This window comes from Ruegeria sp. C2 (assembly GCF_056537765.1).
Window position 1 is genome coordinate 110,311 of the sequence record NZ_JBQFRZ010000007.1, and the last position, 55,422, is coordinate 165,732.

At 58.6% G+C, this 55,422-nt stretch carries 54 protein-coding genes (2 of these 54 cut by a window edge); 30 read left to right on the forward strand and 24 right to left on the reverse strand.

The window, feature by feature from the left end; all coding sequences use genetic code 11:
* Positions 1-177, forward strand: the 3' portion of a protein-coding gene (locus ACR0IV_RS17800; RefSeq protein ID WP_480471597.1) for a methylated-DNA--[protein]-cysteine S-methyltransferase. It extends 675 nt beyond the left edge of the window; only the last 177 of its 852 coding nucleotides appear in the window; the start codon falls outside the window, past its left edge; it ends in the stop codon at positions 175-177.
* Positions 178-232: 55 nt separating this feature from the next.
* Here ACR0IV_RS17800 and ACR0IV_RS17805 read toward each other — a convergent pair whose 3' ends face one another.
* Positions 233-1,672 carry an aldehyde dehydrogenase family protein gene (locus ACR0IV_RS17805; RefSeq protein ID WP_480659924.1) on the reverse strand — a complete coding sequence of 480 codons (1,440 nt, stop codon included), beginning with the start codon at positions 1,670-1,672 and terminating at the stop codon, positions 233-235.
* A gap of 209 nt (positions 1,673-1,881) precedes the next feature.
* Between ACR0IV_RS17805 and ACR0IV_RS17810 the strand changes: the two genes are divergently transcribed.
* Positions 1,882-2,532 carry a peroxiredoxin gene (locus ACR0IV_RS17810; RefSeq protein ID WP_480659923.1) on the forward strand — a complete coding sequence of 217 codons (651 nt, stop codon included), beginning with the start codon at positions 1,882-1,884 and terminating at the stop codon, positions 2,530-2,532.
* Between the two features lie 92 nt (positions 2,533-2,624).
* Here ACR0IV_RS17810 and ACR0IV_RS17815 read toward each other — a convergent pair whose 3' ends face one another.
* Both ACR0IV_RS17815 and pnp read right to left on the reverse strand, forming a co-directional pair.
* Positions 2,625-3,464 (reverse strand): isocitrate lyase/PEP mutase family protein, encoded by an 840-nt coding sequence (locus ACR0IV_RS17815; RefSeq protein ID WP_480659922.1) that lies wholly within the window; start codon positions 3,462-3,464, stop codon positions 2,625-2,627.
* A 140-nt stretch (positions 3,465-3,604) separates the two neighbouring features.
* Complete coding sequence (gene pnp / locus ACR0IV_RS17820; RefSeq protein ID WP_480659921.1) at positions 3,605-5,752, reverse strand: polyribonucleotide nucleotidyltransferase; 2,148 nt, start codon at positions 5,750-5,752, stop codon at positions 3,605-3,607.
* A 426-nt stretch (positions 5,753-6,178) separates the two neighbouring features.
* On the opposite strand from pnp, the gene ACR0IV_RS17825 reads away from it, so the two are divergent.
* Positions 6,179-7,780, forward strand: a complete 1,602-nt coding sequence (locus ACR0IV_RS17825) for a BCCT family transporter (RefSeq protein ID WP_480471602.1) — start codon at positions 6,179-6,181, stop codon at positions 7,778-7,780.
* 298 nt (positions 7,781-8,078) lie between these two features.
* Here the strand turns inward: ACR0IV_RS17825 and ACR0IV_RS17830 are convergent, their stop codons facing one another.
* The gene (locus ACR0IV_RS17830) at positions 8,079-8,999 is read right to left on the reverse strand and encodes a LysR family transcriptional regulator (RefSeq protein ID WP_480659920.1); all 921 of its coding nucleotides are present in this window, start codon (positions 8,997-8,999) and stop codon (positions 8,079-8,081) included.
* Positions 9,000-9,112: 113 nt separating this feature from the next.
* Here ACR0IV_RS17830 and ACR0IV_RS17835 point away from each other — a divergent pair, with 113 nt between their 5' ends.
* From ACR0IV_RS17835 to ACR0IV_RS17850, 4 genes are all read left to right on the forward strand, one after another.
* Positions 9,113-10,102 (forward strand): TRAP transporter substrate-binding protein, encoded by a 990-nt coding sequence (locus ACR0IV_RS17835; RefSeq protein WP_480659919.1) that lies wholly within the window; start codon positions 9,113-9,115, stop codon positions 10,100-10,102.
* Positions 10,103-10,180: 78 nt separating this feature from the next.
* The gene (locus tag ACR0IV_RS17840; protein WP_480659918.1) at positions 10,181-10,663 is read left to right on the forward strand and encodes a TRAP transporter small permease; all 483 of its coding nucleotides are present in this window, start codon (positions 10,181-10,183) and stop codon (positions 10,661-10,663) included.
* Positions 10,660-12,051 carry a TRAP transporter large permease gene (locus ACR0IV_RS17845; protein ID WP_480659917.1) on the forward strand — a complete coding sequence of 464 codons (1,392 nt, stop codon included), beginning with the start codon at positions 10,660-10,662 and terminating at the stop codon, positions 12,049-12,051. The genes ACR0IV_RS17840 and ACR0IV_RS17845 overlap by 4 nt, the downstream gene beginning before the upstream one ends.
* The gene (locus ACR0IV_RS17850) at positions 12,048-14,162 is read left to right on the forward strand and encodes a N,N-dimethylformamidase beta subunit family domain-containing protein (protein ID WP_480659916.1); all 2,115 of its coding nucleotides are present in this window, start codon (positions 12,048-12,050) and stop codon (positions 14,160-14,162) included. Before ACR0IV_RS17845 ends, ACR0IV_RS17850 begins: the two co-directional genes overlap by 4 nt.
* Positions 14,163-14,496: 334 nt before the next feature.
* On the opposite strand, the gene ACR0IV_RS17855 is transcribed toward ACR0IV_RS17850, so the two are convergent.
* Positions 14,497-15,504 (reverse strand): helix-turn-helix domain-containing protein, encoded by a 1,008-nt coding sequence (locus ACR0IV_RS17855; RefSeq protein ID WP_480659915.1) that lies wholly within the window; start codon positions 15,502-15,504, stop codon positions 14,497-14,499.
* A gap of 133 nt (positions 15,505-15,637) precedes the next feature.
* Between ACR0IV_RS17855 and ACR0IV_RS17860 the strand changes: the two genes are divergently transcribed.
* The 3 genes from ACR0IV_RS17860 to ACR0IV_RS17870 are packed head-to-tail and all read left to right on the forward strand — an operon-like array spanning position 15,638 to position 19,001.
* Positions 15,638-17,035 (forward strand): amidohydrolase family protein, encoded by a 1,398-nt coding sequence (locus ACR0IV_RS17860; protein ID WP_480659914.1) that lies wholly within the window; start codon positions 15,638-15,640, stop codon positions 17,033-17,035.
* A 26-nt stretch (positions 17,036-17,061) separates the two neighbouring features.
* The gene (locus tag ACR0IV_RS17865; RefSeq protein WP_480659913.1) at positions 17,062-17,826 is read left to right on the forward strand and encodes a DUF3299 domain-containing protein; all 765 of its coding nucleotides are present in this window, start codon (positions 17,062-17,064) and stop codon (positions 17,824-17,826) included.
* Positions 17,823-19,001 carry a carbohydrate porin gene (locus tag ACR0IV_RS17870; protein ID WP_480659912.1) on the forward strand — a complete coding sequence of 393 codons (1,179 nt, stop codon included), beginning with the start codon at positions 17,823-17,825 and terminating at the stop codon, positions 18,999-19,001. Before ACR0IV_RS17865 ends, ACR0IV_RS17870 begins: the two co-directional genes overlap by 4 nt.
* A 240-nt stretch (positions 19,002-19,241) precedes the next feature.
* Here the strand turns inward: ACR0IV_RS17870 and rpsO are convergent, their stop codons facing one another.
* From rpsO to rbfA, 6 genes are all read right to left on the reverse strand, one after another.
* On the reverse strand, positions 19,242-19,511 hold the full coding sequence (rpsO, locus tag ACR0IV_RS17875) for a 30S ribosomal protein S15 (protein WP_008757925.1): 270 nt from the start codon (positions 19,509-19,511) through the stop codon (positions 19,242-19,244).
* Positions 19,512-19,654: 143 nt separating this feature from the next.
* Complete coding sequence (locus ACR0IV_RS17880; RefSeq protein WP_480659911.1) at positions 19,655-20,671, reverse strand: calcium-binding protein; 1,017 nt, start codon at positions 20,669-20,671, stop codon at positions 19,655-19,657.
* A gap of 94 nt (positions 20,672-20,765) precedes the next feature.
* The gene (locus tag ACR0IV_RS17885; protein ID WP_480659910.1) at positions 20,766-21,269 is read right to left on the reverse strand and encodes a DUF1643 domain-containing protein; all 504 of its coding nucleotides are present in this window, start codon (positions 21,267-21,269) and stop codon (positions 20,766-20,768) included.
* 21 nt (positions 21,270-21,290) lie between these two features.
* Entirely contained in the window at positions 21,291-22,196 is a 906-nt protein-coding gene (truB, locus tag ACR0IV_RS17890; RefSeq protein ID WP_480659909.1) for a tRNA pseudouridine(55) synthase TruB, read from the reverse strand.
* A gap of 60 nt (positions 22,197-22,256) precedes the next feature.
* A complete protein-coding gene (locus ACR0IV_RS17895; RefSeq protein ID WP_480659908.1) occupies positions 22,257-22,994 on the reverse strand; it encodes a phosphodiester glycosidase family protein in 738 nt (245 codons plus the stop codon).
* Complete coding sequence (rbfA, locus tag ACR0IV_RS17900) at positions 22,991-23,386, reverse strand: 30S ribosome-binding factor RbfA (protein ID WP_480471610.1); 396 nt, start codon at positions 23,384-23,386, stop codon at positions 22,991-22,993. The genes ACR0IV_RS17895 and rbfA overlap by 4 nt, the downstream gene beginning before the upstream one ends.
* 91 nt (positions 23,387-23,477) lie before the next feature.
* Between rbfA and dapB the strand changes: the two genes are divergently transcribed.
* Both dapB and ACR0IV_RS17910 read left to right on the forward strand, forming a co-directional pair.
* Positions 23,478-24,287: a 4-hydroxy-tetrahydrodipicolinate reductase gene (dapB, locus tag ACR0IV_RS17905; protein WP_480471611.1), complete on the forward strand. Its 810-nt coding sequence runs from the start codon at positions 23,478-23,480 to the stop codon at positions 24,285-24,287.
* A gap of 39 nt (positions 24,288-24,326) precedes the next feature.
* On the forward strand, positions 24,327-25,010 hold the full coding sequence (locus tag ACR0IV_RS17910; RefSeq protein WP_480659907.1) for a DUF2306 domain-containing protein: 684 nt from the start codon (positions 24,327-24,329) through the stop codon (positions 25,008-25,010).
* Here the strand turns inward: ACR0IV_RS17910 and ACR0IV_RS17915 are convergent.
* The 4 genes from ACR0IV_RS17915 to tmpA form a co-directional block, all read right to left on the reverse strand.
* On the reverse strand, positions 25,007-25,867 hold the full coding sequence (locus ACR0IV_RS17915; RefSeq protein WP_480659906.1) for a hypothetical protein: 861 nt from the start codon (positions 25,865-25,867) through the stop codon (positions 25,007-25,009). The two genes, ACR0IV_RS17910 and ACR0IV_RS17915, sit on opposite strands and share 4 nt — an antisense overlap.
* Positions 25,868-25,959: 92 nt before the next feature.
* Positions 25,960-26,628: an ureidoglycolate lyase gene (locus ACR0IV_RS17920; RefSeq protein ID WP_480659905.1), complete on the reverse strand. Its 669-nt coding sequence runs from the start codon at positions 26,626-26,628 to the stop codon at positions 25,960-25,962.
* Positions 26,625-27,215: a (R)-1-hydroxy-2-trimethylaminoethylphosphonate oxygenase gene (tmpB, locus tag ACR0IV_RS17925; protein ID WP_480659904.1), complete on the reverse strand. Its 591-nt coding sequence runs from the start codon at positions 27,213-27,215 to the stop codon at positions 26,625-26,627. The genes ACR0IV_RS17920 and tmpB overlap by 4 nt, the downstream gene beginning before the upstream one ends.
* Entirely contained in the window at positions 27,212-28,348 is a 1,137-nt protein-coding gene (tmpA, locus tag ACR0IV_RS17930; protein ID WP_480659903.1) for a 2-trimethylaminoethylphosphonate dioxygenase, read from the reverse strand. Before tmpA ends, tmpB begins: the two co-directional genes overlap by 4 nt.
* A 97-nt stretch (positions 28,349-28,445) precedes the next feature.
* Here tmpA and ACR0IV_RS17935 point away from each other — a divergent pair, with 97 nt between their 5' ends.
* On the forward strand, positions 28,446-29,306 hold the full coding sequence (locus ACR0IV_RS17935; protein WP_480659902.1) for a LysR family transcriptional regulator: 861 nt from the start codon (positions 28,446-28,448) through the stop codon (positions 29,304-29,306).
* Here the strand turns inward: ACR0IV_RS17935 and ACR0IV_RS17940 are convergent, their stop codons facing one another.
* Positions 29,307-29,489: a DUF1674 domain-containing protein gene (locus ACR0IV_RS17940; protein WP_480659901.1), complete on the reverse strand. Its 183-nt coding sequence runs from the start codon at positions 29,487-29,489 to the stop codon at positions 29,307-29,309. It abuts the gene before it with no gap.
* A gap of 90 nt (positions 29,490-29,579) precedes the next feature.
* Between ACR0IV_RS17940 and ACR0IV_RS17945 the strand changes: the two genes are divergently transcribed.
* From ACR0IV_RS17945 to ACR0IV_RS17975, 7 genes are all read left to right on the forward strand, one after another.
* Positions 29,580-30,839 (forward strand): RsmB/NOP family class I SAM-dependent RNA methyltransferase, encoded by a 1,260-nt coding sequence (locus ACR0IV_RS17945; RefSeq protein ID WP_480659900.1) that lies wholly within the window; start codon positions 29,580-29,582, stop codon positions 30,837-30,839.
* A gap of 88 nt (positions 30,840-30,927) precedes the next feature.
* A complete protein-coding gene (locus ACR0IV_RS17950) occupies positions 30,928-32,667 on the forward strand; it encodes a heparinase II/III family protein (protein WP_480659899.1) in 1,740 nt (579 codons plus the stop codon).
* 22 nt (positions 32,668-32,689) lie between these two features.
* Positions 32,690-34,279 carry a bifunctional phosphoribosylaminoimidazolecarboxamide formyltransferase/IMP cyclohydrolase gene (purH, locus tag ACR0IV_RS17955; protein WP_480659898.1) on the forward strand — a complete coding sequence of 530 codons (1,590 nt, stop codon included), beginning with the start codon at positions 32,690-32,692 and terminating at the stop codon, positions 34,277-34,279.
* Positions 34,279-34,755: a signal peptidase II gene (gene lspA / locus ACR0IV_RS17960; RefSeq protein ID WP_480659897.1), complete on the forward strand. Its 477-nt coding sequence runs from the start codon at positions 34,279-34,281 to the stop codon at positions 34,753-34,755. The genes purH and lspA overlap by 1 nt, the downstream gene beginning before the upstream one ends.
* Positions 34,756-34,805: 50 nt before the next feature.
* Positions 34,806-35,318, forward strand: coding sequence for a DUF3035 domain-containing protein (locus ACR0IV_RS17965; RefSeq protein WP_480659896.1), 513 nt, complete (start codon positions 34,806-34,808; stop codon positions 35,316-35,318).
* Between the two features lie 89 nt (positions 35,319-35,407).
* Positions 35,408-36,748 (forward strand): M16 family metallopeptidase, encoded by a 1,341-nt coding sequence (locus ACR0IV_RS17970; protein WP_480659895.1) that lies wholly within the window; start codon positions 35,408-35,410, stop codon positions 36,746-36,748.
* On the forward strand, positions 36,745-38,049 hold the full coding sequence (locus ACR0IV_RS17975) for a M16 family metallopeptidase (protein ID WP_480659893.1): 1,305 nt from the start codon (positions 36,745-36,747) through the stop codon (positions 38,047-38,049). Before ACR0IV_RS17970 ends, ACR0IV_RS17975 begins: the two co-directional genes overlap by 4 nt.
* Before the next feature lie 3 nt (positions 38,050-38,052).
* Here the strand turns inward: ACR0IV_RS17975 and ACR0IV_RS17980 are convergent, their stop codons facing one another.
* The 4 genes from ACR0IV_RS17980 to deoC all read right to left on the reverse strand — a co-directional run bounded on the left by ACR0IV_RS17980 (position 38,053) and on the right by deoC (position 43,056).
* The gene (locus tag ACR0IV_RS17980) at positions 38,053-38,784 is read right to left on the reverse strand and encodes a Crp/Fnr family transcriptional regulator (protein WP_480659892.1); all 732 of its coding nucleotides are present in this window, start codon (positions 38,782-38,784) and stop codon (positions 38,053-38,055) included.
* Positions 38,785-38,872: 88 nt separating this feature from the next.
* Positions 38,873-39,688 (reverse strand): SDR family oxidoreductase, encoded by an 816-nt coding sequence (locus ACR0IV_RS17985; RefSeq protein WP_480659891.1) that lies wholly within the window; start codon positions 39,686-39,688, stop codon positions 38,873-38,875.
* A gap of 24 nt (positions 39,689-39,712) precedes the next feature.
* Positions 39,713-42,046, reverse strand: a complete 2,334-nt coding sequence (locus tag ACR0IV_RS17990; protein WP_480659889.1) for an aldehyde dehydrogenase family protein — start codon at positions 42,044-42,046, stop codon at positions 39,713-39,715.
* A gap of 11 nt (positions 42,047-42,057) precedes the next feature.
* Positions 42,058-43,056, reverse strand: coding sequence for a deoxyribose-phosphate aldolase (gene deoC / locus ACR0IV_RS17995; RefSeq protein WP_480659998.1), 999 nt, complete (start codon positions 43,054-43,056; stop codon positions 42,058-42,060).
* 201 nt (positions 43,057-43,257) lie between these two features.
* On the opposite strand from deoC, the gene ACR0IV_RS18000 reads away from it, so the two are divergent.
* The 6 genes from ACR0IV_RS18000 (at position 43,258) to ACR0IV_RS18025 (ending at position 50,579) form a co-directional block, all read left to right on the forward strand.
* On the forward strand, positions 43,258-44,211 hold the full coding sequence (locus tag ACR0IV_RS18000) for a metal ABC transporter solute-binding protein, Zn/Mn family (protein WP_480659888.1): 954 nt from the start codon (positions 43,258-43,260) through the stop codon (positions 44,209-44,211).
* 3 nt (positions 44,212-44,214) lie between these two features.
* A complete protein-coding gene (locus ACR0IV_RS18005) occupies positions 44,215-45,018 on the forward strand; it encodes a metal ABC transporter ATP-binding protein (protein WP_480659886.1) in 804 nt (267 codons plus the stop codon).
* A gap of 3 nt (positions 45,019-45,021) precedes the next feature.
* Positions 45,022-46,227, forward strand: a complete 1,206-nt coding sequence (locus tag ACR0IV_RS18010; protein WP_480659885.1) for a metal ABC transporter permease — start codon at positions 45,022-45,024, stop codon at positions 46,225-46,227.
* Positions 46,224-47,153 (forward strand): metal ABC transporter permease, encoded by a 930-nt coding sequence (locus tag ACR0IV_RS18015; protein ID WP_480471633.1) that lies wholly within the window; start codon positions 46,224-46,226, stop codon positions 47,151-47,153. Before ACR0IV_RS18010 ends, ACR0IV_RS18015 begins: the two co-directional genes overlap by 4 nt.
* 284 nt (positions 47,154-47,437) lie before the next feature.
* Positions 47,438-49,297, forward strand: a complete 1,860-nt coding sequence (gene mutL, locus ACR0IV_RS18020) for a DNA mismatch repair endonuclease MutL (protein ID WP_480659883.1) — start codon at positions 47,438-47,440, stop codon at positions 49,295-49,297.
* Positions 49,298-49,349: 52 nt separating this feature from the next.
* On the forward strand, positions 49,350-50,579 hold the full coding sequence (locus ACR0IV_RS18025) for a DNA recombination protein RmuC (protein ID WP_480471635.1): 1,230 nt from the start codon (positions 49,350-49,352) through the stop codon (positions 50,577-50,579).
* 3 nt (positions 50,580-50,582) lie between these two features.
* Here ACR0IV_RS18025 and ACR0IV_RS18030 read toward each other — a convergent pair whose 3' ends face one another.
* Genes ACR0IV_RS18030 through ACR0IV_RS18040 form a run of 3 tightly spaced genes read right to left on the reverse strand, consistent with a single transcriptional unit; the run spans position 50,583 to position 52,350 of the window.
* Entirely contained in the window at positions 50,583-50,987 is a 405-nt protein-coding gene (locus ACR0IV_RS18030) for a hypothetical protein (protein ID WP_480659882.1), read from the reverse strand.
* 45 nt (positions 50,988-51,032) lie between these two features.
* Positions 51,033-51,683, reverse strand: a complete 651-nt coding sequence (locus ACR0IV_RS18035; protein WP_480659880.1) for a ChrR family anti-sigma-E factor — start codon at positions 51,681-51,683, stop codon at positions 51,033-51,035.
* 10 nt (positions 51,684-51,693) lie between these two features.
* A complete protein-coding gene (locus tag ACR0IV_RS18040) occupies positions 51,694-52,350 on the reverse strand; it encodes a sigma-70 family RNA polymerase sigma factor (RefSeq protein WP_480659878.1) in 657 nt (218 codons plus the stop codon).
* 144 nt (positions 52,351-52,494) lie between these two features.
* Between ACR0IV_RS18040 and ACR0IV_RS18045 the strand changes: the two genes are divergently transcribed.
* The 4 genes from ACR0IV_RS18045 to ACR0IV_RS18060 all read left to right on the forward strand — a co-directional run bounded on the left by ACR0IV_RS18045 (position 52,495) and on the right by ACR0IV_RS18060 (position 54,540).
* Positions 52,495-53,268, forward strand: coding sequence for a DUF1365 domain-containing protein (locus ACR0IV_RS18045; protein ID WP_480659876.1), 774 nt, complete (start codon positions 52,495-52,497; stop codon positions 53,266-53,268).
* A gap of 86 nt (positions 53,269-53,354) precedes the next feature.
* The gene (locus ACR0IV_RS18050) at positions 53,355-53,672 is read left to right on the forward strand and encodes a DUF3775 domain-containing protein (protein WP_480471640.1); all 318 of its coding nucleotides are present in this window, start codon (positions 53,355-53,357) and stop codon (positions 53,670-53,672) included.
* A 406-nt stretch (positions 53,673-54,078) separates the two neighbouring features.
* Positions 54,079-54,306: a DUF1127 domain-containing protein gene (locus ACR0IV_RS18055; protein ID WP_480659874.1), complete on the forward strand. Its 228-nt coding sequence runs from the start codon at positions 54,079-54,081 to the stop codon at positions 54,304-54,306.
* A 33-nt stretch (positions 54,307-54,339) separates the two neighbouring features.
* Positions 54,340-54,540, forward strand: a complete 201-nt coding sequence (locus tag ACR0IV_RS18060) for a DUF1127 domain-containing protein (RefSeq protein WP_480471642.1) — start codon at positions 54,340-54,342, stop codon at positions 54,538-54,540.
* 71 nt (positions 54,541-54,611) lie between these two features.
* Here the strand turns inward: ACR0IV_RS18060 and ACR0IV_RS18065 are convergent, their stop codons facing one another.
* Positions 54,612-55,422, reverse strand: the 3' portion of a protein-coding gene (locus tag ACR0IV_RS18065) for a saccharopine dehydrogenase family protein (RefSeq protein WP_480659873.1). It continues 332 nt past the right edge of the window; the window shows 811 of its 1,143 coding nt (coding positions 333-1,143); its start codon lies beyond the right edge, outside the window; its stop codon occupies positions 54,612-54,614.

Consider the following 55,422-nt stretch of genomic DNA (forward strand, 5'->3'; position numbering starts at 1 on the left):
GTCGGCTCACCGCAAGCCGTGCGCGCCGTGGGTACGGCGGTGGGGCGCAACCCGGTAAGCTGGCTGATCCCTTGCCATCGCGCCCTGCGCAAGTCGGGGGGCTTGGGCGGCTATCACTGGGGTTTGCCAGTGAAGCGCGCCATGCTGGCGTATGAAGCCGCTCAGGCGGATGCCTGAGAGACAGAGCGAGGCACCCTTGGGTGCCTCACAATTGGATCACGACGGGCCGCGACTACTCTGCCGCCCAGCCGCCGACGGCCTTGATCTCAAGGAAGTCTTCCAGCCCGAAAACACCACCTTCGCGTCCGTTTCCGGACTGCTTCATGCCGCCAAAGGGTGAGCCTGCGCTGCGCGATTGCCCGTTCATCTCAACCATGCCCGAGCGCAACGCCCGCGCCATGCGGTTGGCGCGGTCACCATCCTGCGTCTGGACATAGTTGGTCAGCCCGTAAGGCGTGTCATTGGCGATCTCGACAGCTTCTTCCTCGGTATCGAACGGGATCATAGTCAGAACCGGGCCAAAGATCTCCTCGCGCGCGATGGTCATTTGGTTGTTGGCATCGGCAAAGACCGTGGGGCGCACATAGTAGCCCTTGTTCAGACCTTCGGGCCGACCGGTGCCACCTGCAACCAGCCGTGCGCCCTCATCGATGCCCTTCTGGATCAGGTCCTGGATCTTGGTCCATTGTACCTCATTCACAACGGGGCCAATATGACGGCCTTCCTCTGTGGCCGGGCCAACCGCGACCTTGTTGGCCACCTCGGCAGCGGTCTCAACCGCTTGGTCATAGATCGGGCGCTGCACCAGCATACGGCTTGGCGCGTTACAGCTTTGACCGGTGTTGTTCATCATGTGCAGAACACCACGCTTCACGGCCTTCTCATCCGCATCCGCAAAGACCACATTGGCACCTTTGCCACCCAGCTCAAGATGCACTTTCTTCAGCGTGTCCGCGGCATTTTTCGAAATCGCCGTGCCTGCGCGGGTTGAGCCGGTGAAGCTGACCATATCGACATCCGGGTGACCCGAAAGCCGTGATCCCACGCCAACGCCGTCGCCGTTCACAAGGTTGAACACACCAGCCGGGAATCCAGCCTCATCCATCATCTCGGCAAAGATCATTGCGTTCAGCGGGCTTTGTTCCGACGGTTTCAGCACCATCGTACACCCGGCAATCGCCGCCGCACCGACCTTGAGCGTGATCTGGTTCATCGGCCAGTTCCACGGCGTGATCAGGGCGGCCACGCCGACGGCTTCATAGATGATCCGGTCGTTTGGCGCGTGATCGCCCAGCGGACGCTCGAAGGGGAACGCCTTGGCCGCGCGGATGAAGTTCTTCAGATGCCAGATCCCGGCCCCGACCTGCTGCGTGCGCGACATATCGATGGGCGCGCCCATTTCATGTGACATGGCCTGCGCCAGATCCTCGGTACGGGTGCTGTAGACCTCGACCAGCTTCTCGACCAGCGCGATACGTTCTTCGACCGGAGTTGCCATCCAGCCGGGCAGGGCGGCCTTGGCTGCGGCAACGGCGGCATCCGTATCGGCGGCACCGCCCAGCGAGATCACCGCGCAGGGTTCTTCCGTCGAAGGGTCGATAACCTGAAAATCGTTGGGCTTGACCGGTGCAGTCCACTGGCCATTGATATAGAAATCACGTTTTTCGATCATTGAGCGTGCCTCCGCAATAAAAGAAATCGACCGATTGGTCGGTTATTGGCACTTTGTCACTGCATGTTTCCCGGGGCAAGTGGAAAGCTTTATAGATTTGCGGCACCGGCTGAAATGACGCTGGGTCAGGAATGAAAGGTTTAACCCGGCGGCAAAGTGATTAAGTTGGCAGCAACCGAGTCGACAAACACAAACAGAGGAGACGCCCCATGGGTTTACGCATCAATGATACCGTCCCGAATTTCACGGCAGAAACGGATCAGGGAACCATTCAGTTCCACGATTGGATCGGCGACAACTGGGCGATCCTGTTCTCGCATCCCAAGGATTTCACCCCTGTCTGCACCACCGAATTTTCTGCCGTTGCGCAGCTGAACGACGAATGGGCGGCCCGCAATGCCAAGGTGATTGGCGTATCGGTTGATGGTGTCGAAGACCACAAGAAGTGGAAGAAAGACATCGAAGAGTATGGCAAGGCCAATCCCGGTTTTCCGATCATCGCCGATGACGGGCTCGCGGTATCCAAAGCCTTCGACATGCTGCCCGCCGAAGCCTACCTGCCCGATGGCCGCACCCCTGCTGACAGTGCCACGGTGCGCTCGGTCTTTATCATCGGGCCGGACAAGCAGTTGAAACTGTCGATGACCTATCCGATGACCGTGGGCCGCAACTTTGCCGAAATCCTGCGCGCGCTGGACGGGTTGCAGATGTCGGCCAAGGGTGTTGCGACGCCTGCGAACTGGGTTCCGGGTGAAGACGTAATCATCCCGCCTGCGGTTTCCAACGAAGAAGCCAAAGAGAAGTTCGGCGAGTTCGAGACGATCTTTCCGTATCTGCGCAAGACCAAAGCACCGGCCTGAGTTGAAGACTGGTCAGGGGGGCTGTCTGCCCCCCATCGCGCCTTAGGGCGCGATCCCCCCCGAGGATATTTCTGGCCAGATGAAGCTGGGGACTAGGATCTGTTTGTGGTTTTGGTCTGCGACATGAGCTGGCTTATGGCTTCGCCGGGCATTGCGTCCCGCGCGTAGTCGAAGGTTCCCGAAAGGCGGACTTCTTGCGCAGCGCGCATCAGCGCCCCGAATGCAGCGCGCGCGAAAGACCCGCCGACGCTGATGCGTTTCACACCGGCATCGGCCAGTTCAGCGACGCTGTATCCCGGGCCGCTCAATCCCATCACCACATTGACGGGTTTGTCCACTTCGTGGCAGACCGTTCGGATCGCTTCGATATCGGGCAGGCCCGGGGCGTAGAGCACATCTGCTCCGGCCTCGGAAAATGCCTGTAGGCGGCGGATTGTATCGGTGAGATCGGGGTTGCCGCAGATGAAATTCTCGGCGCGGGCGGTCAGCAGGAAATCTTGCCCCGATGCCGCCTCTGCCGCAGCGCGGATACGATCGATGGCCTGTGCGAACTCATAGATGGGGGTGCCGGGATCGCCCGTGGCATCTTCGATCGATCCGCCGACAAGGCCGGCGGCGCAGGCCTTTACGACCGTCTCGGCGCAGATGTCGGAGGTTGCGCCAAACCCATCTTCGAGGTCTGCCGATACCGGCAACTCGGTCGCCGCAGTGATTTCGGTGGCATTGATCAGAATCTCCTGCCTGCTCAGGCTCGCGAAGGAATCACGCTTGCCTTTCGAGAAAGCGTAACCTGCACTGGTGGTGGCCAATGCTTCGAATCCAAGGCTTGTCAGCAGCCGGGCCGACCCGGCATCCCATGGGTTAGGCATGACAAAGGCGGTGTCTCGTTCATGCAGCGCCTTGAAATGCTGGTATTTCTCGCTTCGGTTCATAGCTGTGACCCCGCGTGTAGAAGATGATAGGGTCAGCATAGCGAAAAGGAACATAAAGTGAACAGTTATGCTCCGGTCACCGCATAAAAAAAGACCCCGGCCTGAACCGGGGTCTTTCGTTTCTGGAAAGCGAGAGCAGATTACTCTGCGTCTTCTTTCTTTTCTTTCTTCTCGGGAACGACCTCTTCGCCGGTTTCCTGATCGACCACTTTCATCGACAGGCGCACCTTGCCACGGTCGTCAAAGCCCAGCAGCTTGACCTTCACTTCCTGACCTTCCTTCAGAACATCCGACGGATGGTTCAGGCGGCGGTTTTCGATCTGGGACACGTGCACCAGACCGTCGCGCTTGCCAAAGAAGTTCACGAAGGCACCGAAGTCGACGATCTTGACCACTTTACCGGTGTAGATCTGGCCTTCTTCCGGCTCAGCAACGATCGAGTGGATCATTTCATAGGCCTTCTTGATCGATTCACCGTCGGGCGAGGCGATCTTGATGACGCCGTCGTCATTGATGTCGACCTTGGCACCCGAAACTTCGACGATCTCGCGGATGACCTTACCACCCGAGCCGATCACTTCACGGATCTTGTCGGTGGGGATGTTCATGGTCTCGATGCGGGGGGCGTGGACCGAGAATTCGTTGGTCTCGGACAGAGCTTTGCCCATCTCGCCCAGGATGTGCATCCGGCCGTCCTTGGCTTGCGCCAGGGCTTTCTCCATGATCTCGGGCGTGATGCCCGCAACCTTGATGTCCATCTGCAGCGAGGTGATGCCGTTTTCGGTACCAGCCACTTTGAAGTCCATGTCGCCAAGGTGGTCTTCGTCACCCAGAATGTCCGACAGGATGGCGTATTCTCCGTCATCTTCCAGGATCAGACCCATGGCCACACCGGCAACCGGTGCTTTGAGCGGAACACCCGCATCCATCATCGACAGCGAACCGCCACAGACCGACGCCATCGAGGACGAGCCATTGGATTCCGTGATCTCGGACACGATGCGGATCGTGTAGGGGAAGTCGGTCGCCGCAGGCAGAACCGCCTGCAGGGCGCGCCATGCCAGCTTGCCGTGGCCGATCTCACGACGGCCCGGGCCACCAACGCGGCCAACTTCACCAACCGAGTAGGGCGGGAAGTTGTAGTGCAGCAGGAAGTTCGATTTGAAGTTGCCATGCAGCGCGTCGATGAACTGCTCATCGTCACCGGTGCCCAGCGTGGTCACGGCCAGTGCCTGTGTCTCGCCACGGGTGAACAGGGCGGAACCGTGGGTCCGCGGCAGCATCGAGGTTTCTGCAACGATCGAACGGATATCGGTGGTCGAACGACCGTCGATCCGCTTGCCGCCCTTGACGACGTCACCGCGCAGAATGCCGGCTTCCAGCTTTTTCATCGCCGAACCCAGGTTGCCGTCTTCCAGCTGTTCCTCGGTCAGTGCTTCCTTGATCGCTTCACGGGCGGCGGCAACAGCGGCGGTGCGCTCCTGCTTGTCGGTGATCGCGAAGGCGGCGCGCATCTGCTCTTCACCGGCGGCCTTAACAGCTGCGGACAGCTCGGAGTAATCCGGTGCCTGGAAGTCGAACGGCTCTTTCGCGGCTTCTTCGGCCAGCGAGATGATCAGGTCGATCACGGGCTGAATCTGCTCATGCGCAAAGTTCACCGCGCCCAGCATTTCCGCCTCGGACAGTTCGTACGCTTCCGATTCCACCATCATCACGGCGTCTTTGGTACCGGCAACAACCAGGTCCAGACGCTGTTCAGGGTTCAGGCGCAGGTCCTGCATGTCGTCGACGGTCGGGTTCAGAACGTATTCGCCATCCTCGAAACCAACGCGGGCACCAGCGATCGGACCCATGAACGGCGCGCCGGAAATGGTCAGAGCGGCGGAGGCCGCGATCATCGCAACGATGTCGGGATCGTTGACCAGATCGTGGCTTAGCACGGTGCACATCACCAGCACTTCGTTTTTGAAGCCGTCAACGAACAGCGGGCGGATCGGACGGTCGATAAGACGCGCGGTCAGCGTCTCTTTTTCGGTCGGGCGCGCCTCGCGCTTGAAGAAGCCGCCCGGAACCTTACCGGCGGCATAGTATTTTTCCTGATAGTGGACGGTCAGCGGGAAAAAGTCCTGACCCGGTTTTTGAGCCCGCGCAAAGGTCACGTTCGCCATGACGCTGGTTTCGCCCAGCGTGGCAATCACGCTGCCGTCCGCCTGACGGGCAACCTTGCCGGTTTCCAGTGTCAGCGTCTCTTCGCCCCACTGAATCGATTTCTTTGTTACATCAAACATATGCGTATCCTAGAACGGAGCACTCCCGCCCCTGCGGGTCTCCGGTTTGCATGGCGGCCCCATTGCCGCCGACCCCATTTATCTTCCGTTCGAGTGCCGGAGTCAGGGCACAACGTCTCAGATACCGCGCGCATACATGAGATCGCGTTGAAAGGAAAGGGGAACTGAAGGGATTGGAAGACTTGCGCAGACTCGTTTTTTGGGAACCCTGTACAACGCTGTTTCGGTGACTGCAGAACATCAACATTTTTGGACCTACAACTATAAGAATATAAATGCGTTTTGATAAAAACTGATTGCAGTGTAGGCTGTTACCACTGAACCCACGGTCGAACAGACGGAAACGCGCCAAGGGGGCAATACACTCATAACCGTCACCCGGCCGACTACCTTGGCGTTTGCAGCTTGCGAACAGAGGGGCGAAGTATGGCTCAAACCAAGAAAATGCTGGATCCCGATCCACGGATCTACGACTTCGAAACCGAGTATGAACTGGGGCAGGATAATGTGCGCCCGTTCGGGCTCGATATCCACAATCCGGTTTTCCTGATTTCCAGTATATTGATCTTTGCGTTCGTCCTGATCGCATTGGCCAACCAAGAGGCCGCAGCTACCTTTTTCGGCTGGCTCAGACCATGGCTGACCAGCACGTTTGACTGGTTCCTCGTGCTGTCGGTCGATGCCATTACCCTGTTCTGTCTGGTACTAATCATCCTGCCGGTGGGCAAGGTGCGGATCGGTGGCAAGGACGCCAAGCCTGACTATTCCTACGCGGGATGGATCGCGATGATGTTCGCGGCTGGCATCGGTATCGGGCTGCTGTTCTTTGGCGTGATGGAGCCGGTCTATTACAATTTTGCCGAAGGCGGTAACGCCGCCCCATTGGGCATTGATATCGCGGTGCCCGGCAATGAATATGCCGGTATCGTGGGCACGATCCACCACTGGGGTCTGGAAGGCTGGGCGGTTTACGCCGCCGTTGGTCTGAGCCTCGCGATCTTCAGTTACAACCTCGGCCTGCCATTGACCCTGCGGTCCGCGTTCTACCCGATCCTGGGTGAGCGCGTCTGGGGTTGGTGGGGTCACATGATTGACACGCTGGCGGTGTTTGCCACGCTCTTTGGCCTGACCACATCACTGGGTCTGGGCGCACAGCAGGTCGCGGCGGGGCTGTATGAGGTCTTTGGCATAGAACCCAGCCCAACGGTGGTGGTCCTGCTGATTATCGGCATCACCGCGATTGCGCTTGGCTCGGTTCTGATGGGCATGGATGCGGGCGTCAAACGGCTGAGCGAGATCAACATGATCATGGCCGTTGGCCTGTTCATCTTTGTCATCGCCGTCACCGGTATCGGCACCGCCATCGCGCGGTATTTCAACGTGATGGTCGATTACGTGTTCCACCTTCCTGCACTTTCGAACCCGTTCGGACGTGAAGACACCAGCTATTTCCACGGCTGGACGACTTTCTACTGGGCGTGGTGGATTGCTTGGTCGCCTTTCGTGGGCATGTTCATTGCCCGCATCTCCAAGGGTCGCACGGTGCGTGAGTTTGTCATCTGCGCGCTGCTGGCGCCCACAGCGGTCTGTGCCCTGTGGATGTCGACCTTTGGCGGTGCCGCCATCGACATGCTGAACGCAGGCGGAGCCGAAGGTGTCCGCGCCACGGTGATCGACAGCTACGCCCCCGAGGGCGCACTGTTCGGCTTCCTCAAAGAGCTTCCGCTTTATGGCATCATCGCCCCGATCGCGCTGATCCTGATCGTGGTGTTCTTTGTCACCTCGTCTGACTCAGGGTCTCTGGTGATCGACACGATCACTGCGGGTGGCAAGATGGACGCGCCGGTGATCCAGCGCGTGTTCTGGTGCACGCTCGAAGGGTTGGTGGCCATCGCCTTGCTGCTGGGCGGAGGTCTCTCGGCCCTGCAAGGTGCCGCGGTCTCGACCGGCATCCCGTTCACGCTGGTGGTTCTGATGATGTGCTACTGCCTGTGGCTGGCGCTGAAATCCGAGAAAGCCAAGATGTAAATCTTGACGCTGCCAAACCAAAACGCCCGCCCTTTGGCGGGCGTTTTATTGTGCGGGTTGCGGGATATTATGAGCCCTTACCAGACCTTCGACTACACCCGCGGTCTCGCTCGTGCAGCAAGTCGCGAACCGCAGATTCCGGACGTTCAAAATCAAATTTAAGATGGCTGGTGAGCGGGACAAACGGCGAATTCGCTGCGGCAGCATAAATGTCTGTTTATGGCGCATTACCCCCAGATCTTCTGGGAGGAAGATGTGAAAAGTTCGCGTTTTGGGCAGCATCCCTGTTCCGAATCCTTCAGTACGTTTTCGGAGTGTCCGCCGGAAAGCGGTGAACGTCGTGCTGTTGAAGAAACTCAACAAACAGATCCATTGCACCATCTTCGGCGCCAGCTTTCCAGAACGCCACTGTCTGAAGCTGCTCTGTGACGTCTTCGATCGGAATAGCGACCAAGCCGGAGCTGATAGAATTGCTGACGCTATCGGTCAGGATGGTTACGCCCATCCCGCAGGCAACCAACCCCAGAATGCCCGCAGAGTTGAACGCTTCCTGCACGATGTTCGGAACGAACCCTGACCTGCGGCAAAGCGGGAACAGATACGAATAGAATTGCTCCCAGTCTTTTGACGAACCATGCACGAAATCCTCATGCGCAAGTTCTTCGAGACGAATGCTATTTCGCCCTGCAAGCGGATGACTTTCATAGACAATACAGACAAAGTTTTCGGACTGGATAGGACATTGTTCATATCCAGTTCGGCTGATTGGGCCGGTCACAAACCCAATGTCCAGCTCGCCTTCATCCAGCTTTTTCAGCTGGGTAACTGTAACGTCGTGATGCGGCCGCAAGACGATGTTTGGCCGCTGCTCCTGAAATTCTTTCAGCAAAGTGGGAAGCTGTCCGGCGATGGCCATATCGGTGTACCCAATCCGCAAAGACCCCATTTCGCCACTATGCACCATCCGTGTGGTTTCGACCGCATGACCGATGGAATTGACAACGCCGCGACAGCTTTTGAGGAATGTTTCCCCGGCGCGGGTGATCTGAACTTCACGTTTGGAGCGCATAAAAAGCGTCACTTCCAACTCTCTTTCCAGATATTGAATTGCACGGCTTAGCGCCGGTTGAGCAACGCCAAGACGTTCAGCGGCGCGCCGAAAATGGAGCTCTTCAGCGACGGCGATGAAATATCGGATATGTCTGAGGCCAAATTTCATAATGCTTTTCTGGCATCAATTAGTACTCAAGTGATATTATACCGGCAATACAAATTGTGATATTTCGGGGCAATAACAAAAAAGTTCACCCAAAAACCAACCGGGAGAAACAAATGAAAGCCCTAAAAACACTCACGGCGGCATCCGCCCTCGTTCTCACCTCGCAAGCTGCCCTTGCTGGCGATGTCGTCATCAACCTTGGGTATGCGGCCGCCGAAGGCAGCTCCTATGCTGTTCTTGCCAACAAATTCGAGGAACTGGCCGAAGAATATTCAGACGGATCCATTGATGTGAAAGTCCGTTGCTGCGGTCAGTTGATGGGCGAAGACGAAGCGTTCAAGGCGATGCAGCTGGGCACTGTCGACATGCACATCATCACCGGTAATAACATTTCACCGCACTTTCCGCTGATGGATGCTTTTGTTCTACCTTACATCTTCGAAGACAAATCCCACGCCTATCGTGTCCTCGAGGGTGAAGTCGGTCAGGGTTTTGCGAAAAAACTTCACGAAGCCACCAACGTTCATTTGCTGACCTTTGGCTTTGTCGGCGATCGCGACTTCTATAATTCCCGCCAGCCTATCACCGAGATGGCGGACATGGCGGGGCTTAAGGTGCGCGTACCCAAAAATCAGGTGATGATCGACACGTTTAACGAATTCGGCGCTGCGCCAATTCCGCTGCCATGGGCCGATACACCCACCGCGCTGCAAACTGGCACTGTCGAAGGCGCCGACAACGGCACCTCATTCATTAAGTCGCAGAAATTCTATGAAATCATGCCGCACTTCACGGTTCTTGAGCATTTCACCTATTTCTCGCCACTGTTTGCCAGCGACCGGATCATGGGCAAGCTTGACGACGATCAGCGCGACGCTGTGAAGCGTGCTGCGCGCGACGCCGGAATTTTCCAGAAGGAGGAAATGACCCGTCAGGTTGACGAAATCCGCGCATTCCTAACTGGTGAAGGCGGCATGAAAACCGCCGAATTTGACCGCACAGACTTCATCGCGGCCGGTCAGCGTGTGCAGGACAATTATTCGGCGGATAAGGGCGATGATTTCAAAGCTCTGGTAGCGGAAATCCGCGCCGCAGCGGAATAATCAAAACGTCACCAAACTCTATGGGCTGCGGCGCAGCTGTTGCAGCCCGTCATTCAATCCGCACAATTGAGGTGTCCTATGCTGGCCAAACTGGATCGGTATTTCGAAGAAGTGCTGTGTACGATCTTTCTTTGTGTGGTTGTCGGGTCTGTTCTGATGCAGGTAATCATGCGGTTTGTGTTTCATTCCGCTGCTGCCTGGGCCGAGGAAACGGCGGTCTATGGCATGATTTTCGCAGTCTACCTTGGGGCGACGATGGCTACGCGTGAACGAGCGCATATCCGTATCAGCCTTTTGGTAAGCCGCTTGCCACGCAAACTACAGGTGGGATGCATCGTATTGGCGGATGCGCTTTGGACAGCGTTCGTGGTCTTTATGATCGTTCAGACAACCAAGTACACCAACTTGCTTTTCAGCGTCACCTTTCAGACACCCGGACTGGGGATCGAGCAGCGCTGGATACAAATGTTCATTCCGATCCTCTTTGGCCTGATGCTGTTTCGCATAGCCCAGGTCTATTGGCGCTGGAGCCGTGAAAATTTCAAAGGATTGCCGCTATGACCCAAGTTGAAAGCGGAGCTCCGCGTACGAATTACACAGCCATTGCTGTACTGGCACTGCTGATCCTTAGCCTGATTATGGCAGTCACAAATGACGCGAATGGCCCGGTTGTAATGGCAGTAGTCTTTGTCGTCACCATGGCCATTGGCGTCCCCATTCCGTTTGCCGCCGGTATCGCCACTGTGGCGGGCCTGTATATTGCCGACATCCCCATGACGCTGATGGCGCAGGCCGCGTGGACCGCATTTGAACCTTTCCCATTGGTGACCATCCCGCTTTTTGTTTTGGCCGGTCAGTTGATGGAACAGGGCGGAATGTCGGAAAAGCTGGTCAACATCGCCCAGAAACTGGTTGGTGCCTACAAAGGCGGGCTTGGTCTTGTCACGGTTGTAGCCTGTATGTTTTTTGCAGCGCTGTCCGGATCCGGCCCCGCCACTACAGCCGCCATCGGCTCGATCACTATTCCGGCTATGCAGGAAGAAGGGTACCGCTCTCGGTTTGCCGGCGCCATCGCTGCGGCCGCCGGCGCGTTGGGAAGCATGATCCCACCCTCCAACCTGCTTATTATCTTTGCGCTTGTCACCGACGTGTCCATACCGCGCCTATTTCTTGCGGGCATCGTTCCGGGCATCGTTCTTGGCCTGATGCTGATGGTCGTCGTCTTTGTCATCTCCTTGAAAAATGATTATGGCGGCACGGGTGAAAAGTTCCGCTGGGGCCCGCTTCTCGAAGCCTTCTGGGAAGGAAAATGGGCGGTCATGGCACCGGTCATCATCCTTGGCGGTATTTATGCCGGTATCTTTACCCCGTCCGAGGCGGCAGGCGTGGCCGTGGCCTACGGTCTCTTTGTTGGTATGTTTATCTATCGCGGGCTGACGGTTGCCAAACTGTTTCATGCGTTCAAGTTCACGGCCATCGTGATCGGCACCGTTCTTTTCATCCTTGGATCGACCAAAGCGTTTGGACAGCTTGTCACCATTTTTGACATCCCTGACGCTGTGCTTGGCCTGTTCAAAGGTCTGGTTGAATATCCGTGGCTGGTCATGCTGATGATCGGTGTGTTTTACATCATCGTTGGCATGTGGCTGGAAAGCATCCCACAGATCATCATCTTTACCGCGGTGTTTTTCCCATTGGTGACAAGCCTTGGCATCGACCCGGTTGTGTTTGGCATCTTCACAGTGATGACTTGTGAAATCGGGTTCCTTACCCCCCCGATAGGCGTCAATCTGTTCGTTGCCGCGCGGATATCTAAGATCTCGATTGAGGAAATATCAGTAGGTGTTCTGCCGCTTTTGATTCCCTACATTCTGATGATATTCCTGCTGGTCTTCGTGTCCGACTGGGTCACCTTCCTACCTGATCTTGTATATGGACCTTCCCGATGAGTGTAGATTCCAAAGACCTTCCGCTGGCCGGATATGTCGATCACCTGTCTGCCCGTCCGGGTCAGGTGCTTGCCTTCAAAGTGTCGTCGTTGTCAGACACCCCGTTTAAGGCACGGCTGACCCGTTCGATAAGTGCCGACCCAAATCCCGAGGGCCCCGGCATCGTCGAGGAAGACGCATCAGCCTATTTTGCGCCGAGAGAGTTTGCATCGGTACATCGTCGGTTTTTTGCTGGATCTTACGGGGTGGGAACAACAGACATCTCAGCTGAAGCAGGGGCGAGCTTGGTCTTCTCCGCGACCATTTTCCCGACAAAACGATGCGACAGAGCGCAAACCATTCTCAGTTGCGGTGATTTCGATCTTTGCATTGCTGCGAATGGGGCAGCCTGTTTCCGGTCCGGCGCGGATCACGTTGCAACGGACATGCCTGTGAAACTGCGCCAGTGGCACAGGATTGAAGGTCGCGTTGAGGCCGGACACCTGGTCCTGTCACATCAGGCGCTAGGCAGATACGCGACCGGTCCAGCTACAGGCCGAATGCCAGCCCGGGTTACCGCCCTGACCGGCGTACCCACCGTTGGTGCGCTTTTGACCGACGGGGAAGCTACCCAACATTTCAACGGCAAGATCGAGGCGCCCTCAATTACGGCTGGCAATGTCACGCTTTGTGAATGGGATTTCTCACAGTCGATGATGAAAGTCACAGTGCCTGCTAAAACCGGTCCAGACCTGTCGCTGGTCAACTTCCCGACCCGCGCAATGACCGGTTCGAACTGGGACGCAACCGAAATGAACTGGTCTCATCGGCCAGATCATTATGGCGCTATCCACTTCCATGACGACGATATCTACGATTTTGACTGGGATACTAATTTCACGTTTACGATTCCCGAAGACATGCCTTCCGGCGTCTACGTCATGCGTCTGGAATGTGACGGTCACCATGATGCTATCCCGTTTTTTGTTTGCCCACCGCTGGGCGAGCGGCAGGCCGACCTATGTGTTCTGGTGTCAACGTTCACCTATGCTATCTATGGCAACCACGCGCGACCCGACTATCATCCTTCGTGGAAGAAACAGATTGCGGATTGGGATGCCTATCCTCACAACCCAGCGGAGTTTCCTCAATACGGCCTATCGACTTATAATTATCACTCCGATGGGTCGGGAATTTGCAATGCCTCGCACCGTCGCCCCTTGTTCAACCTGCGCCCCGGTTTTCTGACCTTTGGTGGAACGCCTTGTTCCGGGTTGCGTCATTTCCCGGCCGACAGTCATCTGCTCAGCTGGTTGCACGCCAAAGGCATCGCTTATGATCTAGTGACCGACTACGATTTGCATATCCATGGCCATGACGCGATTGCAGGCTACAAAGTGGTCACAACAGGAAGTCACCCGGAATATCACACTGAGGAAAGCCTGAACGCCCTGCGCGATTATCGCGATGGTGGCGGCCATCTGGCATACCTTGGCGGCAATGGGTTCTACTGGCGCATTGCGGTGCACAGCGAAAATGAGAGCATGCTGGAAATCCGTCGGGCAGAGGACGGTATTCGCGCATGGGCCGCTGAACCCGGAGAATACTATAATGCCTTTGATGGCAGCTATGGTGGGCTGTGGCGCCGCAACGGTCGCGCTCCGCAGGACCTGGTCGGTATTGGCTTTGCGGCTCAGGGTGAATTCGTTGCTGACCCCTATAGGCGTGTCACAACCGATCCGGCATACGACTGGGTTTTTGAAGGTGTTGACGGCGAAATAATCGGCGATTTTGGTTTTTCCGGGCAAGGTGCTGCAGGGTTCGAACTGGATCACATGGATAGCCACATCGGAACGCCAGACAATGCAGTCCTGCTGGCCCGATCTGTCACGGTCGAAGACAACTTTATGCTGGTCCCCGAGGAGCAGTTGACCCACCTGACCAATTTAACAGGCAGTAGCGAGGCCGAGGCGAAACACGCCGACATGATCTATTGCACATATCCCGGCGGCGGATCGGTTTTTGCGACAGGCTCGATTACATTTTGCGGATGTCTGCCCTGGAATAATTACGACAACAACATTTCGCGGGTATTGCAAAATGTCTTTGCAAGATTCTTAACTGACGACTAGTGCAAACCCAATTGCTTGCTGTTGCCAAGTTCAAACGTCCTGTCTTGTCGCTTCGCACCAGTTTAGGCGCTGCGCAGCATTTGTAAGAATGGGCTCAGTGTCGCTGTTCTCTGCGGCTTTCATCATTGGTTGGTCGCAGCCCGAAGCGGACCTTCGCAACCAAGCTTTGCTAACTCCGAAATACACAACGAAACGGCCAGTTGCAGAGGTTGTATCGGCGGTGGCAACCAACCATTCATGTCGTCGACTAACCTGTTCAACGTCGCACTACAACTTCTCCGAACTGATCCCACGAGGACCTAATCTTCGAAGCGTTCATTTGGCTCGACCACATTTACTTGCTTCGGAACTTGGTCGGTGTCATTCCGGTCTGACCTCGGAAAAAGCGAGTGAAATGGGACTTGTCAGAATAGCCGAGCATCAGTCCGATCTCTGCAATTGTCATCTGGTTTTGTTTGAGGTGCTCCTTGGCGACATCGATACGCAGCCGTTTGATTTCGCGCGGTAGCGTTGTGCCTTGTTTTTGAAGCGCTTTCAGAAACCGTTCCGGTTGTATTCCCAGCATTCCAGCCACCATCTCTGGTCCCAAATCGGTTTCATCCAGTTTGTCGCGTAAGACAGATCGCAAAGCTGCCACCACGGTTACTTCTTCATCTTGTCGAAGTGATGCTATGGGCTTGGCAGAACCCTCAGAGACGTGGTGCAAAAACAACCATTCCACAGGAAAACTAATTTGCATTCCGGGATCAGTCCCAAGGCCAACCTCGATCCCTTTGTAGTCGATAGGCAGCCCATTGATGTATCTGCTTTCCCATCGCACACGGGAAGAGTCCCAGGACTCTCCGACGACGGTCTGCAATAGGCGTACATAGATTGCGGCACCAAAACCGGTCACCTGAATGGGTGGGACGGTTGGTTCCTGTTGCCTCTCGATACGATAAGTCGCTTTGTCTGCTTCAATGACAAGGCTGTGCCGCACAGAATTGGACTCCTGCGGCACGAGCTCAACAAAGCGGGTAAAAAACTCGAACAGCGTTTTTGTAGATTGCAAGGCTTGAGCGAAGGGCGGCCATCCTTGTAGGTCAAACGCTTCCCCTACATTCAGTCCTAGGTATCGATCCCCTGATACTTCTGAGAAAGCATTTACCAAGCCGTAAACCAACTCGGAGTGAACGAACACGGATGGGTTAGTCATCAGTTCAGCTTTCAAGCCGACCTGATCCAATGCTGGTTGCGGATTGATCTTACGTTCGGTGAGATATTGCAGAAACGGAGCAGCTAAAGAGAGGCGAATAAAGCCCTCGCTATGCTCTCGGGAGGTGGAGTTGAAAGGCAAGCTCATAACCCTTGTTTGGATTAGCTTTAAGTAGTGGCCATTTTTGCAGTCACATTCGTACATCCTAATTCAAAAGGGGCAACCGAGCCAATGAATTCCAGACTATAGTTGGCAAAACATGAATATGAAGGGAGTACTTATGTCCGGCTTACGAATGTCTCTTTGCTCGACGGCAATTGTCGCGGCAGTTCTTTCTTTTTCGACGGCCGCGCAGGCTCAGGATCAAGAAGAACCCCAAACGCTGTTTACTAACGTGCATGTCTTCGACGGTGTGAATGAGCAACGCATTGAGAATGCCAGTGTTCTGGTCGAGGGCAATCTGATCAAGTCCGTCACAACCGATGCCATTGATGCGCCGAGTGCGAAGGTTATCGACGGTGGCGGACGGACTCTGACACCGGGCTTTATCGAGAATCACGCGCATCTGATGCTCATGGGGCCATCGATTGCCGAGATGGAAACCAACTCGACCTGGGAGGATTTCGCCATCCACGGGACACGGATGGCCGAAATGTACCTAATGCAGGGTTTCACGACTGTTCGCGATGCCGGGGGCGCTGGCGGCGGGCTGCGGCGCGCAATAGACGCCGGCCAGATCGTCGGCCCCCGCTTTTACCCTTCCGGGGCATTTCTCGGAACACGTGGTGGTCACGCCGATTTCGCATCCTTCACATCTCCGCCGGGCGGGGTGACCAATTTTGGCACTCTGAATATGGCCCAACAGGTCAACGGTGTTGATGAAATTTACATGTATGGCCGCAACAACTTGCGCATGGGTGCCACGCAACTGAAGTTCATGCAATCGGGTGGGGTGATTTCGGCATTCGATCCATGGCAGTTGCTCGCCGGTTCGAAGGAAGAGATTGAGGCCGCTGTTCAGGTTGCCAACGAGTACGGCACCTATGTCATGGCACATTCCTACCGTAAAGAAGCGATCATCAATGCCCTGAATGCAGGGGTCAGAACCATTGAACACGGATTTCACTTTGACTGCGAGATTTCTGCTTTGATGAAAGAAAAAGGAGCGTACATCACGACGAACATCACAGCATTTGATCCAGGCCTACTTGATGTTCCGTCCGTGAAAAACAACCCCAACAGTTTGAGGAAGGCCAAATCGGCCTCGGCGACCTTCGAAGCCTACATTCCAAGCATGAAGGAATGCCCGGCGCCGCGAGGGTTCCAAACCGATTGCGTCGGGTCGGTCGAAGCGTGCAACATCCAGATCGCCTACGAGAAACATCTGAATAACCATTTCTTCGGCCCCTATGCGTCGATGGTAACCCTAACTTCGGTAGGTGGCGAGATCGCGGCACTTAGCGGTGATTTCATGAACCCCTACCCGGAAGGCAAACTGGGTGTGATCGAAGAAGGCGCCTATGCCGACATCCTGCTGATAGACGGCAACCCCCTCGAAGACTTCTCTGTCGTTGGAACGGGTGATCAGTGGTTTGGTGCGGATCCGAGGCCGGACAGCCCGGAAACAATCCGCCTGATCATGAAGGACGGTGTGATCTACAAAAACACACTGGATTGACCAGATAAAGCAGCCGGAGAGCATTCATGCGAAATTGGTTTTGCTCCGCAGTATTCGCAGGGGTGGTTTTGTGCGGTTATGATGCTGCGGCGACGCCTAGAACCGCGTTGGACTGGGCAGACCTGCCAGATCCGTCTGCGCAGGTCTTTGATGACCCCTATCGTGATCTCAGCCCCGAACAGTTCGACGATGTTCTTTTCGTTGTGCGTATACGCGGCAGGTTGCAGCAGGAGGTTGGCAGCGCCGAAGAACGGCAGAAATGGCAATTGCTTTTAGCAGAGACCGAAGACGCCTTGGTGTCAGACGGAATTGACGTCGACTGGTTACTCGATCAGCGCGAGGTTGTGACTGAACGTCGAAGAAAGGCTGGAACGAGCGGAAACCCGCAACTCGACGGCCGAACAATCACACTCGCGGGCTTTGCCATTCCTGCTCCGAGCGATCCGGACGGCCGGCCTGTGGCGTATTTGGTGCCAGAAAGAGGGATGTGCAGCCACATGCCTCCACCTCCGCCTAACCAGATGATCCGTGTGCGGTTGAACGGGGACTGGGCGCCTAGCTATTTCCACGAACCCGTTCGGCTGACAGGCACGCTGACTATCGATCCTTCTGTTCAGAATATGATGGTTGTGGACGGCCTCATGCCAATGAATGCGACTTTCCAGCTAGAGACGGAACGTGTCGAAACTCTGGAAACCGAGGCAGACAGGTTGGAATGGAAGCAGCGTGCTGCTGATCGCATCCGCGCGGCAGGAAATCGCAAGACCGGTGGGGCAAGGGCGTCTGAATGATAAGACTTTTGGTTGCCGCATTTAGCATTGCATTCGCTGGCGCAGCGTCGGCTCAGGGACTATCCGGTCCATCTTCGGTCGAAGCTGATCTAGAGCCCGGAGATGGCCTGACCGACCCACAATACCGTTCCGATTTTCCGCGCAACATCGCGCCGGGTTGGTTTGAGTGGAAAGACCGGCTGGCTGAGGGTGGTTTTCGGTTCAACATTGATTACTTGGCGTTGGGCCAAACCACGAACGCTGATCTGGGAACCGGCGAAGCGGCCAGCGGAATTGCGCGCTTCTACGGTAGTTGGCAGGCAACTGAGCGCGCTTCTCTGACATTCAAGATTGAAGACCGGCACAGTTACTCGGACGTTGCCCCTCAGTTTCTTGGGCTGGATGGTGGAGCCCTTTCGATCACAGGTACAGCCTTCAACGACAATGGGTTGCTTCTGACCAACCTGTTCTGGACCCAAAGGGCCGAGAACGGTTCGTGGACGCTGCAAGTCGGCCAGATTGATGTAACGGACTTTGTGGACATTTATGGGTTGGTAAGCCCCTACAGCGGTTTCCAAAACCTGTCTTTCAATACCAATCCGACAATTAACACGCCTAACCAAGGCCTTGGCATCGCCGGTGGGATAAAGCTGAGCGAGAACCTCTACGCTGTTGCAAGCGCCTCAGACGCAAATGCCGACCCGTCTGATCCAAATTTTGATGTGTTTAGCGACGGCAATCTCTTCAAATCACTCGAACTTGGCTACACGTCGGGCTTTGATCGCATCTATTTCGACAATATCCATTTAACCCTCTGGCATGCGGATGCAGCCGACGATGGCAGCCGAGCGGAAGATTACGGCGCTGCGTTTTCAGCCGCATGGTTTGTCGACAATAAATGGATGCCGTTCTTCCGCGCAGGGGCTTCAAAAGGGACCGCGGCGCTTTATGACCGGTCGGTTTCTGCCGGTCTGGGTTACTATGGCCGCAATACTGATGTGGCCGGTCTGGGCCTGAACTGGGCCGAGGCGCGAGGCATAGATGGCGATCAGTTCACGCTCGAAGCCTTCTACCGTTTTTCAATCTCACCCGGATTGCAGATCACGCCGTCCCTACAGTACATTTCGAACCCGCTTCTAAATCCCGATCAGGACCGGATTACCCTGTTCGGTCTAAGAACCCGGATCGTTTTCTAATGCGGGGTGAAGGCAGTCACTAAGGGGTGTGCCAAAGGGCAACTAAGAGAGATCAACCGGGCTTTGCAAAGTCTGCTTTCTGCGCCTTGCTGCCGTTCGTGCTGCTCCGCGCTGCAAACGCAGCGAACAGCAGCTCGGTGGCCATCCGGAAGAAAAACGCCCGCCAAATTGGCGGGCGTAAGAGATGTACAACTCGGAAGAAACGATCTTCAGACCGTGTACAACTCGGACAAAACGCGCTTAGCGGCGGATGCCCAGCTTTTTGATCAGGTCCTGGTAACGCGCTTCTTCTTTGCCCTTCAGGTAGTCCAGCAGCTTACGGCGCTGGGCAACCATCTTCAGCAGACCGCGACGACCGTGGTTGTCTTTCTTGTGGGTCTTGAAGTGCTCGGTCAGGGTGGTGATGCGCGAGGTCAGGATGGCAACCTGGACTTCAGGCGAACCGGTGTCGCCGTCCTTGGTTGCGAATTCTTTCATGACGCGTGCTTTTTCAGCGGCAGTGATCGACATCGGGGTCTCCTTTAAAGGTTAGAGTTGATGGCGCAGGCCGGGATGTCGTCCAGCACAGGCCCATGGAGAAAACCGCACCGATTCCGATGCGGATGGGCGCGTATAGGCGCTTTTGCTGCGAATGGCAAAGGGATTCTGATGGGTTAACCGGTTGCGGTCAGTTGCGCCAGATACTCTTCAGTCACCAGCTGAATGTCTTCGACCGATAACCCTTCTGCACCATAGAGCTGAGCGATCGTTTCCCCGTTGATATTTACATGAATCAGGTCGTTGTTTTCGCTATCTTTTTCAATCCCGATTTCCGGCTCATCAGCGCTGTCCCAAGTGACCAGCAGCTTATCTTGACCCACCTCAAAATCCATAATTGTCACGCCGTCCTGCTCGGGTGCCGCATGAACCACAACGCTGTCGCTGCCGCTGCCGCCCGTCACCACATCGCCATCATGCGCGATCAGGATATCATCGCCCGCCCCGCCATTCAGGAAGTCGCGTGTGTCGTCGTCCAGGCCGTCGTCGCCGGTTAGAACGTCATCCCCATCTCCCCCGAACAGAGCGTCTTCGCCTGTGCCACCAGCCAGATAATCTGCGCCCTTGCCGCCTTGCAGTGCGTCGTCGCCCTTGCCGCCCTCAAGCGTATCGTCATCCTGACCGCCATAGAGGGCATCATCACCCTCGCCACCTTGCAGATTGTCCGCGCCGAAATGGCCGTACAAAATGTCGTTGCCAGACTCCCCAAGCAAGACATCCGCTCCCGCTTCGCCGTGCAAAACATCATTCCCGGCGTTGCCCATCAGAACATCTTCGCCCGCGCCACCATGCAGGACATCATCCCCGGCGCCACCGTCGATCTGATCGTCACCGCCATATCCGTTGATCTGATCATCGCCGTCTTTCCCGGTCAGGGCATCCGTGCCCTCGTCTCCGGCAATGATCAGATCGCCTTCATGTTCCGAGATGATTTCGCCCGTGCCAACCTCTTCGGGGTCTGCCGGTTCGTCGATGCTTTCGTCGGGATCCAAGAGATTACCCTCGGGTACGTCTTCCTCGACCGTTTCTTCGATGCGGTCGTCTTCATCCTCTTCTTCTGGGGCGAGGAGATCTCCCATAGCATATGCCGCACCACCCATTGCGGCCAGCCCGAACAATCCGATGAGAAACATGATACCCTCCGCAAGCATGCTGCTTCGAGTGTAAAATGTCTCATGTTCTCAGGCGCTTGGTCAAAGCCAAGTTGGGGGCGTGGTTAACCCTTTGTCACCACGGCTCGGGCTGCTGGGTGTAGGCGATATAGAGCGGGTGTTTCGGGTGCCCGGCCTTAGAAAGCCCCAGATGGAACAGAGGCTGCCCGGTACCGCGCAACAGTGCCTCAACCGCCGGACCCCGGTCCAGATGTGCGCCATGCGTGCCCCATCCGGCGATGACCTGATCAGCCCATTCCACGCCATCCAGAATGGCTGCGTCATTTTCGGGGCCCACCGGATCGGCGGCGGCGCGCATCTTGCGCGGATCGGTGTCGCGCCAGGCGAAAATGTTTGTGACCTGAAACGCCCCGAACCCCAGTGCCCGCGCGCGGCGTTCGCAACGTTCGACCGTTGGGTCATTCTGTACCTCGGTCGCCGTCGACGGGTTCAGCATCACAAACAGCGCCTTGCGGCCTTTGGGATCCCACACGCGGGTGAGGCTATAGCGATACTTCTCGCAATCGGAGTAAATGGCGGTCGAGGGCGCATCGCCCTTGGTGTGCGTTCGGGTGATCATGCCCTTCGCCTAGCACGGAGTTTAGGCGACGAACACCCGGCTTGGGTGTAGCTCACCAGATTTGTAGATGCCCACGGCCACCGCCTTGCCATCCAGCGAGGCCCAGGCTTCGTCACCGTATTCCACGTCTGAAGCCAGCACCATGCCCGGATTGCCATTGCGCAGACGGGTGGCGCCCTCGGGGGTGCATTTTAGTTCGGGCAGGTCGGCAAGACCGGTTTCCAACGGGTGCAGATATTGGTCCAACGCGGTGGTCTTGGCCATCTCGTCGATCTGTTCGATGCTCAAACCATCCTCGGCCTCGAACGGACCGGACCAGATGCGGCGGAGTACCTTCACGTGGCCGTGGCACCCCAACGCATCACCTAGATCACGCGCAATCGAGCGGACGTAACCGCCTTTGCCACAGGTCATCTCCAGCACTACATGGTCCTCGTCGGGGCGGTCGACCAGAACCAGTTCTTCGACCCACAAGGGGCGGGCGGTCAGTTCCACAGCCTCGCCATCGCGGGCCAGTTTGTAGGCGCGCTGGCCGTCGATTTTAACGGCTGAGAACTTGGGCGGAACCTGCATGATGTCGCCCAGGAACGGAGCCAGTGCCGCCTTGATGTCATCATCCGACGGGCGCGCATCGCTTGCCGCAATCACTTCGCCCTCGGCATCGTCGGTGTTGGTTGCCTGACCCAGCCGCACGGTGAAGGTGTAAGCTTTCAAAGCGTCGGTGATATAAGGAACGGTCTTGGTCGCCTCACCCAAAGCTACGGCCAGAACGCCGGTTGCCTCGGGGTCCAGCGTACCCGCATGGCCCGCTTTTTTGGCGTCCATCGCCCAACGCACCTTGTTGACCACCGCGGTCGAGGTCATGCCCGCGGGCTTGTCCACCACCAGCCAACCGGAAATGTCGCGGCCCTTGCGTTTGCGTCCCATTCTGCACCTTGAATCTTGCTAAGGCGCGCGACCTAGCGGATCACTCAGGCGCTGTCAATTTCAGGGTGCGTCTTCGACCACACCCACGATGGGTCCCAACGAGAACCCGATATCCGACCGGTTGCTGGCGCGCTCATACATGCGGGAAATGTTGCCATCGAGGAACAGCGCATTCGGCGTATTCAGCACGTCGCGGAACAGCCCGCCAAACTCGTGGAAGGTTACGTAGTCGTCTGAGATCGCGAACACCGCGCGGGTGCCATCGGCACTGGTTCCCACCCCGTTGCGGATGTAGCGCGAGGTTGAATCGGGCAGAAAGCGCGGGTGCAATTCTCCGTCGATCACCAGCATGGGACCGGATTGGGTGGCAAAGCGGCACTCGGGCGCCTGATCAACGAAGTCCAATGTCTCGAACACATCGGCGCGGCCTTCACGGATGCAGAACACGCCATTAGGCAGCAATCCGAAATTGCCAGGTCCGGCATTTGAGATCACCCGCATCTGCTCCTGACCGTCTTCGACGTAATGGCCGACGGGCGAACGGTCGTCATGGTACATGCCCGCATTCATCGCGAAAGCCAGCCGTTTGCCCTGAGGCTCTAGAACCTCGTTCACCGCAGAGAAATGGCCGAGCACTTCGTCGTTCTCATCGTTCAGAAACAGGCGTAGGTCCGCCGCGGACGCGTCCACCTCGCAGACCGTGTAGCGCTTATCTTCATGGGTCAGCTTCTCGCAGGTGACTGCAGAAGCTTGCGCAGCCCAAAGGACAGCGCCCAATGTGACAAGCGTGCGGATCACTCGTCCAGATCGCGGCGCACCGCGTCCTGTTCGAACATGCGGCGGGTGTCGTCCAGACGGTCGAACGTGTCATCCAGACGGAACCGCAGGTCGGGTGAGAATTTCAGGTTCAGCTTCTTGCCGACTACGCGCCGCAGCTCGCCCTTGTTGCGAGCCAGCAGGTCGATCACGTCTTCCTGCCCTTTGCCGCCCAGGGGCAGCACATAGGCGGTGGCGATCTTCAGGTCGGGCGAGGTGCGCACCTCGCCCACGGTGATCGACATGCGGTTCAGGTCGGGATCGTGGACATCTCCGCGCGCCAGAACCTCGGACAGGGTGCGGCGGATCAGTTCGCCGACGCGCAGCTGTCGTTGGGACGGGCCGGGGCCATCGTGGAATTTGTTCTTTGCCATTCCCCCGATCTAAGCGCAAAGCAGGGCTTTGCCAAGCGGGCGCGAACGGGGTAGGAGGCTTTGAGCCGACTTAGCGAAAAGGACCAGCGCAATGACCCATATTCCGGGGATCGTCATCACAGGGGCTTCGGGCCGTATGGGGCAGATGCTGATCAAGACCGTGACCGACAGCGATCAGGCGCGTCTGGTTGGCGTGGTAGAACGCACAGGCCACGACTGGGTTGGTCAAGACGTGGGTACTGCAATGGGCGGCCAAGCGTTGGGCGTCACCGTCACCGACGATCCGCTGGAGGCCTTCGCGCAGGCACAGGCGGTGATCGACTTCACCGCGCCCGAGGCGACTTTGGAATTTGCCGCGCTGGCCGCGCAAGCGCGCTGTGTGCATATCATTGGCACCACCGGCATGAGTGATGAGCAGATCGCGGCGCTGGAACCAGCCGCGCGCCATGCGGTGATCGTTCGGGCCGGAAATATGAGCCTCGGGGTCAACCTGCTGGTACAGCTGACCAAGAAAGTTGCCGCAGCGCTGGACGAGGATTTCGATATCGAAGTCATCGAAGGCCACCACCACCACAAGGTCGATGCGCCCTCGGGCACTGCGCTGATGTTGGGAGAGGCCGCCGCCGAAGGGCGTGGTGTCAAGCTGGCGGACGTGGCTGACCGGGGCCGCGACGGTATCACCGGGGCACGGCAACGTGGTCAAATCGGTTTCCACGCCATTCGCGGCGGCGACATCGTGGGTGAGCACGACGTCCTGTTCGCTGCCCCCGGAGAGCGCATCGTTCTGCGCCATCTGGCCACTGATCGCGCGATCTTTGCCCGCGGCGCGCTGAAGGCGGCGCTTTGGGGGCAGGGCAAGGCCCCGGGTCAGTACGATATGGTGGATGTGCTCGGGCTCTGAACCCATGGACGGATCGCCCGTCGGCGCTAGACTTTCGGCATGCGCTCCTTGAAGGCGAAACTGGCAACCGGCCTGATGCTGACGGTGTTCTGTCTGACACTGTTGCCGTTTGTTGTGCATGGTTTTGGTATGATCGGCATTGGCTTGTCCGAAAATGCCCCTCAGCAGAGCTACCTGTTTGCAAATGGGCAGAGTGTCGGCAACGCGGCCATGATGCTGCACATCTTTGCAGGTACGCTGTTGGTGATGCTGGTTCCGTTGCAGTTGCTGAAAAGTGTTCGGCTCAGGTTCACTGGTTTCCATCGTCTGCTAGGAAAACTGCTGGTGACTCTTGCGCTTATCACCGGCATGGCGGGGATGACCTATATCCCCCTGCGCGGGACAATTGGTGGGCCGGTTATGTCCTCCGCCTTCTTCCTCTATGGCCTCTGCCTGTTCACCGCAGCCCTGATGGTGGCGCACAATGCATTGGCTGGAAATCGTGCGGGCCATTGGGCCTGGGGTCTGCGGTTGTTCTGGCTGGCGCTGGGCTCCTGGCTCTACCGGGCGCATTATACTGTTTGGTATCTGCTGACCGGTGGCCTGGGATCCGAGCCTGATTTCTCGGGCCCGTTCGACCTCGCACAAAACTTTGCGTTCTTTGTTCCATACCTGATCGCCGTGCAGGTCTGGATCGCGCGAAAACGCGATGCGCACCAAAGCGCACTGACGACGGACGCTTAGCGGAAAGCAGCAAGTCCGGGCGGCTCCGCTCCGTCCTGTTCAACCTGCGCGAACAAAGAGCTGAGCCGCTCATCCCATGTGGGGAACTGTCCCGTGTGCGCATAGGTCAACCGTTCGGCGCCGATCGAGACACCCAAAGGCGCGGCTTCCCCGCCGATGATGATCTCTCCGATCTCTGTCCAAATGGCTGATGGGGGATAGGCTGTGGGTGCAAGCTCATCCCCGTCGCCGATGCGGTAATAGACGCCCATCGTGACCAGATAATCCTCACCGAACGGGTCGGGAAAGAAATAGCCCGAGGCATCGCGAGCGGCCAATGCCTCAGCCTCATCCCGCAGCAGTACCTTTTGGTCAAAGGGCAGGTCCATAGCGTCCAGAACGGGGCGCATATCATTGGCCTGCGGGACGCTGACAAACGCGATGCGGGATGGGTCGAGGCCAAATGTATCGGTCAGCAGACGTAGCATCAGCTGGGTGGTATCGCGACCCGTGACCGTGCCGTCCGGGTGGCATCCGACCTCGTGAAACAGGGGCAGCACATCGGGGCGGGTTTTCTCTTCGACATCGCCGACGCGGGCCAGAGGTTGAATGATGAAAGCATTTGTCGGCAGGGCGGACTGATCGAAATCATGCCGCAGGCCGCCGTTGTAGCTCGGATTTCCGGTGGCAATCGATAGCGGTTCCACCTCCGCAAAGCCAAGCGCGCCAAAACCTGCGCGCAGGCGATTCAACGTGTCGGCGAACTGTGCCTCGAACGCCTCATTCTGACCGGCTGCACCAGCGGCAAACCGGGGAAGCGCCGCACTCATCGAGGCTGCGGTTCCCAGCTGTACAACTTTCCGTCGGTTCAATCTCATCTGCGCCTCCCTTGTACACGCACAAGGAGAGTATCGCAGAAGTTTGGGGCAAACGTTAAGGGATTCTGAAACACGCCCCGAAGGGCGCATCCTCAGAGATCTCTGATCTTGTCTGCGCTCAATGGGCAGGCGAGGTAGACGCCGAATTCCTTGCCGATATCGGCGCTGACCCGGGCGTGAACTGCGCCCTGACGGTCGAGGAAGCGTTGGCTGTCTTCGACCGGGAATATCCCCTCATGCCAGATGCAGGGATGGATATAGAGGCCACGCGAGCCGTCGCACCAGAAGGCCACGACCTTTTCCGGTGTCAGGTTGTCGCCAGGCAGGGCGGCGGGGATGATGAAGGGCTTGTTGTCCAGCGGCCAGAACATCTGCCCCCCATCCGGGTGATAGTTCATATGCCACAAGAGCACCTGATCGCGCGGCGCTGTTTGCCGAGCGGTCTGCGCCTGCTGCGGGTCGGTCGACCAGCCCAGAACATAGTGGCCATTGACCGCTTCGTTCTCACCGTAAAGCACATCGCCCTTCCATTCACCGCGAAAGGTGCCCTCGACCCAACCGCCTTCGTCACCGGTGCCTTCGTCGATGGGCCGCCAGCCCTGTTGCGGCCAGCGGGTGATCTCGATCTCGAAGCCTTCGGGGTCGTCGACCAGACAGCCATAACCTTTGACAGAGGCATCGGTGGCGCGGATCAGCGGCACCTCATGCCAGGGCAGCGAAGGCTTGGTGCTGGCCTCGAATATGTACTCGGGGGCGTTCATGCGATCTCCATATGTCTGTCGACCATACGCTGCACCATCGGGGCAAAATGTGCAAAGTCCGCGGTTTCCATATCGGCGCGCTTGCCCGCCTCGTCGAGATAGCGGACCTGAATAATCTCTTTCAGGTTCGGGTTGGCCTCGAACGCGGCGACCTCCTCGGCATTCATCGGACCGCCCTGCAGTTCCAGCGTATGGACCGATGCGGTCGACAAGCGGTTAAAATACTCGGGCTTCGTGGCGCAGAGATAGCGCTTGGCTGCCACGTGATAGCGACAGCAATCGGTGATGACCGAGGGGAAGAACTGCTCCAGCACCTCGGCACCCGCGTCCTCATGATGGCGATCCTCGGTGTCGTCAGGATGGTAGGTGCCGAATTCCGATGTGAAGTGGCCGATGTCATGCAGCAAAGCACCGACGATGATCTCCTCGGGCATGCCGTTTTGTTCGGCAATAGTCGCCCCTTGCAGCATGTGCTCTGCCATGGTGACGGGTTCGCCCAGATACTCCTCGCCGCCACGGCGCTCGAAGATATCACCGATGAACGCGACGATGTTGTCGCGGTTCAGGGTCGAGAAATCGGGCTTCATTCTGCCGCCTCCGGTTGCGCCATTTCCATCGCCGCGAGCGTAGACAGCAACCCGTCCTTGTCGGCGTAACACCCTTGCAACCAACGTGAGCCCGCGCCGGAGTAGCCCAGACGCGCGTGTAAGACGCGGGTGTTGTCGACGATGAAGCTTTCGCCCGGTTCCAGCTTGAACGACACGCCCATCGCAGGGTCGTCGATGATCTCGCCCAACTGGCGATAGGCGGCGTAATAGGCTTCCATCTTGTCGAACGGGATATCAACGAAAGGGGCCGAGGATCGGTTGTTAAATCTGATGCCAACCAGTTCACCATCGGGCGACAGCTCAATCATTGGGCGCCGCGCGCGCAGGCAGACCCCGTCCGAACCTTTGTACTCAAATCGTGCCGGATAACCCGCCAGAAGGGCGAAACCTTCGGGGTTTTGTTCACGCAGCTTTTCGGCAGCACGGAAACCGTCGACCACGATGGAATCCCCACCCTCGGCGCTGTTTTCCAGGCAATAGAGGATTTGCAGCGTCGGCACCGGATCGCGATAGGGGTTGTCGGTGTGGGCCTGCAGACCCAGCCCGGTATAGGCCAGATTGGTCGGGTTCACCTCAGTCCGTACCTCAAAATAGGGGCCGTAATTGGTCTCGCGAACATAGCCGAACAGATCGGCCACTTTCAGTAGCGACTCGGGCTCGGTCGGGCCGCCTGTCAGTTTGGCGAAGCCGAACTCGGCCACTGCGGCCAGCCAGTTGCGTTTGGTCGCGGGGTTGATGTGAACTTCGGTCCAGTCGGCGCTGGGCGCGTCGATACCGCGTTCCCAAGTAGTGATGCCGGGGGCAGTGCGACCGGTTTCCTGAGACTGATCGGAATCATAGACGTGATTGGCCAGCCAATTGGCAGGGAAGGTGACGGTCTTGTTCTCGGGCTGGAAAGTAACATTCAAATCGCCATTGAGGACCTCAGCGGTGCTGACCGAGATGTCAGCGGGGATGTCACCGATAGAGATCAGCCGCTGGCCGTTTCCCGGGGCGCGGGTTTCGGGGTCTAGCGCGTTGTCGCGTAGCCAAATGGCATGGAAGCGGGCCTGGGTGCCTGTATCGAAAGTGACGGTCACGACCGAGGCATCTTGGGTGGCGGTGCGCAGCATGGGGATCTCCTGTTCAGCGCGGCTTTGCTTGAGGAGATACGCGCTTCGTGGCATTACCACAATTAAACCTTATTGCCACTGAGGCTTGGAAAATCTTATGGCTAAGAAAAAGATCGGATTACCCCCGCTGGACTGGTTGCGCGTATTCGAAGCTGCAGGACGATTGGGCGGCTTTTCCGCGGCCGCACGAGAGTTTGGTCTGACGCAGGCGGCTGTCAGCCAGCGGATCGGCAACCTCGAGGCATGGCTGGGCCGGTCGTTATTTGTGCGTGAGGCGCGCGGCGTGTCGCTGACCATTGAAGGCGAGAGCTATTTGCCGCTGGTGCAGGACAGCCTGCAGGCGCTGGAACGCAACACCGAGGATCTGTTCGGCAAATCCCCGCGCGAGTTGAGGGTCGCTGGATTGTCGTCGCATATTCACGCGTTGGTTTTGCCTGCCCTACCTGCACTTTTAGAACTTCGGCCCAAGGTACGGGTAATGACGGACTCCATGGCTCGTCGCTCATCTCTGGATGAGGAGCGGACATGGCTGCAGATCCGATATGGTCGAGGAGTTTGGTCCGCGCGCAAATCCAAACTGATCGCGCCCGAGGTGCTGGCGCCGATGGCTGCACCGGGGGTCGACTGGGGCGCGCCGCTGATTGATCTGCGTGGAGAACGCCCCGGCTGGCAGGATTGGGCGCGCGTTGCTGGGGTCGAGGATTTGCCGACTGGGCGACTGAGTTTCGATTCCGTTGGTCACGCGATCACGGCGGCGCGGCAGGGGATGGGGATCGTTCTGGGTTCGGTACCCTTGGCGGCGGGCAGTTTGCAGACCGGTCGATTGAGCAAGCTTGACCTGCCCGAGCTGCAGACAAAAGATGGATACTGGCTGACATGGCCCGAGGAACGGGTGCGGTCGAAACGGCAGCGGGCGCTAATAGACGACTTTCTGCAAGCGCTGCGGGGCGCGGCCTGATCAGAAGTCGATGGCGATGCCCTTCTTCTCCCAATCACCATAGCGAGCAGGGTCAGGGCCGTCGCGCCCGCCCAGTTCTTTGGGCTGATCCATGGCGTCGGCCTGAGCCTTCTTGCGACGTTCCTCAGCCTCGGCGAGGGCGCGCTGGGCGGCGGGGGGCAGGTCTTTGCGCTCGTCACTCATGCATCGGGTTCCTTTCCGTTCAGCGCCTTGATATACGCCCTCGTCCGCCCAAGGCAATGCGGGCAAAAGTCACGAGGGACACTCAGCATCATGTCAAACTCCGCAACAGCCGCGCGGCGCAGCGCCATCTATCTGCTGGATCAGATGTTGGGTGAGGGCCGGTTGTTGCCAGAATGCCTTGCAGCCGGAGCGTTGGACCGCCTTGCGCCGGAAGATCGCGCGCGCGCTCAACGATTGACTGTTGAAACCCTGCGCGGGCTTGAGCGTGCCGACCGGCTGCTGGCCGATCATCTGCGGCAAACACCGGCGCTGACCGTGCACAACGCACTGCGGCTTGGCACGGTTGAGCTGTGTCAGGGTGAAGCTGCCCATGGGGTGGTCAATTCGATGGTCGAGATCGTTGGCCGCTCGCGCAAGCACGGGCGGTTGAAGGGGCTGGTAAACGCGGTTCTGCGTAAGATTGCCGCCGATGGCCCAGACGCTTGGCCCAAAATGCGCGTGCCTCGCCTGCCCGAGTGGCTGCGTGATCCGCTGATCATGGCATGGGGCGAGGGCGCGGTGAAGGGCATGGAGCAGGCCCATTTCAGCGGCGCGCCTTTGGACGTGACATTGAAACCCGGAGCCGACGCGCCCGGTGGTGAGGTGCTGCCCACTGGCTCGGTCCGGCTGCGGGATGCGGGGCAGGTTTCAACTCTGCCGGGATACGAGGCGGGCGCCTGGTGGGTACAGGATGCGGCCGCGGCCTTACCCGTGCGGGTCCTGGCCCCGAAAGCCGGGGAAAAGGTGCTGGACCTCTGCGCTGCGCCGGGCGGTAAGACGCTGCAACTGGCTGCGGCGGGGGCAGAGGTCACAGCGCTGGATGTTTCCGAGGCGCGGCTGGCGCGGGTGCGTGAGAATCTGAAACGAACAGGCCTCAGGGCCGAAGTGATCACCGGAGATGCGTTGGAACATCAGGGGCAGTACGACGCCATCCTGCTCGACGCGCCCTGTTCGGCAACAGGCACGATTCGCCGCCATCCGGATTTGCCGTTCGCCAAGGACGGCTCGGAATTCGGCGCGCTGATCGAGTTGCAGGCGCAGATGCTGGCCCATGCATGGTCCTTGCTGAAACCCGGCGGGCGGCTGGTCTATTGCACCTGTTCACTGTTGCCCGACGAGGGCGAGGTGCAGATCGAAGAGGCGCTGGACCAGCACCCCGAGATGCAGATCGACCGTGCCGCGCTTGAAGTAGAAGGCGTTGAAACAGGCTGGATCACTGAGGAAGGTGGCCTGCGTTTGCGCCCCGACTACTGGCCCGACAGGGGTGGTATGGACGGGTTCTATATCGCCTGCCTCAACAAATCCGCCTGACGCAACGCTTTTCGATGACTTGACGAACGGACCGGTCTATCGTGTGGTCAAGCGCCCGCAGAGCGCAAGGGGCAGAATCGCAAGCGTCATGTCAAACTCGGACACAATGGCCAATCGCTGGACGCGGTTTCAGAACCGTCTCTACGCGCGCCTGAGTCAAAGGCAAAAACCCGCCGCCGGTTTCGTGGGCCAACCCGAACCGCGCACGGTGGGGTCTTTTGCACGCGGTCGGCAGCTGGTAGCCGGGAACCTGCTGTTCGCCGGGTATCTGGTTGAAGCCGATGATACAGACCTCTGGGATGTGACCGCCCCCAGCACGGATTTCGACGATGAACGCCACGGATTTTCCTGGTTGGATGATCTGGCCGCTGTCGGAGATTATCGCGCGCGTGAAAAAGCGCAGCGTTGGGTATGGGGCTGGGTTGAGGCGCATGGGCGCGGGCACGGTCCCGGCTGGGCCCCGGATCTGACAGGGCGGCGGGTGACGCGCTGGATTAACCATGCGCAATTCCTGTTGCGCGGGATGAATGAGGCGCACAGCAAGCGATTTTTCCGGTCGCTGGCGCAACAGACATGGTTCCTGTCCAAACGCTGGACCTCGGCGACGCCGGGCCTTCCCCGGTTCGAAGCGCTGGGTGGTCTGGTGCAAGCAGGTTTGGCTTTGGACGGGTTGGAGCAGATGGCTGACCCAGCGCTCAAGGCTATGGCCCGTGAATGCGAACGCCAGATTGATGCGGAAGGGGGTATCCTGACCCGCAACCCCGAGGAGCTGCTCGAGGTTTTCACCTTGCTTGCCTGGACCTCGGCGGCGCTCAGCGAGGTGGGCCGGGGGACGCCTGTTGCCCAGACCGGGGCGATCCGGCGGATCGCCCCGACTTTGCGTAATCTGCGTCATGCAGATGGTGCACTGGCGCGATTCCACGGCGGCGGGCGCGGGCTTGAGGGGCGGTTGGATCAGGCGCTGGCGCAGAGCGGGGTGAAACCTCAGGAGCATTCAGACCTTTCGATGGGCTTTGCCAGGTTGGCAGCGTCGCGGACGACGGTGCTGGTCGATGCCAGTGCGCCGCCAAAAGGGGCTGCATCATACAATGCCCATGCTTCGACCCTTGCGTTTGAACTGACCTCGGGCCGTCGCCCCCTGATCGTGAATTGCGGCTCGGGCGGCAGCTTCGGGCAGGACTGGCGCCGGGCGGGGCGGGCCACGCCCTCGCACTCGACGCTATGCGTGGACGGATATTCCAGCGCCCGTCTTGCCGCGCCGGTGAAAGGCGCGGCGCATGAGGCGCTGGTCGATTGTCCTCAGGACGTGCCGGTGGATTTCGAAGACGCCTTCGAGGGTACCCGTTTCATGGCCGGTCATGACGGTTATGCCAAGGTTTTCGGCCTGACCCATGCCCGAACCCTTGAGTTGCGCTTTGACGGGCGCGAGCTGGCGGGCGAGGATATTCTGCTGACGGCAACCGACAAGGCCAAGCGGCAGTTCGACAGGGCGATGGATGCCGCCAACCTCAAGGGGATCGCGTTTGACATCCGCTTTCACCTGCATCCCGACGTCGATGCAGCGCTGGATCTGGGCGGCGCGGCGGTCTCGATGGCGCTCAAAAGCGGTGAGATCTGGGTTTTCCGTCATGACAACATCGGAAAGTTGTCAGTTGAACCAAGCGTTTATCTGGAAAAAGGCCGTTTGAAGCCGCGCGCGACAAAACAGATCGTTCTATCTGGCCGCGCAATGGAGTATGCGACGCGCATCCGGTGGACGCTCAGCAAGGCTCAGGATACAGCCTATGCCGTGCGGGACACGCACCGGGACGAGCCCGTATTCGACTGACGCCAAAAGGACCTTTGGACCCATGACCGATCTTCACCCCGTGCGCCGCGCTTTGCTTTCCGTTTCCGACAAGACCGGGCTGATCGAGCTGGGCAAGGCACTGGCCGAACGCGGGGTTGAATTGCTGTCGACCGGCGGTACAGCGAAGGCACTGCGTGAGGCTGGCCTTGAGGTGAAAGATGTCAGCGAGGTCACCGGCTTTCCCGAGATGATGGATGGACGGGTCAAGACTCTGCACCCGATGGTGCATGGCGGGCTGCTGGCACTGCGGAACAATGACACCCATGTAGCGGCGATGGAGCAACACGGCATTGGTGCGATCGATCTGCTGGTCGTGAACCTCTATCCCTTCGAGGCGACCGTTGCCAAAGGCGCAGGCTATGACGAGTGCATCGAGAACATCGATATCGGCGGTCCAGCGATGATCCGGGCGGCATCCAAGAACCATGCCTTTGTGAACGTGGTTGTGGATGTCGAAGATTACTCATCGCTGCTGGATCAACTCGAAGAAAACTACGGCAAGACCTCGCTGGGTTTTCGGCAGTGGCTGGCTCAAAAGGCTTATGCACGTACTGCCGCCTATGACACTGCCGTGTCGAACTGGATGGCTGACGCGTTGCAGCTAGAGGCCCCGAAACGCCGCGCCTTTGCTGGCGAGCTGAAACAGACCCTGCGCTATGGCGAGAACAGCCATCAGCAGGCGGCATTCTATACCGATGGTTCGGGCCGTCCCGGCGTGGCAACAGCCGTGCAGCATCAGGGCAAGGAACTGAGCTACAACAACATCAACGACACCGACGCTGCCTTCGAGCTGGTGGCTGAATTCGACCCCGCCGACGGCGCGGCCTGTGCCATCATCAAACATGCCAACCCTTGCGGCGTAGCCAAGGGTGCAACCCTGCTGGAAGCCTACAAAGCCGCGTTCGACTGCGACCGCACCTCAGCTTTTGGTGGCATCGTGGCGCTGAACCAGCCCTTGGACACAGAAACTGCGCAAGAGATCACCGGCATTTTTACCGAGGTTGTCATCGCTCCGGGCGCATCGGACGAGGCCAAGGCGATCTTTGCCGCCAAGAAGAACCTGCGTCTGCTCACCACCGAAGCGCTGCCCGATGTGACCGCCGGTGGCAAAACCGTGCGACAGGTGGCGGGCGGCTTGCTGGTGCAGGACAAGGACAACGGCTTTGTCGGCATGGATGACCTGAAGGTCGTCACCAAGAAGGCCCCGACTGATGAACAGATGCGCGATCTTCTGTTCGCGTGGAAAGTGGCAAAACATGTCAAATCCAACGCCATCGTTTACGTCAAAGATGGCGCGACCGTGGGCGTCGGCGCGGGCCAGATGAGCCGCGTCGATTCGGCCCTGATTGCGGCCAAAAAGGCCGAGCGCATGGCCGAAGCACTGGACCTGCCGCAACCGTTGACCATCGGCTCGGCCGTGGCGTCAGATGCGTTCTTCCCCTTCCCCGATGGTCTGATGGAAGCGGCGCAAGCCGGGGCCACGTGCGTTATCCAGCCCGGCGGTTCGATGCGTGATGACGAAGTGATCGCGGCAGCGGATGAGGCTGGTCTGGCGATGGTCTTCACCGGCATGCGTCATTTCCGTCACTGATGCGAAATGCGCTCCTCCTCTGGGCTGGTCTGGCCGCGTTTCTGATCGACCAGATCAGCAAGTATCTGGTTGTTCATGTGATGCGCGTGGCCGAACATCCCAATGGCATCGACATTCTGCCACCGCTTGTCGTGTTCAAATACGGCGAGAATCGCGGCATCAATTTTGGCCTGTTTCAAGGCAACAGCGATGCCGCGCGCTGGGTGCTGATCGGCATTTCGCTGGTGATCTGCGTCGGCGTCCTCATCTGGCTGGCGCGCGCGACCCCCACCAAATTTATGCTGTTCTGCGGAGGCCTGTTGATCGGCGGCGCGCTGGGAAATGTCGTGGACCGAGTGCTTTATGGCTATGTTCTGGATTTTCTGAACATGTCCTGCTGCGGCATCAACAATCCGTTTGTTTTCAATCTGGCTGATGTGTTCATATTTGCGGGAGCTTTGGGCCTGGTGCTGTTTGATAGCAAAAAGCCCTCGTGACGCGCTTTGCGATATGCGATAAAAGCCCCTGAAACTGGCTGGAGATACCGATGCGACTGCCGCGCGCCATTCTTGTCCTGACACTCGCCGCTTCGGTTGCGGGCTGTGCCGATATTGGTCTGCGCAACCTTCGGGCCCCGGGGCAGGGACCGGATGAATTTGCGGTGCTGCCGGTCAAGCCGCTGACCCAGCCAAAGGACTATGCGTTCCTGCCTGCCCCGACGCCGGGCAGCGGCAACCTCACCGATCCCAACCCCACGGCGGATGCAGTTGTGGCGCTGGGTGGAAGTGAGGCTGCACTGAACCCGAACGCTGGCATCCCGTCGGGTGATGCGGCACTGGTGACGGCATCAAGCCGATATGGCGTGCCGGCAAACACCCGTCAGGTAATTGCCGAAGAAGATGCCGAGTTCCGCCGGAAGAAGCAGCGCCTGACGCGTATTCGCCTGTTCCCGGTGGACCGCTACGCGCAAGCCTACCGGCGTGAGGCGATTGACGCGAACGACGTGAACGAAGCGGCGCGCAGCCGTGGGCTTGAGACTCCGTCCGCACCGCCGCAGTGATGAATTCTTCTTAACTTTCTGTCATTGGCCTTGAACCCGCGCACCACCACCGTAGTTTGATTGTCATCAAACGAAACGGAGGACGCCCCATGGTTCGGGCCCTGGCACTGTCGGCAGCCCTGATCGCTGCAACCCCTCTTTGGGCGCAAGAGGGGCAAGAGGCGGTCACAACTTTTACGCTTGATAACGGCATGGATGTCGTGGTGATCGAAGATCGCCGTGCGCCGGTCGTGCAGCATATGGTCTGGTATCGGGCCGGATCGGCGGATGAGCCCATCGGTTCATCAGGTGTGGCGCATTTTCTTGAGCATCTGCTGTTCAAGGGAACCGACACGCTGGCTCCGGGAGAGTTTTCGGCCACCGTTGCTGCCAATGGCGGCAATGACAATGCCTTCACCTCTTATGACTACACCGCCTATTTTCAGCGCGTTGCCGCCGACCGGCTGGAACTGATGATGCGGATGGAATCAGATCGGATGCGCAACATTCGTCTGACTGAAAACGATATTGTCACTGAACGCGATGTGATCCTGGAAGAGCGTAATCAGCGCACGGAAAACAGCCCCCGCGCACTGTTCGGCGAGCAGATGAATGCGGCGCAGTATCTCAACCATCGGTATGGCGTGCCCATTATCGGCTGGCGTCACGAGATGGAGACGCTGGATATGGATGACGCTCTGTCCTTCTATCAAACCCATTACGCGCCCAATAATGCCATTCTGGTCGTCACGGGCGATGTCGACCCCGATGAGGTCAGAACGCTGGCAGATCAGTATTATGGCGTGATCCCTGCCAATTCAGATCTGCCAGAACGCATCCGCTCGCAAGAGCCACCCCAGACGGCCGAACGTCGTCTGACCTTCAAGGATGCCCGCGTTGCGCAACCCTATGTCCAACGCAGCTATCTTGCGCCGGAACGGGATGCGGGTGCGCAGGAGAAGGCTGCTGCGCTATTCCTGCTGGCCGAATTGCTTGGCGGTAGCACGACGTCTTACCTGAACGAAAAACTGCAGTTTGAGCAGCAGAAGGTTGTTTATGCCGGCGCGTTCTATCGTGGCGTTTCGCTGGATGACACCACGTTTGACCTGCTGGTGGTGCCCGCCGAAGGCGTCTCATTGCAGGAGGCGGAAGATGCAATGGATCAGACCGTTGCCGATTTCATTGCCGAAGGTGTCAACGAAGACGACCTTGACCGGATCAAGATGCAGCTGCGCGCATCGCAAATCTACGCGCGCGACAATGTGGACGCCATCGGCAACCGCTATGGCCGGGCGCTGACCAGTGGTCTGACAGTCGAGGACGTGCAGGCCTGGCCCGATATCCTTCAGGCTGTCACCGGGGACGAGATCATCGCAGCAGCACGCGAGGTGCTGCAGTTGGAAACCTCGGTCACCGGCTGGCTGATGCGCGACGATGAGGTGACCCAATGAAACGGATTTTCGCGACGCTGATCGCATTTGTCGTTGCCCTGCCTGCCTGGGCCGAGATCAATATCCAAGAGGTTACCTCTCCCGCCGGGATCAAGGCCTGGCTGGTCGAGGATCACTCGATCCCCTTCACGGCGCTGGAGCTGCGTTTTCGGGGTGGGACATCGCTGGATGACGCCGACAAGCGAGGCGCTGTCTATCTGATGAGCGGCCTGATCGAGGAGGGTGCCGGAGATATGGACGCCCGGACCTACGCCCGCGAGCTAGAGTCACTGGCGGCCTCGTTCACGTATCGCGCGACGGATGATACCGTTTCGATCTCAGCACGGTTCCTGACCGAGAACCGCGATGAGGTGGTTGATCTGTTGCGCACCACCCTGCACGAACCTCGGTTTGATCAGGACGCAATCGACCGGGTGCGCGCCCAGGTGATTTCGGGGCTTAAATCGGATCAGACCGACCCGAACGACATAGCCGGGCGCAGCTTCGCCCAGATGGCCTACGGTGATCACCCCTATGCCACGGATGGCAAGGGGACGATCGAATCCGTCTCGGCCCTGTCGCGTGAGGATATCGTGTCCGCCTATGACAATGTATTTGTCAGGGATCGTCTCTATGTCGGAGCCGTTGGTGACATCACAGCCGAAGAGTTGGGTGCACTGCTGGACACCCTGCTTGCGGATTTTCCGGCGACCGGCAAACCGATTCCGGACCGGGCTGAGGTGAATATCCCCGGTGGAATCAGCGTGGTGGATTTTGATACCCCGCAGTCTGTCGCCTTGTTTGGCCATGCGGGGATCGACCGCGATGATCCGGATTTCTTCGCCGCCTTCGTTCTAAACCACATCCTTGGAGGTGGCGGGTTTGAGAGCCGCCTGATGCAGGAAGTGCGCGAAAAACGTGGCCTGACCTATGGCATCTCGACCTTCCTTGTGCCCAAGGATCTGGCCTCGGTCTATCTGGGGTCGGTATCGTCGGCCAATGATCGCATCGCAGATGCGGTGGAGGTGATCCGCGATGAATGGGCCCGTGCGGCGACCGAGGGGGTAACCCAGAAGGAACTGGATGACGCCAAGACCTATCTGACCGGAGCCTACCCGCTGCGTTTCGATGGCAATGGCCAGATCGCCGGGATCATGGTCGGGATGCAGATGGAAGAGCTCCCTATCGACTACATCGCCACCCGCAATGACAAGGTAAACGCAGTGACACTGGAAGAGGTCAACCGCGTCGCCTCTGAACTGCTGGACCCAGAGGGTCTGCACTTCACCATTGTGGGCAAGCCGGTGGGTCTGGATGGTTGACGCCTAGGCCGCAACTGCGGTGGTGCGCGCTTTGACCGTGTGATTGTTACTGCTTAGCAGCTTCTGGCGCGCATGCCGGAAATGCGCGGCCTTGAGCGCGTCGTCGATCTGGCGATTGCGCCGCAGCAGACGGGCAAGGCGCTGGCTGTCGAAAACCAGACAGGTGGTCGGTTCGGCTGCGCGCACCGTTGCGGTTGCAGGCACTCCGATGCCAAAGGTCAGCTCTCCGAGAATCTGGTCGGGGCCGCATTGGTTGATGACCTGACCAGTCTTGAGGATGGTGGTGCGGCCCGACAGTACATAAGCCAGATAGTCGCTGGTGATGCCTTCTTCGATTACCGTTTCGCCGGGTTCAAACGTGACCAGATTGGCCGTGTTCAACAGCCTGCGTGCATGATGCGGCTTCAGCGTCTCAAGATAGTTCTCGACGAATTGCCGTTCGGGTTTGGAGAACCGCACAAGGTGATGCGAGAGATATCCGCGTACCAGGCCCATGACCGAGATCAGGATATAGGCCATCTGGATGATCGAACCCGCGAGGTTGAATTCTTCGGCCATGCTGATCAGCACGCAGCTGGCAGCTACAATCACCAGCACCGGGTACAGAACACCGCTGCCCCGCACGATCCCCATTTGCAGAAGGAAATAGTTCAGGATGTATAGCCCTGCGCCCAGTACACCGATCATCACGATGATTTGCGCTGTTTCCGGGGTGCCAAAAGGCAATGTCAGCATGTCTTGGCCCATCCTTACATTGTGATGGGCAGGACTCTGCGTAATTGGTCACATGCTGTATATGAACAATTTCACAGGCTAATTTGTTTTATGTCTGTGCCTTAGCCCGTGCGCGCAGCATTTCTCCCATCATCTGGCCGAATTTGCCGGAGCCACGTTGATAAAGCGCTCCGTCAACGGCCAGAACCGTCCCGCTGATATAGCTGGCAAGGTCCGAGCTGAGGAATAGGCAAGCGTTGGCGACGTCCTGCGGCTGACCCCAACGTCCCAACGGCACGTCGCGGCGCAGCGCTTCACCGGCATCCGGGGTCGGAGCCAGACGTTTCGCGCCCTCGGTCCCTTCAATGAACCCGGGCACGACCGAGTTCACGCGGATCCCTTCGACCCCCCATTCCATCGAGAGCGTCCGGGTGATCTGGTCCACGCCCGCCTTCGCCGCGCAAACATGCGCTTGCCCCTCGTAGGGAAGATAGGATTGCGGGGCCGAGATGTTGATGATGCTCGCACCGGGGCGTTTGAGGTAAGGATACGCCCCTTTCATCACATGGATTGTGCCCATCAGATCGATATCGATCACCGTCTTGAACGCGTTGACCGACATCTCAGCTGCCAGTGCCGGAAAGTTTCCGGCTGCGCCTGAAACCAATACATCGAAGTCTCCGAACGTCTCATGGAACTGCTTCAGACCCGCTGCCACAGCATCAGGATCACGCACGTCGAACGCCGCTCCGATGGCGTCTTGCGCGCCCGCCGCCTTTAACGCTGCAACGGTATCATCCACCTTCTCCTGCGACCGGCTGGCCACAGCCAGTTTGGCACCCGAGGCCGCAAAAGCCTCGGCAATGCCCCGGTTGATACCGCTGGTGCCGCCAATGACGATGACGGTTTGTCCTGAAAAATCCATACGGGCCTCCCTGATGCGGGGGCCCTACTCGCCGTAGGGCACCCAGATGTTTTTAACTTCGGTCGCAGCCTGCAGGAAGCGGCGTGAATGGTCCACGCTCCAGTCAAATGCCGTCGCGTTATTCACCCAGGTCCGTTTCAGGTTTCCGGCCGAGACGACCTCGATCTCTTTCGACAAATCAGCGGACGAGAATGACCAGACAGCATCGACGTTCAGATGCGAGGCCAGCGGTTTGGCCAGTTCCGCATGACTGCCGGTCAGGATGTTGACCACGCCTGCGGGGACATCGGAGGTTTCAAGGATCTGGTAGAAGTCGGTCGCTGCCAGTGGATAAGGCTCGGATGCGGCCAATACCACTCGATTGCCCATCGCAATCGCCGGAGCCATGGCCGAGATCAGACCCAGCAAAGGCGCCTCGTCCGCACAGAGCGCACCGATCACGCCAACCGGTTCCTTCATAGCAATCGCAACGCCCCGGATCGGAACGCCATGCACCTGACCGTCATATTTGTCTGCCCACGCGGCGGCGGTAAACAGGCGCTGGATTGAGGCGTCGACCTCTTTTGCGCCATCCTTCTTACCGGTCATCGCATCAATGCGTACGGCGAATTCATCGGCTCGGGCTGAGAGGTTCTCGCCAATATAATACAAGATCTGCGCCCGCAGGTGACCGGTGGTCTTGGACCAGCCTTTGGCGCCCGCCGCAGCCTCAACCGCGTTACGAACGTCTTTGCGGTTGGCAAGGCCTACATGGCCCAGTAGGCCAGACTTGCCCCAGATGGGTTTCGAATACCCACCGTCGGGTCGCGCCTGCTTGCCGCCGACATACATCTTTGCCGTGCGATCGATGGGGTCGACCGGGGCACCTTCGCCCATCGCGGCCTCGACCTTCGCCAGCGGCTTGGCCTTGCCCTTGGGCTTGGTATAGGCGGTCAGCCCTTCCCAGCCGCCTTCACGGCCAAAACCGCTCTCACGCACACCGCCGAACCCAGCGGCAGCGTCGAACAGGTTGGTGGCATTCACCCAGACCACGCCGGCAACCAGCTTGGGCGCGATGTCCAGCGCGAGGTTCACGTTCTCAGTCCAGACCGTTGCTGCCAGCCCGTAGCGGGTGTTGTTGGCCAGCTCGACCGCTTCTTCCGGCGTGCGGAAGGTGGACGACACCAGCACCGGGCCGAAGATTTCCTCCTGCATCAGCGGGTCGGAGGTTTCGAGGCCTGAGATCAGCGTCGGCGGGTAGTAGCAGCCGTTTGCGGGCAGCTCACATGCCGCCTGATGCACGTGACCCACCGTGTTGCTTTCGACCATGCCCTTGATGGTCTGTAGCTGGACAGGGTCAACAACCGCACCCACGTCGATGCATTTGTCCAGCGGATCGCCAATGCGCAGCGTGTCCATGCGCGCGCGTAGTTTCGCGTGGAACCGGTCGGCGATGCCTTCCTGCACCAGCAGGCGCGAGCCCGCGCAGCAGACCTGACCCTGATTGAACCAAATCGCGTCGACCAGTCCTTCGATCGCTGAATCAATGTCGGCGTCGTCGAACACGACATAAGCGGACTTGCCGCCCAGTTCCAAAGTCAGTTCTTTGCCCGAACCTGCGGTCGCCTCGCGGATGCGACGCCCGACAACAGTCGAGCCGGTGAAGGCGATTTTGTCCACATCCGCATTCACGATCATCTCGCCCACCGCGCCGTCTCCGGTGACGATGTTGACCACGCCCTTCGGCAATCCGGCCTGCGTGCAGATATCGGCAAACAGCAGCGCGGTCAGCGAGGTATATTCGGCCGGTTTCAGAACCACCGTATTCCCCATCGCCAGCGCCGGAGCGATCTTCCACGCCAGCATCAGCAGCGGGAAGTTCCATGGAATGATCTGCCCGCAAACCCCCAGCGCTTGAGCGTCGGGCAGTTCGCTCTCCATCAATTGGGCCATGCCTGCGTGGTAATAGAAGTGCCGCTGCGCCAGCGGGATGTCGATGTCGCGCGATTCACGGATCGGCTTGCCGTTGTCCATGCTCTCCAACACAGCAAACAGACGCGAGTGTTTCTGCAGCAGGCGTGCAATCGCGTAGAGATAACGTGCACGCCCCGCGCCGCCCAGCTTCTCCCATTTGGGTTGCGCCTTGCGCGCGGCGGCAACGGCAGCGTCCACGTCGGCCTGTTTCGCCTGTGTCAGCTTGGCCAGCACCTCTCCGGTCGCCGGGTTGCGGCTGTCGAATCCCTTGCCAGGTTTGGTGAAGGCACCGTCGATATAGTGTCCGAACTTGTCGCCCTGATCGACCAGCCAGGCCAACGCCTCGGCAGCGCTTTCGGGAGCGGGGCCGTAGTCCATGGTTTCGAAAATCTCTTTGACTGTCATTGTTTTCGTCCTCAGCCCATCGAGTGCCTGTAACCGGCGGAATAAGCGCCCGTCACGAAGTGTTCCAACTGCCGCTCGATATCGCCCAGCAGCGACGATGCGCCAAATCGGAACAGATCGGGTTCCAGCCAGCGGTCGCCTAGCTCGTCTTTGATCAGCGACAAGTACACCAGCGCGTCCTTAGCTTTGGAAATCCCGCCTGCAGGCTTGTAGCCAACGCGATATCCCGTGCGGTCGTAATAATCGCGGATCGCGCGGATCATCACCAGTGACACCGGCAAAGTGGCGTTGACGCTCTCTTTCCCGGTCGAGGTCTTGATGAAATCAGCCCCGGCCATCATGCAGACCAGCGAAGCACGCGCAACATTACGCAGGCTGCCCAGTTCTCCGGTGGCGAGGATGGCTTTGACATGGGCATCACCACAGGCCACGCGGAAGGCCTTCATCTCGTCATACAGCGCCTGCCAGTCGCCAGAGAGTACGTGACGGCGAGAGATCACGATGTCGATCTCATCCGCGCCCGCCTTCACACTTTCTTCGATCTCGGCCACGCGCAGATGAAAGGGCGACAAGCCTGCTGGAAAGCCGGTCGATACAGCGGCCACGGGGATCCCTGTGCCTTTCAATGCATCCACCGCTGTTTCGATCATGTCGTGATAAACACAAACCGCGCCGGTGGTGATCAGCGGCATACCCATCGCCTGCAACAATGCGGGCGCAACAGGCTGGCGCGCCTTGGCGCAGAGACGGCGCACGCGGCCCACGGTGTCGTCACCGGCCAGCGTGGTCAGGTCGATCATCGTGATCGCTTTCAGCAGCCATGCCGCCTGATAATCTTTTTTCACTGACCGCCGACCGGGCAGCGTCGCCGCGCGGCGTTCGATCGCCGAGGTGTTGGCCTGCACGGCCCGCACCCAGTCCAGGTCGAGGTCCATACCTGGGTTCCGGGGCTCGGTCACTTGTGGCAGATGCGCGGTGCGCACGGGGCTCTGAGTGCTCTGCGTTTCCATCATCGCGTCCTTTGGGAGGTTTGCGCCAAAATCGCACGGGTTGGCCGCAATTGAAAGGTGCAGCGCGGTACAGATATGCAAAAATTTGACCATTTGGACAAATTATGGCACATTTTCTTGCGAGTAATTCTCAATAGCATTGACTTAGTTGCGAATGGTTCGCATATTCATTCTCAAGTGAACATTCAGTGGGGATCGAACATGATTCGTCGCAGCTTTCTTGCGGCCCTGACATTTGCCGCAACATTGCCCCTCGCAGCCTGGGCCGAGGCACCGCTCAAGGTGGTTGCGACCACGGGTATGATTGCGGATGCGGTGCGTCAGGTCGGCGGCGATCAGGTTGAGGTCAAAGGCCTGATGGGTCCCGGCGTCGATCCGCATGCCTATCGCCAGACCCGGACCGATATCGTGGCGATGACCCGTGCCGATCTGGTGCTCTGGCATGGTCTCTATCTTGAGGCCCAGATGGAAGAGTTCTTTCACGATCTAAGCCGCAAGCGTACCGTCATGGCGGTGGCAGAAGGGATCGATGCATCCAAGCTGCGGGCGCATGATGATTATGCCGACAAATACGACCCGCATGTCTGGATGACCCCGGAGTTGTGGCGTGATGTGATTGCCGAAGTGCAATCCGCATTGACCGACGCCCGCCCTGAGGCTGCCGAGGTTTTTGCTGCAAATGCGCTGGTTCATCTGGCCGATATTGACCGGCTAACCGCCTATGCCAATGACGCATTGGGCTCGGTGCCCGAACGCAACAAGGTGCTGGTCACGGCACATGATGCTTTTGGCTATTTCGGCGAGAGCTTCGGGTTCGAGGTTCTGGGCATTCAGGGCATCTCGACCCAGTCCGAGGCCGGTTTGAACCGGATCGGTGAGCTTGTTGACCTGCTTGTCGACCGTCAGATCGCCGCCGTTTTTGTCGAAAGTTCGGTCTCTGACCGTTCGATCCGGGCGTTGATCGAAGGTGCCGCGGCCAAAGGGCACAAGGTCACGGTCGGGGGCGAGCTGTACTCGGACGCCATGGGCGAACCTGGCACTTACGAGGGTACCTATTTGGGCATGCTTGATCACAACATCACCGTGATTGCCGCAGCGCTGGGCGGAGATGTGCCAGGTCGCGGTATGGATGGAAAACTGTCGGCGGGGTTTTGAATAATGCTGGAGCTTGCTTCCGTTCAGGGTGTCTCGGTCGAAGATCGGGGGATTGACGACAGCCCTCTAGCCATTCGCGGGCTGACGGTTTCCTATGGTCAGAAGCCAGCTGTGTTTTCGGTGGACATGACCGTGCAGCCTGGCGCGATGACTGCAATCATCGGTCCGAACGGTGCTGGCAAGTCGACGATGCTGAAAGCTGCCCTGGGCATTGTTCCGACCCTGTCCGGGCAGGTGACGGTATATGGCAAGTCGCTCGACGCGCAGCGTGCACGCATTGCTTATGTGCCGCAACGCGCAAGTGTGGACTGGGATTTTCCGACCCGGGTGCTCGACGTTGTGCTTATGGGCCTGTCACGAGAGCTGGGTCTGTTGGGTCGCGTTCGTGCCCGTCACATGGCCTGCGCAATGGATTGTCTGCACCGTGTGGGCATGCGTGACTTTGCTAACCGTCAGATCGGGCAATTGTCCGGTGGTCAACAGCAGAGGGTTTTTCTTGCGCGCGCGTTGGCTCAGGATGCTGATCTGTACCTGTTGGACGAACCTTTCGCAGGCGTTGATGCGGCCACTGAAAAGGCCATCATCGCAGTGCTGAAATCCCTGAAAGAGGCAGGCAAGACGGTCGTCGTCGTGCATCACGATCTGGCCACGGTCACCGACTACTTCGACCATGTGTTCCTGATCAATACCCGTAAAGTGGCCGAGGGCCCGGTGGCCGAGGCCTTTACGCCCGAGACCCTGCAAGCCGCTTACGGGGGCCGTCTGGCCACTGCTCAGATCGATCAGGTCTCGCGTGAGATAGGATAATTCATGCTTTGGGACGCTCTGAGCCTTCAGCTTGGCTATAACGCCACGCTGGTTGCGATTGGTGCGAGTTTGCTGGGCATCTCGGCCGGGGTAACGGGCACCTTTCTGTTTCTGCGCAAACGCGCGCTGGTCAGCGATGCGATCAGCCATGCCACGTTGCCCGGTGTCTGTCTGGCCTTCATGGTGCTTGTGGCGTTTGGCGGTGATGGCCGGAACCTGATCGGATTGCTTGCAGGCTCGGCCGTGTCGGCGTGGATTGGCCTGCTCTGCATGAACTGGCTGACACGCCATACGCGACTGGCCGAAGACGCAGCGATCGGTGCGATCCTGTCGGTGTTCTTCGGTCTGGGTATCGTCCTGTTGACTGTCATCCAGACCATGGGCGTGGGCCGTCAGGCCGGGCTTGAGGGGTTTCTGCTGGGGTCGACTGCGGGAATGCTTTGGGCGGATGCTCTAATCATCGCGGTCGGTGGCGCTCTGACGCTGGCATTGGTGCTGGTTATCAGACGTCCGATGATGATGGTGGCCTTTGATCCCGAATATGCGACGGCGCGTGGGTTGCCCGTGTCCCGGATCGATTTGGCGATGATGGGCCTGGTGATGGCGGTGACGGTTGTGGGGCTGAAAATTGTCGGCCTGATCCTCATCGTGGCCTTGCTGATCATCCCGCCGGTCACGGCCCGGTTCTGGTCGGAACGGTCGGACCGTGTGGTGCTTTTGGCCGGACTTGCCGGAGGGCTGGCGGGCTATATCGGAGCGGCGTTGTCGGCATCAGCCCCGAACCTGCCGACGGGTCCGATCATCGTGCTGGTTAGCTTCGGGTTTTTTGCTCTGTCATTGCTGCTGGCTCCGGTACGTGGCGTATTGGCTGCCGTCCTCCGCCACCTGCGGTTCCAGCGCCGGGTCCACGTGCGGCAGGGGTTGCTTGCATTGGGGCAGGGTCAGAAGATTTATGAGCCTTTGACCTTACGCCTGCTGCGTCGTGCGGGGATCGTGCGGGCCGATGGTGTGGCGACCGAAGCGGGCAAGGCGCGCGCTGCCAAAGCTCTGCGTGATGAGAAACGATGGGAATTCGTCCGCGCCGATCAGGCGCATGAGGCGACGGCCGCGCTTTATGACGGGCTGCGTGATATCGAAACGGTTCTGACCCGCGACCAGATTGCAGAAATCGACCGCCGCATTGGCGGCCCGCAGGGGGTGCCCTCATGAGTGGTGAAGAATTTGTCCCCCTGTCACTGACACCGATGCTGATCGGAACCTTTGCCGCGATTGCTTGCGCGCTGCCCGGCAACTTTCTCGTGCTGCGCAAGCAAGCGCTCATCGGGGATGCAATCAGCCACGTGGTTCTGCCCGGCATCGTTGTGGCGTTCCTGTTGACCGGGGTGATCTCGACCTGGCCGATGATGCTGGGGGCCGCCGGTGCCGCCATTGTCGCGGTCGTCATGATCGAGGCGATCCGACGGCTGGGCCAGATCGAACCCGGTGCCGCCATGGGCGTCGTGTTCACCACCATGTTCGCAGCAGGCGTGCTGCTGCTGGAACAAACCGATACATCGAATGTTCATCTGGACGTCGAACATGCGCTTTACGGAAATCTGGAAAGCCTGATCTGGCTGGACGCGACAGGCTGGTCCTCGTTGTTGGACCCCGTGGCGCTGGCCGGGCTCCCGCATGAGCTTCCGCGTATCGCTTTGACGCTGGTCGGAGTGATCCTGTTTACTTGGCTGTTCTGGCGCCCATTGAAGATTTCCACCTTTGACGAAGGCTTCGCGCGCACCATCGGCATTCGGACTGGCGCGCTTGGCATGGCGTTGGTCATCACGGCTGCCATCGCCGCTGTGGCCGCCTTTGATGCCGTTGGCTCAATCATCGTGATCGCAATGTTCATCTGCCCGCCCGCCGCGGCGCGCATGATGACCAATCGGCTGGAATTTCAGGTCGCATGGAGCGTTGTGTTCGCCACCATCTCCGCCATGGCGGGGTATGTGCTCGCGGGGTATGGTCCGCTCTGGCTAGGGGCCGCGGATGCTGTCAGCGCTGCCGGTATGATTGCGACGGTCTCGGGGCTGATTCTGGCTGTGGCGGCGGTCTTTGGACCGTGCCGAACCCGCTCCGGAGCCCCAAGCACGGCTTGACTTGGCGTATTTGCGCCAGTGCCATCTGCAGAGCATCGGCGCATCTTTGCCAAGTGGAAACAATAGCGCAGTCTTAACAAGATTTATTCCATTTCTCGTGGTACGAGTCCTTCAATTGTTAAACGGATGACCACCACTCACTTCGGTAAGTCCGGCCAGCTCTGACCAATGTCGCTACCCCCTTGACGCCGCGGTCAGAGCCGGTCGGACACCTTATTTCTAGCCCCCCGAATTCTATTCAAACCGGTGGTAGAATCGCGCGCATATGTGCTAGGTCTAGCGGTATGGCGCAAACGAACCCCAATATCAGCGAAAACAGACCGGTCATCCGGCAGCTAGACGATGCCGCCATTAATCGGATCGCTGCAGGTGAAGTGGTGGAACGTCCGGCCTCGGCGGTTAAAGAGCTGGTCGAAAATGCAATCGATGCCGGGGCGACTCGGGTTGCGATTGATATCGCGGATGGCGGGAAGACGTTGATTCGCGTCACCGACGATGGTTGCGGCATAACTGCAACGGATCTGCCATTGGCGTTGTCGCGCCATGCGACCTCTAAGATCGATGGATCTGATCTGCTCAATATCCACACGTTTGGATTTCGGGGTGAGGCATTGCCGTCTTTGGGGGCTGTCGGACGTCTGACCATCACCAGCCGGGTGCCGGGTTCGGATGCAGCTCAGATCCACGTGTCCGGCGGCAAGATGGAGGCGGTGAAACCTGCGGCCTTGCGCGCGGGTACAGTGGTTGAACTGCGCGATCTGTTTTTCGCCACGCCGGCTCGGCTGAAATTCATGCGTACCGACCGGGCCGAGGCGCAGGCGATCACCGATACGGTCAAGCGTCTGGCGATGGCTGAACCGGCGATCACATTTACACTGCGCGACGTCTCGGGAGGCGGCGAAGGGCGGGTGACCTTTCGCGCGGATCGTGAGAATGGCGATTTGTTCGACGCCTTGCACGCCCGATTGGCCCGCGTGATAGGACGTGAGTTCGCCGAGAATGCTCTGCAGATTGATGCGACGCGCGAAGGTATCCGGTTGTATGGCTACGCTGCCTTGCCAACCTATTCGCGCGGTGCTGCGGTTGCGCAGTACCTGTTCGTCAATGGCCGTCCCGTGCGGGATAAGATGCTGACAGGTGCGCTGCGGGCGGCGTATTTCGATTTCCTCAGTCGCGACCGTCACCCGGCGGCAGCGCTGTTCATTGATTGTGACCCGACGCTGGTGGATGTGAACGTCCATCCGGCGAAATCTGAGGTTCGTTTCCGTGATCCCGGCGTGGCCCGGGGACTGATCGTTTCGGCGCTGCGCCATGCTCTGGCCGAGGCTGGGCATCGGGCCTCGACCACTGTTGCCAATGCGACCTTGGGTGCGATGCGGCCCGAACCGGCCCAGCCCGCTCCGGCGCGAGTGTATCAGATGGATCGGCCATCGCTCGCGGCACGACAGATGGCTTATCAGGCGCAGGCGCCTGGCTTTGCCGAACTGTCCCGCGACTATAGCGGAAGTGTGGTCGAATCTGCTCCGGTGGTCCCGGTTGCCGCTGAAAAACCTGCGCCGCAAGACCTGCCCTTGGGTGCCGCGCGTGGTCAGGTTCACGAGAATTACATCATCGCCCAGACCGCCGATGGTATGGTGATCGTTGACCAGCACGCGGCGCATGAGCGGCTGGTCTATGAAAAGCTCAAAAACCAGATGGCCGAAAATGGCGTTGCCGCTCAGGCACTGTTGATCCCCGAGATTGTCGAATTATCCGAGGGAGACTGTGCGCGTCTGATGGCCGTAGCCGATGATCTTTCCCGCTTTGGCCTGACCATTGAGCCCTTCGGAGGCGGAGCTGTCGCCGTGCGTGAAACCCCGGCCATCCTGGGTGAAGTCGACGCCCGCGCGATGATCCTCGACATCCTTGATGAACTGGCCGATCAGGGCGAAAGCCAGATGGTACAGGCACGGATTGAGGCGATCCTCAGCCGGGTGGCTTGCCACGGCTCGGTCCGCTCTGGCCGTCGGATGCGGGCCGAGGAAATGAACGCTCTGCTGCGCGAGATGGAGGCGACGCCTCATTCCGGTCAGTGCAACCATGGGCGGCCAACACATGTGGAATTGAAGCTGGCCGATATCGAGCGTTTGTTCGGCCGCAGTTGATCCCGTGCGTTTGGCGCGGTAAGAAGAATAAAACAAGAACATCCGAGGCGATATGATCGAGATTGCTGGCACCCAAGTTGCATTGAACGACCCCGTGATCCTGATTGCGGGTGGAGTGGTGGCATTGATCCTGCTTCTGCTGTTTATGTCCATGCGCGCGGCGCAGCGCTCGGCCCGGATGGCGGAGCCTCTGGCCCGACAGATGGCGCATCTGGGCCAGCATGTGCAGCAGTTGGGGCAGGGGCAGGAGCAACTGCGCGGCGGATTGCAGCATGTTTCGGACACGCAAGCCAATGCGCAGGTCCAGGTGATCCAGACAGTCGAATCCCGCCTGTCCTCGGTCCAGCAGCAGATGAACGACCGGCTGGCGGATAACGCGATGAAATCGGCGCGTGCTCTGGCTGAGATGCAGGAGCGGATGAAGGAATCGCTGCATGGGTCGTCAAAGCAGACTGCGACTTCGCTGACGCAATTGCAGGAACGTCTGGCAGCCATCGACAAGGCGCAGGACAATATCACCAAGCTCTCGGGCGATGTTCTGTCGCTGCAGGATATCCTGTCGAACAAACAAACCCGCGGTGCGTTTGGTGAGATTCAGCTGAACGATATCGTCTCCAAAGCGCTGCCTACAGACAGTTTTAAGCTTCAGGCGACGCTGTCGAACGGGCGTAGGGCGGATTGCTTGATCAACCTGCCGAACCCTCCGGGCCCGATTGTGATCGACAGCAAATTCCCGTTGGAGGCTTATGAGGCGCTGATTGGTGCCACCAACGATATGGAACTGAAAGCTGCAGTGCAAATGTTCCGGAGCACCGTGCGCAAACACATCAACGACATTGCCGAGAAATATATCCTCGACGGTGAAACCGCAGATGGCGCGCTGATGTTCCTGCCGTCCGAGGCGGTCTATGCCGAGCTGCATGCCAAGTTTCCCGAGCTGGTGCAGGAGAGTTTTTCGAAGCGGGTCTGGATCGTCTCGCCCACCACCTGCATGGCGACGCTGAATACGATGCGCGCGATCCTGAAAGATGCGCGAATGCGGGAGCAGGCCGGAGCGATCCGCAAGGAACTGGGCATGCTGCACAAGGATGTTGACCGATTGGGCGAACGTGTGTCCAACCTCGATCGTCATTTCGGGCAGGCGGCCAAGGATATCTCGGAAATCAAGATCAGTGCCGAAAAGGCCGGGCGTCGCGCGCAGCGGTTGGACAACTTCGACTTCGAGGAGCTTGCCCCGGACGATCACACCAATGTCGTACCGCTGGGGAAAACCGAAGGCTGAGCGCTACTGGATCGACAGGTCCAGAGTGTAACCAACTGTTTTGCCCGTATCGCGATCATTTCCCATCAGGTAGACGCGGATCGTATAATCTCCGTCCTCGGGTAGGTCGATCCGGGCTGTATTGCCATCGATTGAGCCGTTATAGATCGCTGCCCCGTCACTGCCAGGAGGCAGGATGTTGAAATAGATCACACCATTGCCATTCGTATCGCTGACTTGCAGGTCGGCGAACATCTCTTGCCCTGATCTGGCGCCCAGGGAGTAGTCAAAATAATCGCTGCCGGTGATCGTGCCGCTGACCATCGTGCCATAATTACCCGGTTCGAATTTCACATCTGCTGAACGCTGTCCCAAGGCAACGCTTGCAAGCCCCGCAAGTAAAGCGCTCAAGATGAAACGTGTTTTCATAGTCTCCTCCGGCTGGGTCAGCGCAGCAAAACCTGCCTGAGTATGTCAGATCCGCAGGAAAGGTTGGAACAGGCGTGGCATCAGTTTGCTGAACTTCAACGGCGCGTCCGTGACTGCCAGACAGATACAGTCTTCCGACAGATCCGCGGTCGGAGTGTGATGCAGATCTTCATCCGCGATTTCGACATCGCCGCGCGCAAAGTGGTCGACCTCGTCCGAAAAGGCACCCTGTAGCACCATGGTCAGCTCAGTTCCGTGATGGCTGTGGTCAGGTACCGCGACGCCAGCTGGAATGAACAGCAGCCGGGCCGTCGCTTCGCGAGTTGTGGGCAGAATCGCCTGTTTGACACCCATCCCGATGGGCTTCCATCTGATCGCGTTCACATCGCCGCCCACATAGTCCTGCAGCGGAGCGGGTAATACCGAACAGCTTGGACGCACGGGCTTCGGGGTTGGCGCACCCTGCGCAATCAGCGCCATGGTTGCGGCCAGAGAGTCATCGGCCATCTGAGCGGGCGCAGGCTGTTCCTCAAGGACGCAGCCCCCAACGGCGTCGAAACTTTCGGCCCGGGCCCGACAGTGATCGCATAAGGAAAGGTGCGTGGCGACCATCAGGTCGAACGCTTCGGGCAGATTGCCTGCGGCATAGGCCATCAGCAGGTCATCCGTCAGGTGATGTTTGATATCGTGTTTCATCGTCTTCATCTCAGTTCATCGCGTGGCGCAAGCGATCCAGCGCCAGCCGTATCCGTGATTTGATCGTGCCCAGGGGCAAGCCGGTCTGTGCTGCGATTTCTCGGTGGCTCAGATCCCCGAAGTAGGCCTTCTCGATCAGCTGTCTTTGCGCCTCGGGCAACGCCGCCATGGCGTCACGCAGCTGCGCGGTCTCCTGTTGCATCACCAGTACATCTTCCTGTTCCGGCTCTGCCTCGGGCCCCCAGCCAAGATCTTCGGGCTCGGGGCGGCGTTGTTTGCGCAACACATCGATGCGTTTGTTACGGGCGATCGTGAACACCCATGTGGCCACGGTCGCGCGCGTCGGATCGAATAGATGCGCCTTATGCCACAAGGTCGCCATAACTTCTTGCGCGCATTCTTCGGCCATCGCGGCGTCAGAGCCTGATTTCATAAGAAACGCTTTGACCCGAGGTGCAAAGTGCTGGAACAGCTCGGCAAAGGCCATCTGATCCTGCGCGTCACGGATGCGGGCGACGTGACTCACCCACTCGGTTCTGGTCCTACAACTGCCGTTCGCGTTGTTCACCGGCTTGCCCTTGCTGCGTTTCTTCGCGAGCAAGGCCTTTGGGGCAGGGCTCTCACCCACCGGATCATCCACGCTCACAGTATCGATCTCTGTAAACATAACCTCATTACGCAGTCGGGCCAAAGCCGGATCACTTCGCACGAATATTTTAATCCATCCTGAGGCCTACTTCGTAGTATCCATATGAAAAGGCCCTGGAATTGGGCGCCGATCGAGCGGCTTGGTGGCCAACTGGAAAGCAAAATGGACCGGATCGACCATATCGCAGGGCATACCTATCACGGACGGAAGGGTGCGATTGAAAACGCATTTCGCTATTCGGTCGACTACATCCTGCTTGATCCGGAAAAAACAGTTGCGACTCCGCTTCTGTTTTCGCTGAACCGGATAAATGTCACGAACTGGCGCAGCCGCGATCACGGAGGTGAACCCGGTAAGGGGGGCGGCGCGATTTGGCTGCGTGAACAGTTCGATAGGATGGGCATTACACAGCCCGCGGAAATCACCTTGCTGACTCAGCCCCGTGTGTTGGGACATGTCTTCAATCCGGTCAGCTTCTGGTTCTGTTTCGACACGGAACAACAGATCTATGCAGTGGTGGCCGAGGTGACCAACACCTATGGTACGCGCCACAGCTACTTGTGCCACAATGCCAATTTTGCACCCATCCAAGCCTCGGATCGCATCGTGGCGGACAAGCTGATGCATGTCTCTCCGTTCCAGAAGATCGAAGGGTCCTATACGTTCCGTTTTGACTACCGACCGGACCGGATCGGTGTCTGGATTGATTATGGCCGCGAGGCCGGAGGTTTGATTGCGACCCTGACCGGATCACGGGAACGATTGAACGATGGGATAATCCTCAAGTCGTTGCTGCGCAGGCCATTTGGTGCGCGCCGCACCTTCGCGTTGATTGTCTGGCAGGCCTTGAAGCTGAAGCTGAAGAAGGCCACGTTCCGCCCGTTCCGGACGGCGCCTGTACCGGATCACCCGGTTTCCCGCGTTCGCGAACCATAAGCCGCACCTGTTTGTTCAAGATCAAAGACTCAGCCCCGTCAGAGTGGTTGTTGTAGGGTTGAGATCGCGAACACGAGGAGTTGGAAATGCTGGAAATCTCGGCAAGAAAAATAGCCCAGGTCGCCATGATGGGGCGTGAATTGGACCGGGCCGAGGGCGAACTGCGTGCGTTTATCGACCGGATGGGTGAAGACGAACAGGCAGAACTGGTCGCCGTCATGTGGATCGGGCGTGAGAGTTTCTTCGCTGAGGATCTGGCCGAGGCCGTCGCCACCGCCAAGTCCGAGGCTTCGACTCCGTGCGCGGATTATCTGATAGGCACGCCGCATCTGTCCGATCACCTTGAAAACGGCCTGGATGCGCTTGGGATATCGGCTGAAGACGTTGAGAACGATCTGATGTAGGCACAGGCTAAGAGGGCAGGTGTGAGAAGCCAGCCCTCCACTATCAATGCTTGAACCGATGACGCCTCCCCAGAGTGGTTTTGTCAAACGAAGAGGCGGACGTGGACAATTGCAAGATGGTCAGCCTAGGGTCCGTGTAGATATGTCTTTGGTTGATTGAATGATCTCAACGATTACTGCCGGCGCCGCTCAACGTCCGTTTTCCTGGATGCGAGTCGCAGCAGTTTTGATGATTTTCGCAACAGCCGGGTCGCGCGCAAACTTGCTTGATCTGGTCTATGCCCAGCAGAAGTAAGCTGCCCTCAGTTCATTAAGCAAAGTTCATGTGTCGTTCCGGCATCGTTAATGCCGAGTTCTTTTCTCAGGTACATCACCGAGCTGGTAATGAAACTTGGAGGAAAACGACATGGCACATGTACATACAGCGAACGCCCAGAAGGGTCTCTTTTTTGGCCTGTTTGCAAATCATGCTGAAGTGAAGGTCGAACAGTTCCGCCGGCGTGCTTACACCAGAACGCTTCGCGAGCTTGAGCGGCTGAGCGATGATCAGTTGCACGATATCGGCATCCCGCGCGATGAGATCAAGCAACGCGCGTATCAGAGCGTCTATCACCACATGCCGTATCGGGCGTAGGTCTAACCGCAATCCGATTGAGGAGGTAGGATCATGCTGGATACGAACCCTGTCAATGATCAGAACCCGTCGACCAGTGCTTTGATGCTGTTTGACCGGGCAATGCAGATGCGCGCGATCCGGAAAGATATCGTCTGTGCGGCTCAGGAATTGAACCGGCTGTCAGACCAAGAGCTTTCTGAATTGGGTATCAACCGTGTCGATGTCGAAACGGTGATTGCACAATTTATCTGAACGCCTGCCCGTCTGTTCGGGAGAGATCAGAACAGCCATTCCTGCGTCGCGGGAATGGCTGTTTGTCTGATTCAGGCAAGGTGATCAACGACCTGCAGATGTTGTGCCAGCCTGTCGATTTCACTCATCCAGCCCTGTACCAGTTTTGGATCGCTGGGAGCTGCGTGGACGCCAGCGGGGATGGCGCGGTTCTGCACCGCCTCGACGGCCAGTGACACCGGGATTGAGACCAGGCGCGCCATGGCAGTGCCGCGCGCATCGCCCCAGGCGTCCATGACATAGGTTTTGTTCCAGACCGGAATACCGTCCTTTTCGGCCTTCAGGCCAACACACAATACCACGCGGTCAGGTTCGCCTTCATCATAGGCATTCTCGGCCCAGAACTGGTCGGACATCTCTTTCAGGCGGGCGTCGCCTTCGGGTCCCGAGAGGGTTTCGATCTCGGTGAACACGTCAGACCACGCATCGGCCCAACCGTTCAGGCGCAAAGTGCCGCGGACGAATTCCTTGACCGGCCAGTGATCCTCGAACTGATACTCGGCCATGAAAGGGAGCGAGTCGCGGTTGGGGTAGACCTCAAAGCTTTCCGGTGTCGGCAGCGGCGCGATATAGCTGGTGATCGCATCCCACGGGCGGGCGACGTCCAGCGGAGCGTAGTCGCGGATGGATTTCGATGGTGAGCGCAGTGCTTTGAGTACACCCAGTGGCGACCAGCTGAACTTATAGCGGAACGGGTTGGGGTTCTTGGGAATGCCGCCGCAGTATGAGATGAAGCTTAGGTGGTTCTGCGCACCGAACGCGTCTGAAGCGCGGTAGTCTGCGACCAGGGCGTGCGCCATCAGGTGGTCGATGCCCGGGTCTAATCCGACCTCATTGACCAGC

What these genes read in the sequence shown, in the direction of transcription:
- ACR0IV_RS17945 (WP_480659900.1), top strand. Translation starts at nt 29,580, where the DNA reads ATGTCAAACTCCGCAACAGCCGCGCGGCGCAGCGCCATCTATCTGCTG.
- ACR0IV_RS17850 (WP_480659916.1), top strand. Translation starts at nt 12,048, where the DNA reads ATGAGTGTAGATTCCAAAGACCTTCCGCTGGCCGGATATGTCGATCAC.
- ACR0IV_RS17935 (WP_480659902.1), top strand. Translation starts at nt 28,446, where the DNA reads ATGGCTAAGAAAAAGATCGGATTACCCCCGCTGGACTGGTTGCGCGTA.
- truB (WP_480659909.1), bottom strand. Translation starts at nt 22,196, where the DNA reads ATGGGACGCAAACGCAAGGGCCGCGACATTTCCGGTTGGCTGGTGGTG.
- ACR0IV_RS18050 (WP_480471640.1), top strand. Translation starts at nt 53,355, where the DNA reads ATGCTGGAAATCTCGGCAAGAAAAATAGCCCAGGTCGCCATGATGGGG.
- ACR0IV_RS17950 (WP_480659899.1), top strand. Translation starts at nt 30,928, where the DNA reads ATGTCAAACTCGGACACAATGGCCAATCGCTGGACGCGGTTTCAGAAC.
- ACR0IV_RS18055 (WP_480659874.1), top strand. Translation starts at nt 54,079, where the DNA reads ATGGCACATGTACATACAGCGAACGCCCAGAAGGGTCTCTTTTTTGGC.
- mutL (WP_480659883.1), top strand. Translation starts at nt 47,438, where the DNA reads ATGGCGCAAACGAACCCCAATATCAGCGAAAACAGACCGGTCATCCGG.
- ACR0IV_RS18000 (WP_480659888.1), top strand. Translation starts at nt 43,258, where the DNA reads ATGATTCGTCGCAGCTTTCTTGCGGCCCTGACATTTGCCGCAACATTG.
- ACR0IV_RS17810 (WP_480659923.1), top strand. Translation starts at nt 1,882, where the DNA reads ATGGGTTTACGCATCAATGATACCGTCCCGAATTTCACGGCAGAAACG.
- lspA (WP_480659897.1), top strand. Translation starts at nt 34,279, where the DNA reads ATGCGAAATGCGCTCCTCCTCTGGGCTGGTCTGGCCGCGTTTCTGATC.
- ACR0IV_RS18005 (WP_480659886.1), top strand. Translation starts at nt 44,215, where the DNA reads ATGCTGGAGCTTGCTTCCGTTCAGGGTGTCTCGGTCGAAGATCGGGGG.
- pnp (WP_480659921.1), bottom strand. Translation starts at nt 5,752, where the DNA reads ATGTTTGATGTAACAAAGAAATCGATTCAGTGGGGCGAAGAGACGCTG.
- ACR0IV_RS17805 (WP_480659924.1), bottom strand. Translation starts at nt 1,672, where the DNA reads ATGATCGAAAAACGTGATTTCTATATCAATGGCCAGTGGACTGCACCG.
- rpsO (WP_008757925.1), bottom strand. Translation starts at nt 19,511, where the DNA reads ATGTCGATCACTGCCGCTGAAAAAGCACGCGTCATGAAAGAATTCGCA.
- ACR0IV_RS18010 (WP_480659885.1), top strand. Translation starts at nt 45,022, where the DNA reads ATGCTTTGGGACGCTCTGAGCCTTCAGCTTGGCTATAACGCCACGCTG.
- purH (WP_480659898.1), top strand. Translation starts at nt 32,690, where the DNA reads ATGACCGATCTTCACCCCGTGCGCCGCGCTTTGCTTTCCGTTTCCGAC.
- dapB (WP_480471611.1), top strand. Translation starts at nt 23,478, where the DNA reads ATGACCCATATTCCGGGGATCGTCATCACAGGGGCTTCGGGCCGTATG.
- ACR0IV_RS17830 (WP_480659920.1), bottom strand. Translation starts at nt 8,999, where the DNA reads ATGAAATTTGGCCTCAGACATATCCGATATTTCATCGCCGTCGCTGAA.
- ACR0IV_RS17840 (WP_480659918.1), top strand. Translation starts at nt 10,181, where the DNA reads ATGCTGGCCAAACTGGATCGGTATTTCGAAGAAGTGCTGTGTACGATC.
- ACR0IV_RS17940 (WP_480659901.1), bottom strand. Translation starts at nt 29,489, where the DNA reads ATGAGTGACGAGCGCAAAGACCTGCCCCCCGCCGCCCAGCGCGCCCTC.
- ACR0IV_RS17870 (WP_480659912.1), top strand. Translation starts at nt 17,823, where the DNA reads ATGATAAGACTTTTGGTTGCCGCATTTAGCATTGCATTCGCTGGCGCA.
- ACR0IV_RS17835 (WP_480659919.1), top strand. Translation starts at nt 9,113, where the DNA reads ATGAAAGCCCTAAAAACACTCACGGCGGCATCCGCCCTCGTTCTCACC.
- ACR0IV_RS17845 (WP_480659917.1), top strand. Translation starts at nt 10,660, where the DNA reads ATGACCCAAGTTGAAAGCGGAGCTCCGCGTACGAATTACACAGCCATT.
- ACR0IV_RS17985 (WP_480659891.1), bottom strand. Translation starts at nt 39,688, where the DNA reads ATGGATTTTTCAGGACAAACCGTCATCGTCATTGGCGGCACCAGCGGT.
- ACR0IV_RS18025 (WP_480471635.1), top strand. Translation starts at nt 49,350, where the DNA reads ATGATCGAGATTGCTGGCACCCAAGTTGCATTGAACGACCCCGTGATC.
- ACR0IV_RS18035 (WP_480659880.1), bottom strand. Translation starts at nt 51,683, where the DNA reads ATGAAACACGATATCAAACATCACCTGACGGATGACCTGCTGATGGCC.
- ACR0IV_RS17970 (WP_480659895.1), top strand. Translation starts at nt 35,408, where the DNA reads ATGGTTCGGGCCCTGGCACTGTCGGCAGCCCTGATCGCTGCAACCCCT.
- ACR0IV_RS17815 (WP_480659922.1), bottom strand. Translation starts at nt 3,464, where the DNA reads ATGAACCGAAGCGAGAAATACCAGCATTTCAAGGCGCTGCATGAACGA.
- tmpA (WP_480659903.1), bottom strand. Translation starts at nt 28,348, where the DNA reads ATGCTGCGCACCGCCACCCAAGATGCCTCGGTCGTGACCGTCACTTTC.
- ACR0IV_RS17825 (WP_480471602.1), top strand. Translation starts at nt 6,179, where the DNA reads ATGGCTCAAACCAAGAAAATGCTGGATCCCGATCCACGGATCTACGAC.
- tmpB (WP_480659904.1), bottom strand. Translation starts at nt 27,215, where the DNA reads ATGAAGCCCGATTTCTCGACCCTGAACCGCGACAACATCGTCGCGTTC.
- ACR0IV_RS17920 (WP_480659905.1), bottom strand. Translation starts at nt 26,628, where the DNA reads ATGAACGCCCCCGAGTACATATTCGAGGCCAGCACCAAGCCTTCGCTG.
- ACR0IV_RS17855 (WP_480659915.1), bottom strand. Translation starts at nt 15,504, where the DNA reads ATGAGCTTGCCTTTCAACTCCACCTCCCGAGAGCATAGCGAGGGCTTT.
- ACR0IV_RS17880 (WP_480659911.1), bottom strand. Translation starts at nt 20,671, where the DNA reads ATGTTTCTCATCGGATTGTTCGGGCTGGCCGCAATGGGTGGTGCGGCA.
- ACR0IV_RS17910 (WP_480659907.1), top strand. Translation starts at nt 24,327, where the DNA reads ATGCGCTCCTTGAAGGCGAAACTGGCAACCGGCCTGATGCTGACGGTG.
- ACR0IV_RS17860 (WP_480659914.1), top strand. Translation starts at nt 15,638, where the DNA reads ATGTCCGGCTTACGAATGTCTCTTTGCTCGACGGCAATTGTCGCGGCA.
- ACR0IV_RS18060 (WP_480471642.1), top strand. Translation starts at nt 54,340, where the DNA reads ATGCTGGATACGAACCCTGTCAATGATCAGAACCCGTCGACCAGTGCT.
- ACR0IV_RS17975 (WP_480659893.1), top strand. Translation starts at nt 36,745, where the DNA reads ATGAAACGGATTTTCGCGACGCTGATCGCATTTGTCGTTGCCCTGCCT.
- ACR0IV_RS18040 (WP_480659878.1), bottom strand. Translation starts at nt 52,350, where the DNA reads ATGTTTACAGAGATCGATACTGTGAGCGTGGATGATCCGGTGGGTGAG.
- ACR0IV_RS18045 (WP_480659876.1), top strand. Translation starts at nt 52,495, where the DNA reads ATGGACCGGATCGACCATATCGCAGGGCATACCTATCACGGACGGAAG.
- ACR0IV_RS17965 (WP_480659896.1), top strand. Translation starts at nt 34,806, where the DNA reads ATGCGACTGCCGCGCGCCATTCTTGTCCTGACACTCGCCGCTTCGGTT.
- ACR0IV_RS18015 (WP_480471633.1), top strand. Translation starts at nt 46,224, where the DNA reads ATGAGTGGTGAAGAATTTGTCCCCCTGTCACTGACACCGATGCTGATC.
- ACR0IV_RS17980 (WP_480659892.1), bottom strand. Translation starts at nt 38,784, where the DNA reads ATGCTGACATTGCCTTTTGGCACCCCGGAAACAGCGCAAATCATCGTG.
- ACR0IV_RS17865 (WP_480659913.1), top strand. Translation starts at nt 17,062, where the DNA reads ATGCGAAATTGGTTTTGCTCCGCAGTATTCGCAGGGGTGGTTTTGTGC.
- ACR0IV_RS17990 (WP_480659889.1), bottom strand. Translation starts at nt 42,046, where the DNA reads ATGACAGTCAAAGAGATTTTCGAAACCATGGACTACGGCCCCGCTCCC.
- rbfA (WP_480471610.1), bottom strand. Translation starts at nt 23,386, where the DNA reads ATGGCAAAGAACAAATTCCACGATGGCCCCGGCCCGTCCCAACGACAG.
- ACR0IV_RS18030 (WP_480659882.1), bottom strand. Translation starts at nt 50,987, where the DNA reads ATGAAAACACGTTTCATCTTGAGCGCTTTACTTGCGGGGCTTGCAAGC.
- ACR0IV_RS17885 (WP_480659910.1), bottom strand. Translation starts at nt 21,269, where the DNA reads ATGATCACCCGAACGCACACCAAGGGCGATGCGCCCTCGACCGCCATT.
- ACR0IV_RS17915 (WP_480659906.1), bottom strand. Translation starts at nt 25,867, where the DNA reads ATGAGATTGAACCGACGGAAAGTTGTACAGCTGGGAACCGCAGCCTCG.
- deoC (WP_480659998.1), bottom strand. Translation starts at nt 43,056, where the DNA reads ATGGAAACGCAGAGCACTCAGAGCCCCGTGCGCACCGCGCATCTGCCA.